This window comes from Candidatus Amarolinea dominans (genome assembly GCA_016719785.1).
In the GTDB taxonomy this organism is placed as follows: domain Bacteria; phylum Chloroflexota; class Anaerolineae; order SSC4; family Amarolineaceae; genus Amarolinea; species Amarolinea dominans.
Window position 1 is genome coordinate 346,030 of the sequence record JADJYJ010000004.1, and the last position, 57,671, is coordinate 403,700.

The following is a 57,671-nucleotide window of genomic DNA, read 5'->3' on the forward strand; positions in this document are numbered from 1 at the left end:
CCATACGCACCAGCACCAGCAGCAGCACGAATCTGCTGAGCACGGGCATGAGCACGATCATCAGCCTGAGGAGCATGACATAGCCAGCAATCTCCGGGCTGAAAACCAATTATCGGCGCTGGCCCTGGCCGCGGCCGGCGCTGCAAGTATGGCCGTCGCCGGCGCACTCGACCTGCCAGAGCCGTGGGCGTCGCTGTTGACCGTGGCCAGTGGGGCAGCCGCGTGGAGCCTCACGCCGCTGCTTGACCGGCCGCGCAGTCACCTGGAGGAGCGCTTCCCGCCCAGCTATGCGCCGAAAGCGATTGCTCTGAGCGTGGCAACCGCGGCGCCGGTAGCTGCCCTGGCTGTCACCGGCCTGCTGGGAAGCAAAGCGACGCCAGGCCTCGACGGCCTGCTGCTGGCGGCGCTGATTGAGGGCGCAGGCGCAGCTGCGCTGGCCGCCACGGTGGCCGATGTGCCGTATGCCCTGCGCGCCGAAGAGTTCCGCAGCCTGAATCTGGACTGGGCGCTGCCGCTGGGCTTGACGGTGGGTCGCCTCATCGGCGGCCGGCCAGGTACAGCCGACCGGCAGGCGACATTGGCCGGTCTGGCTGGCGCCAGCCTTGCGGCTGCGGCTGCGTTTGGCCTGGGCAAAGCCGGTCTCCTGCCTGCAGATCTGGCAGGTCGCTGGGCGGCAGTGCCCATGCTCACCCATACGCATCATTTGTCAGCCCTGCAGGCGCGCCTGGGAGATCTGCAATTGGCCTTGAATCCGCAACCGCTGAGCAAATGGGGCTGGCTGCTGCCCGCGGGCCTGGCATTGGCGCACCTGGGGCGTGGTCAGGCAGACGCCCTGCCGATGCCGCTGCGCACTGGCGCCGCATTGCTGGCAGCCCTGGGCAGCATGGCACTGCTGGCGCCGTTTCGTCAGGGCGGCGTGCCGTTGACGGACACGCTGGCCGCGGCCGTGCAGGGCTTGACCCTGGCCAGGATCAAGCGGACGGGCGGAGACTGAAGTATGACGGCGCCACCGCCCCGCATCTACCTGCCTGCAACGGCCTGGCATTCCGCCTTTGCCCTGGTGCCAGCCGGCCCGTTCATCTACGGCCCGGAGCTTGTCTACGAGCGGCTGGAGGGCACGCGCAGCCTGCGCCCCCGCCAGACGCTCAACCTGGGGACGTTCGCCCTGGCCATCTATCCGGTCACGGTGGCGCAGTGGCAGCGCTTTGCAGGCGAAACCGGCTACCGCTGGCCCGGAACCTGGTATCACCTGGTGGAACCACCGCGCGGTTGGCTGCGACGCTTTGCACCCTGTCGCGATTACCCGCCGGCGATGGCTGACTACCCGATGGCAGATGTGACGCAAACGGACGCCCTGGCCTACGCGGCCTGGTTGAGCGACAAGATCGGCCAGGTTTGCTCGCTGCCCAGCGAAGAGGAATGGGAAAAGGCGGCCCGCGGCCATGACGGTCGCACCTACCCGTGGGGCGAGGAGCATCCGCGACCGGAGCTGGCGCATTTGGGCAACTGGGTAAAGCTGCGTTACTACGCGTACAATCTGTTCATCAAACCAGAGCGAGAGTGGGCACGCTCGGGCTGGTATTTTCGCTGCGGGTCCCCGTTGCCAGTGGGAGCCATCCCACAGAATGTGTCACCGTATGGCTGCTACGATATGGCCGGCAATGTCTGGGAATGGACGCGCAGCCCGTATCACCCCGCCGTACCCGGCTTTCACGTGGTCAAAGGCGGCTCATGGGGCTACAGCCCGCATCATACCCGGTGTTGCGTGCGCAGCGCGGCCAGCATTACCACAACCAGCGATCGCTATCATGCGCATGGCACCGGTTTTCGGCTGAGCATTCGCCTGTCAGCCTGACTCCCCGCCCGGTTCACCCAACGTGGCCGCGTCCACCAACACGGTATGAAAAGGAGACGCTATGACCAAGACAGTTTTCCTGATCAATTTCCGCAATCAGCGTGACATGTATCCGCCGTTTGGCATCATGTACGTGGCCGATGCCTTGATGCAGATTGGCTGCGAGGTGCGCATCTGGCACGAGACGGAAGATGGACTGGAGACCTTTGTCAAGGAGGTGGCGCGCGTGCGGCCGCTGTGGGTCGGATTCAGCACCATCACCGGGCCGCAGCTCAAGCCGACGATCGAGGCAACCAAACGGGTCAAGGCCCTGAACATTCCCACGGTCTGGGGCGGTGTCCATGCCACGATCATGCCCGCAGATGTGCTGCGTGAAGCCTACGTGGATTTTGTGATCGTCAACGAGGGTGAACAGACAGCCCAAGAATTTACGCATGCCCTGCAGAACGGCCAAGCCTGGGAGACGATCAGGGGGCTGGCCTGGAAAAACAGCGACGGCCGCGTGGTCACCAATCCTGAGCGCCCCTTCATTCAGAACCTGGACGACTTCACGCCGCGCTGGGACTTGGTGGCCGACATTCCGGCCTATTTCCTGCAATCAGGGCCGTATGACAAGGCGATTCCGGTCTACATCAGCCGGGGCTGCCCCTTCCGCTGCGGCTTCTGCTACAACGAAGTGGTGATGAAGCGCACCTGGCGTCAACATTCGGATGAGTTCATCGTACGGCAGATCAACTGGCTGCGAGACACTTACGGAGTCAATGCCGTTGATTACGCCGATGACTATCTGTTCGGCCGCATCAAACAGATGCAGCGCCTGATCGAAAAAGTACACATGCCCTGGAGTGGCCAGGTGCGTGTGCAGTTACTGAAGCCCGAATTCGTGCAGTGGATGCAGCAGACTGGCTGTCAGTGGGTCAACATCGGCGCAGAGAGCGGCAGTCAGGCGGTGCTCGACTCGATCAATAAGGACCAGAAGGCCGAATGGATCGTGTGGGGCATGCGCAACCTGGCCGAATATGCACCGCACATCGAGGCGAACCTGAGCTTCATCCTGGGGCTGCCAGCTGAAGAAAAGCTGGAGCGGCGGGAGACATTCCGCGTGATCGCCGAGGTGGCGCGCATCAACCAGAAAGCGCGCTGCTCAGTGGCGATCTACATGCCATACCCCGACACTCCCCTGTGGCCTGATGCCCTGGCGCGGGGATACGTGCCGCCTGCCACGCAGGAGGGCTGGACTGAGTTCGACATTCACAAGGGCAACACGCCCTGGGTTGATACCCGCCAGGGCGAAGTGATGTCCGATGTGTGCAACATCCTGTTTGTGGGACGCAGCCAGGGCCATTGGCTGCTGGCGCCCTACTACGCGCTGCTGCGCTGGCGCTGGCGTCACGATTTCTTTCATTTCTACGCAGAAGGATGGCTCAAGGACCAGATTTTCCGGTCATTGCGTCGTTCAGACACGTTACGCCGCCTGGGCAATCGAGCACTGCGCCGCGTGGTCAATTTCAACGACAACACCCACAAACGCAAACCTGGCGAGGCCATCGCCTGAGTGACTTGGGAAGTCTGCGGACTTCCGTCTGGATGCCCCGATACGGTACCTACTGAGCGCCCGGCAGCATACGACTCAACAGCGCCGGCAATGCCTCGACATCGGGCGCCAGGAGCAGGCGGAAGGCAGGCGCCGCTTCGGCCAGATGACCGAGAATGGAGAGATGCTGAGGAATGAGCGGCTTATCCCAGTTCTCGATGCTCTGTGGGATCATGGCCAGCAGCGCCTGCTGTGCGCTGAGCGGCTCGAGCGCGCTGATCATCAGCCCCGGTGTGATCTGGGGAAAACAGAGCGCGGCCGGCGCGGCGGTCTTGGTCCAAACGCCAGGATAGAGGCGCTCAGCCGCAAAGGTGCGCTTCTGGCGGCTGTGACCCAATGGGCTAAGCGGATCGGCCAGGATGGGCGCCATCTCAGGAAAGCGCGCCAGGCTATCGTCGAAGGCACTCAGGAGGCCCGGATAAGCCACCACTTCCAGATCAGAGCCGTCGGCGGCCAGGAGCGGGCTGTCGTTGGACAGAAGCGACCAGCCGGCGCGCAGCAGGCTGATGCCGGTCGTGGTCTTGCCAGCGCCAATGTCACCAATGATCAGCACGGCGCGGCCTGCACGGGCCGCGGCAAAAGCGTGGACGGTGAACAATCGGCGCCGACGCAAGAGCGGCGCCAGGCCGATGATCACCATGTCCTCAAGCACGCTGTAAGTGGCCAGGCAGGCTTCGCTGAGAAAGGCTTCGAAGCGCAGGGTGTTCAGGTCAATGCGCAGTTGCCCCCACTGCGTGAAGTGCGCGATCAGGCGTTGGTCATGCAGGAAATAGGCCAGGCGCCCTTCCTCGAACGTCACGGGCGTGCCTGTCGGCATGGCCGGAAGCACAGCGGCCCGGTGCAGCGTCACCATGATATCAGGCGCACCGTCGGCGCTGGCAAAGGGGCCAAAAATGACGCCGATGCGCTCAGCAATGCCGGCGTCGGCGGTCTGGATTTGGACGATCACATGTCGTAAACGATAATTTGCATGCATGAGGGCCAGTATAGCAACGAAAAGAGGGCATGCAAAATAAGGTCGTCTCTCACTTCCGGTGCGCCGTGTTCCGTCTTCGCCAACAGCCCTGCTGCATGACCCCGCGGGATTGACGAATGATGGCAAACGTCCTATACTTCCGTTGTCAGCCAGGTATGCACCAGCCACTCGAGGGACATCATGCCAAAAGTAGCGGATATTGGCGGCAAACGCCTGATCAGCCTTGCTCCGGACGCCTGGGCGCAATGGGTCACGCAGCGCAACGATGTGGTGGCACGCGAAGTGGTCACCAGTGAGTTTCAGTGGATCAGTCGCGCCAGCGATGTGCTGATGCGCTGCTTCAGCCCTGAGCAGGGCGAGTTCCTGCAATTGACGGAACTGCAAATACGCTACAAGCCTGGCCTGCCGCGGCGGATGCGAGCCTATGCTGGGTTGGCAGAAGAGACGTTCCATCTACCGGTGTTTCCGGTATTGATCAACATCTTGCCGTCCAAGCAGGGCGTCGAGGCGCCTGAACGTTACGAGTCTGAGTTCATGGGATTGCACGCGCGGCAGGATTACCGGGTCATCAATCTGTGGACGGTGGATGTCAACCTCGTTTTGCAGCGACCTCTGCCAGCACTTCTTCCCTTTACTCCGGTGCTGCGTGATGGCGCCCAACCGCAGGTTGTCATCCGTGCATTGGACATGTTACGTCAAGATGAAAAACTGAGCGATCTGGAGCCGCTCCTGGCCTTTTTCGCCAGTTTTGTGTTAGACATCCCGGTAGTACAACAGATCATGAGGTGGGATATGAACGTCTTGCGCGAATCGCCCTGGTATCAAGAGATCCTGGAGCAGGGTCTGGTCGAAGGCATGGAAAAAGGGATGCTGAAAGGGATGCAGCAAGGGATGCTGAAAGGCATGCAGCAAGGCATGCAGCAAGGTGCTCTCCGTCAACTGCTGCGCCTGGTGCGGGTGCGCTTCCAGATCGCGCCACCGAGTATCCAAATCAGACTGCAGCAGCTCAACGCCGACCAACTTGAACAGCTCGTAGATGTGGCGCTCGCGGCAGAGTCGCTCGACGAGTTCATGTTGCAGGTACCGGCATCGCCCGACAACGGCAAACACTAATCTGGCCCAGCGTTACTCACAGATCAAGTAACCAGGATATCACATGACCAAGATTATGTCTGGCAGTGTTCTGATGCGGGCGACCCATGCCACGCACCAGGTCGTGGCCAGCGAGGCAATTTTGATCCATCTCAACAGCGGGCAATACTACTCCCTCAACCAAACCGGAACCTGGCTCTGGGAGCATCTGGACGGCCAGACCGCCCTGGAACAGTGGGGCACGGCCCTGGCGGCGGCCTGCAACATCCCGGAGCAGGTCGCTGAGGTGACGCAAGACCTGATCGAGCTGGCTCAGGGGCTGGCCAATGAGGGCCTTGTTGTTGCCCGCTGAAAACCGCAGCCGTGTCGGGCGTCGCCTGCGCCGCGCAGCCGACGTGGCGCTGACGCTGCTCATGGCCCTGCCGCGACCGTCCGCATGGCGCCTGGGGTGGGAGATGTGGCGCATGAGTCAGCATCTCGATGCACGGATGACCGGCGCCCCGTTACCCCTGTTCCTGGCTGGCCTGACCCCGACCGCAATTGACCTGACTCTGCCATCGGCGCGCGTGCGGCGCCTGGCTGATGCCATCGCCGTGCTGCACATCGCCTCACCGTTGGGCATCTGCCTGCGGCGCTCGCTGCTGCGCTACCACTTCTTGCGCCGCTGCGGCCTACCGGTCACCATTGTCTTTGGCGCCCGCCGGCGTGGTGAGGCTTTGGGCGGCCACGCCTGGCTGACGCTCGATCAGCATCCCTACTTCGAAGCCGCAGAGGACTATCAACCTTTTGTCGTGATGGTCCGCTTTCCGCCGGAGGACGTGTCTGCACCGGCGTCAGGTCTCAGCTAGATGTGCGGGATCGCCGGGATTGTGCGCCTGCGCCCCGGGCCAGCCGTCGGCCAGGAACAACTGGAGAGGATGCTGGCCACCATGCTGCACCGCGGGCCGGACGATAGCGGGATTTTCCTGACCGATGAGTGCGGCCTCGGCGCCCGGCGCTTGAGCATTATGGACCTGACGGGCGGACATCAGCCGATGGTCACGGACGGCGGTCACCTGGCCGTCGTGCAAAATGGCGAGATCTATAACTACCCTGCCCTGCGCCGTGATTTGACCGCGGCCGGCTGCGATTTTCACACAACGTGCGACACAGAGGTCCTGCTGCATGCCTACCGGGCTTGGGGCCTCGACATGGTTGGTCGCTTGCGCGGCATGATCGCGTTCGCGCTGTGGGATGCCAAGCAGGCGCAGCTCCTGCTGGCCCGCGACCGCTTTGGAATCAAGCCACTCTATTATGTCGAACACCAGGGCGTCCTGCGCTTTGCCTCCACCATCCAGGCCCTGCTGGCCGACCCCACGGCGCCGCGGCGGCTCAACACCGACGCGCTGCATGAGCTCTTGATCTGGGGCTTTGTGCCCGGCCCGCAAACCCTCTTCCACGGTATCTTCAAGGTGCCACCGGCGCACCTGGTGATTGTGCAAGCCAGAACCGGCCAGGTGCAGCAGCGACGCTACTGGGATTTGCCGACCGCCGTGCAAAGTCAAGCGCCGCGCACCACGGCGGAGGCCAGCGCGCGCTTGTTCGAGTTGCTGCGCGACGCGGTGGCGAGTCACCTGCAAAGCGATGTTCCCGTTGGCGCGCTGCTCAGCGGTGGCCTGGACAGCAGCGGGCTGGTGGCCCTGATGCGCAGGCTGCACGGCCAGACCGTACACACCTTCAGCATCGGCTTCGAGGTGCCGGGCGCGCCGCAGTACAACGAACGGCCATTTGCTGAGTTGGCCGCGCGCCACCTCGGCAGCGAACATCACGCCATCACCTTTACCCTGGCCGATTTTGACCTACTGCCGGCTGCCGTCAGTCATCTGGAACAACCCCTGGCCTCGGCCACCTTCTTGCCCCTTTACCGGCTCTACGCGGCCTGCCATGCGGTCGGCATCGAAGTAATCCTGACCGGGGAAGGGGCCGATGAGCTATTTGCTGGCTATGGCTGGTACCGCGGCGAGCGCCTGGCGCATAGCCTGGAGCGCCTGCCGGCTCCGCTGCGCCGTCAGGCCGGCCGCCTGCCCGGTGCATGGCTTTCGCCCGCTGCACGGCGCGTCCTCGCCTTAGGGGCCACGGCTGACCTGCATGCACGTTACCAGGCGTGGCAACAGATCGGCAACCTGAATGTTGCCGACCTTCTCAACCCAGATATGCACACGGCTGGAGAGGCGACGGCGCCTCTGCTGCACCCGCCGGCCAGCTCACGCCTGGGACAGATGCAGGCGTTGGAGGCCCAAACCCGCTTGCCTGATTTCATCAACACCGAAGTGGACAGCATGAGCATGGCACACAGTGTGGAAGCGCGGGTGCCCTACCTGGATCATCACCTGTGGGAGGCCGTCATGGGCTGGCCTGAGATGTGGCGCCAGGCCTGGGGACAGCCGGAGAAATGGCTGCTGCGCAAGACACTGGCCCCACTGCTGCCCGCGGCCATCGTGCAGCGTCGCAAACAAGGCCTGGCATCGCCGCACAGCCTGTGGTGGCAACAGCCACGCTTGCCCGCGTGGGCAACCGACGCCATCAGCAGTCGGTCCCTGCGCCAGCACGGCCTGTTTCAAGCGGCAGCCGTGGCTGACCTTCTGCGCCGGCAGCGCGCCGGTCAGCCTGGCATTGCATCCTACCTGACGGCCGTTCTCAGTACGCAGGTATGGACAAGTACGTTTCGGGTGTCGTGGTGAGCGCGCTGTTCACGAATGAAACAAGCCCTACCAGTTCCAGCGGCTGCTCTTGTCGGCCCATACCGGCGGCCCCTGCAAATTTGGCGCCCCTGCGGCTTTGTGCTACAATTTTGTCTGTCAGTCGAGATGCCCCAGTAGCTCAGTGGATTAGAGCGTCTCCCTGCGGAGGAGAAGGCCAGGCGTTCGAGCCGCCTCTGGGGTACCATGCAGTCTGGGTAGGTGAAGAGAGTCGGTCGTCTTGGGCCGGCTCTCTTTTTTGTGTCTGCGCCTTGGACGAGCGAGCGGACTGTGCTGCCGATTGAGTTGCGCCGCAGGCAATTTGGGATTACAATGAACGCGTGGTTAGGAACGAGAGTTAAACACGATTGATCTCGCATCAGTGCCCAGAAAGGATGAGAGTCATCCCATGACCAAACAGACCATTCTCGCCGTTGATGACGAAGCGCGCGTGCTACAACTACTGCGCACAACTTTGCAGTTAGCAGGCTATCACGTGCTGACAGCCGGTGACGGCCTGGAAGGTTTGCAGATCGCGCAGCAACCCGGCGTGGACCTGGTTCTGTTAGACCTGGGGCTGCCCGGCTTGAATGGTTTTGATGTGTTGGTGCGCTTGCGCCAGGTGAGCGACATCCCGGTCATCATCATCACGGCCTGGGAAGAGGAGGACAACAAGGTGCGCGGCTTGGAACTGGGCGCCGATGACTACCTGACCAAGCCGTTTGGTCGGCGTGAGCTGTTGGCGAGAATTCAGGCGGTCATGCGGCGCTACCATCCAGAACCGCGGCCGGCAGCGGCCGGCGTTTTTGAAAGTGGGCACCTGCGCGTTGACCTGGGCAAGCGCCAGGTCATGGTCGCTGGCAGCGAGGTACATCTGACGCCCACCGAGTATGGCCTGTTAGCCGAATTTATCAGCCACCCCGGCCGCGTCTTGCTGCATAGCTACCTCCTGAGCACGGTCTGGGGGCCGGAGTATCGAGAAGACGTGACCATCCTGCGCGCCAGCATCTACCGCCTGCGCCAAAAGATCGAAACGGACTCGACCCACCCGCAGATCATCCGCAGCGAGCCTGGCGTGGGCTATCTGCTCATTCAACTCTCCAACTCACCGCAGTAGGGAACCCGGCCCACAAGCGGTGACCGCGCCCCACTGGAACCTTTCACCTGCCGTGCCCGTCTCCCAGGCAGCAAACGCTGACCTTCAGCCGCGGACGCACGTGACGCCCGTGTCATTGCCACGAATAGCAAAAGGAGTGCATCATGTTAGCACCAAGCAGACGATTTTTCAGACAACGCACCGCAGCCACCCTCCTGGCCGTTGTGCTTCTCCTCGCGACTGTCATGCCGACCCCGGCCTGGCAGAACAGCGGCCCCGATACCGGGAGCAGGGCCGTTGAGTTGACTGTGTACAACCAGGACCTAGCCCTGGTCAAGGAGACGCGACCGTTGACCTTGACCCTGGGCCTGAACGAAATTCGCTACACCGATGTGGCCGCTTTGATTGACCCAACCAGTGTCCGCTTCTCCTCCCGCACTTCACTGACCGGCACACACGTGTTGGAACAAAACTACGAGTATGATCTGGTGGGCGCGGAAAAGCTTCTGGAAAAGTACATTGACCAGCCTATCGAGGTCATCACCGAAGACGGCAGCGTCTACCAGGGCAAGCTGCTCAATGGCAGCAGCGACGTCATCCTGATGGCGGACGACGGCAAGGTGACGGTTCTACGTCGCGAACAGATCCGCACCTTCACCTTCCCGGCTCTGCCTGAAGGCCTGATTACCCGCCCCACCCTGGTGTGGACGGTGGACACTGACAAGGCCGGCATCCATACAACCGATGTCACCTACTTGACGCACGGCATCAGTTGGCGAGCCAACTATGTGCTGTTGCTGGCCAAGAACGAAAAAACCCTCGACCTCAACGGCTGGGTCACGTTGGACAACCGCAGCGGCATCACCTACCAGGATGCCAAGCTCAAACTGGTGGCCGGCGACATTGCCCGGGCCGCAAACATGGGTGTGCAGAAGGTGATGGATTACGCGGCGGTGGAAGCGCCACGCGCCGCCCCCGGCCCGCAGGTCAGCGAGCGGGGTTTCTTCGAATATCATCTGTACGAGGTCAACCGTCCGGTCACGGTGCGCAACAACCAGACCAAGCAGATCGAATTTGTTACCAGCACCGGCATCACCACGACGACGTTCTTCGTCTACGACGGTTCTGGCATCAGCTTCGGCGGTTACGGCCCGGTGTTCGATCAGGCCTACGGCAGCACGGGGCAGACGAAGGTCAATGCCATGCTGGAGTTTTTCACCGGTAAGAAGAACAACCTGGACGCACCCCTGCCGGCAGGCGTGGTGCGCATCTTCAAGCCGGATGAGGACGGCGCGGCGCTGTTGATTGGCGAAGATTCCATTGACCACACGCCCAAGGGCGAGAAGATCCAACTGTATGTGGGCGATGCGTTCGACATTGTCGGCGAACGCACGCAGACCGACTTCAAGCGCCTGGGCGACAAGGTCGTCGAAGAGACGTTCAAGATCGTCGTGCGCAATCGCAAGGAGAGCGCCGTCGAAGTGCGTGTCGTGGAGCACCTGTACCGCTGGAGCCAGTGGGAAATCGTGCAAGCCAGCGACAAGAGCTACAGCAAGCCAAACGCCCAGACGATCGAATGGCGCGTGCCGGTGAAGGCCGACGACACGACGGAGATCACCTACACCGTGCGTTACAGCTTCTAAAAGAAACTAAGCCAGGCTTCCGGAGTCTTGAAGACTTCGGAAGTCTACGAGTATTGCTGCACAGGCGCCCATCTTCGGTCACCCAAAGAGGGCGCCTGTGTGTTTTCCGAATCCGTCAACCATCTGTCACACACCACGTAAGCTACATCCTCTCTGCTTTTGGAAGACATGCTACAGTGAAATTGTCCACATGTGCTACAATTTTTGCTGATAGCAGCGCAAAATGATCAGAAACCACTGTCTGATCACCATCGTAGACCTGGATACGCAGCGTTGAATTGTGGGCAAGAGATAGAGGTGGCTGCATGGGATTATATGCGGAACAGATCGCCCAAACCCCGTTACTCGATATTCACAGGGAACGCCTGCTGGCGCAGCACATGCTGGCCGGGAAGATGGCCCGCCAGAACCTGCGCAGCCGAGCGGCCATCAGCGAGGCAGAGCGGTGCGAATTAGAGACACAACAGCACCAGGGCGAACGGGCGCGTCAGGATCTAGTCCTGGCCAATCTGCGTCTGGTCTTTAGTGTCGCCCGACGCTACCAGAGCCTGGGCCTGCCAACAGAGGACTTGGTGCAGGAAGGCATGGCCGGCCTGTTGCAGGCCGTGGAAAAGTACGACTGGCGTCGAGGCACCAAGTTCAGCACTTACGCCGTCTGGTGGATTCGCCAGGCCGTGACGCGTGCCTTGTCCAACCAAAGTCGTACCATTCGCCTGCCATCCTACCGCGTCGAACAGTTGAGTAAAATCTACCAAACACGCGACCGCCTGTCACAGCGCCTGGGGCGCGATCCATCCACCGAAGAGATCGCCGAGAGCCTGAGCTGGGCAGCCGAACAGGTCAGCTACGCCCTGCGGTTGGGAGACATGCAGGCGGCATCGCTCAATGCGCCGGTCGCTGGCGATGGCGATGACAAGAGCGAGTGGACGCTGATGAATCGGCTCAGCGACACGCACGCGGCCGAGCCGGTGGATCAAGCCTACCGCTCACTCCTGTACGAGGCGCTCAATCGGGAACTGGCCCACCTCGATCGACGCGAGGCCGAGATTCTGCGCCTGCGCTTTGGCCTGGGCGGCGGCCATGAACACACGTTGTCTGAGATCGGCAAGCACGTGGGGCTGACGCGCGAACGCGTCAGGCAAATCCAGAAAGAGGCCCTGGCCAAATTGATGGCTGCGCCTGGCCTCACGCGCCGTTACGATCCTGAGTAGTCTCCCGCCTGATCGGTAGTTGCGTTCATGAGCGACGTAGCGCAAGTAATCAGCGTGAAAATTCCCTCATAGGTGACAGCAAACAAACGTTGCCCGGAGACTATCTCCGGGCAACGTTTGTTTGCCGGCGGCGCAGGCCCGGCGACTGCAAGTCGCTGCAACGACTGCGAAGCCACCTGCGTGGGCTATGTCCCAGGACTGAAATGCACCCGCGCAAACGATACAGGTTGACTTGCCAAAGGTTCGCTGGTAGAATAGAGTTCACGCCCAATAGAAGTCATCTGAGAGAAGTCATCTGAGAGAAGTCATCTGCTAAAAGTCATCTGCTAGGGGTCATCCAATGGAGGTCATTCAATGCCAGATCGCGTAGCCCTTTACCTGCAAGACAAACATGATATTCGTGAAGGAATGGAGTACGTCAAGTACGCCGAAGAGCGCGGCTTCGAAGCCGTCTGGCAGGCGGAATCCCGCCTGGTACGCGATGCCATCGTGCCGATGGCCGCCTTCGCAGCGGTCAGCAAGCGCATCAAGATCGGCTCCGGCGTTATCAACAACTGGACGCGCAACATTGGCCTGCTGGCCGCCACCTTCCTGACCCTCGATGACCTGGCGCCCGATCGTATCATCTGCGGCATCGGCGCCTGGTGGGATCCCCTGGCCAAGAATGTCGGCATCGAGCGACGCAAACCTCTCCTGGCCATGCGTGAAACGATCGAAGTCATGCGCCGCCTGCTGCGTATGGAAACGGTCACCTTCCACGGTGAGTTTCACCACGTGACGGGCATCGAACTCGATGTCGTACACGGGCGTCACGAACCACGTCATGTGCCGATGTTCATCGGCGCAACCGGCTTGGAGATGATGAAGCTGGCCGGTGAGATAGCTGACGGTGTCGTGCTCAACTACTGCGTGCCGCCAGAGTACAACACACCGGCCCTGACCGCCCTGGCAGAAGGGGCGCAGCGCGTCGGTCGCAGCCTGGCAGACATTGACCGGCCGCAACTGGTGGTTTGCTCCGTGCATACCGATCGCCGGCAGGCCATTGATGGCGCCAAAGAATTACTGACGCAATACCTGGCCCAGCAACCCCACATCGCCAAGGCCAGCGGTGTTGCGCCCGAGGTGGTGACCCAGATCCAGAGCATCCTCGGCTGGCCGGCCACGCATGAGCAGGTGCGCGCAGCGATGAAATTCGTCCCCGATGACCTGGTCCTGCGAATCAGCGCCACCGGAACGCCCGACGAGGCACGACAAAAGGTGCGCGAGTATGTCGCCAACGGCTGCACCTGTCCCATTCTGTACCCGATGGGTGATGTCAAACTGATGATTGACACCTTTGCTGACGGCTACGCTTGAGGCGCGGCGCCCCTCAGAACAAACTTATGACTTCTTCCACCTGGAATCTCTACCTGGCGCCCGCCACCCTGGCTGAGGCGCTTGATCTCCTGGCTGAGTACGGTGACGACGCTCGCATCATCGCCGGCGGCACCGACCTCCTGCTCGAACTGGCGCGCGGTGTGCGCTCACAGCGGGTTCTGATTGACATCGCGCGCATCCCCGACCTCGCGACTGTGCGGCTGGATAACGACGGCTGGCTACACCTCGGCCCGCTCGTCACCCACAACCAGATTGTCACGTCCCCCCTGGCGGTACACCATGCCTTTCCCCTGGCGCGTGCCTGCTGGGAGGTTGGGGCGCCGCAAATCCGCAACCGCGGCACTGTGGCCGGCAATGTCATTACCGCGTCCCCGGCCAACGACACCATCACGCCGCTGTGGGCGTTGGACGCGACCATCACCCTGCTCAGTCACCGCGGGCCGCGCACGCTGACATGCGCGCAGTTCTTCCAGGGCGTGCGACGCACCGCGCTGGCGCCTGATGAATTCCTGCTTGACATCGCCTTCCCCGCCCTCACTGCGCAGGCCAGCGGCGCCTTTCTCAAGCTCGGGCTGCGCCGCGCTCAGGCCATCTCCCTGGTCAATGTGGCGGTCGTGCTGCACTGGGATGGCAACCAGGTGCGTCAGGCCGCCATTGCCCTGGGCGCCGTCGCGCCGACCATCCTGCGCGTTACGGAGGCCGAGCAGGCGCTTGTCGGTTCAACCCTGGACGCAGCGGCCATTCAGCACGCCGCGTCCCTGGCGGCGGCCGCCAGCCGTCCCATTGATGATGTGCGCGCCAGCGCCGACTACCGCCGGGTCATGGTGGAAGTCCTGACGCGGCGCGCGCTCAGCGTGCTGCACACCCGACGAGAACGGGACGGATGGCCGGCCACCCCAGTCACACTCGGTCCGGACGCAGCGCAAAACCATGCCGCGGCGCCAACGGTGTCGGCTGGCTTCACGACTGCCAGCCCGGTACACTTTACACTCAACGGACAACCGGTTAGCGTCCACCATGCGACCGGCAAGACCCTGCTGGATGTGCTGCGCGCGCCGGCCGCAGATGGCGGCGTTCACCTGACCGGCGCCAAAGAAGGCTGTGCAGAGGGCGAATGCGGCGCATGCACAGTCCTACTCAACGGCGCGGCGGTGATGAGTTGCCTGGTGCCGGCGCCGGCCGCGGCCGGCTGCACTGTCACCACCGTGGAAGGCCTGGCCGGGCGCGACGGACAGACCGAGGCGCCCCACACACTGCACGCCGTGCAACAAGCTTTTGTCACGGCCGGCGCCGTGCAATGCGGTTATTGCACCCCCGGCCTGCTGATGTCTGCCACCCGCCTGTTGGCCGAAAACCCGGCCCCCAACCGCAGCGCGATCGAACAGGCTTTGGTCGGCAACCTCTGCCGATGTACTGGCTATGCGAAAATTGTCGAGGCGATTCTCAGTGTCAGCAAACAGTCACAGCCATCCTAAATTCGCCGCAAGCAGGCGCTATCAGTCCAACCCTACCCGACCAACCACGGAGTGCCCATGCGCGCAGTAGGCAGCAGTCATCCACGCGCAGACGCCTGGTCGAAAGTAACGGGCGCGGCGCGCTATCCTGGCGACATTGACCTGCCAGATCAACTGTGGATGAAAATCCTCTTTGCCGGGCGACCCCATGCCCGCATCCGCGCCCTGGACACGACCGCAGCCGCGGCCGCACCCGGCGTGGTCGCGGTTCTGACGGCCCGCGATGTGCCGCACAACGCGTATGGCCTGATCATTGCGGACCAACCCGTGCTTTGCGGACCGCTGGATGACGTAAACACCCAAGCCGGCAGTGACATTGTGCGTTTCGTAGGCGACCAGGTAGCCGTGGTGGTAGCTGAAACGGCCGCACAGGCCGCTGCGGCCCTGCCCTTGATCAAGATTGACTATGAGGACCTGCCGCTTGTGACCGATCCACTGCAAGCCATGCGGCCGGACAGCCCCAACGTTCATCCAGAGCGACCCGGCAATGTCGTGCATAGCTACCGCATCCGCCGCGGCGATGTCGAAGCCGCACTGGCCGCGGCCGCTGTGGTGATCGAACAGACCTACACCACCCATGCGCAAGAACACGCCTATTTGCAGCCGGAGGCCGGCGTCGCCACCGTGGACGAGTCTGGCCTTGTCACGGTGGTCGTGGCCGGCCAATGGGTGCATGAGGACCGCAAGGAGATCGCGCACGCGCTGGGGCTGCCCGTGGAGCAGGTGCGGGTGATCTATCCGGCCATCGGCGGCGCGTTTGGCGGGCGTGAGGACATGTCGGTGCAGATCGTCCTGGCGCTGGCGGCCTGGCGTCTGCATCAGCGCGGCATCCAGCGGCCGGTCAAGATCGTTTGGAGCCGCGAGGAGTCCATCATCGGGCACCACAAGCGCCATCCGATGGTCATCAAGGCGCGCTGGGGCGCAAGTCGCGACGGCCGTTTGCTGGCCGCCAGTGTGGACCTGACCAGTGACTGCGGCGCCTACACCTACACCAGCACCAAAGTGCTGGGCAATGTCACGCTGATGTGCCTGGGGCCATACGACATTCCCAACGTGGCCGTGGATGCGCGCACCGTCTACACCAACAACGTGCCATCCGGCGCGTTTCGGGGCTTTGGCGGCCCGCAGGGACATTTTGCGGCCGAGATGCAGATGAACTACCTGGCCGAGGCGCTGGGCCTTGATCCCGTGGAGTTCCGGGCGCGCAATGTGCTGCACGAAGGTTCGACCCTGGCTACCCGCAGTCGGGTTCCGGCCGGCTGTACGGCGCCGGAGGTGCTGGCACGCTGTGCCACAGAGGCCGGTTGGGTGCGGATGGCGAGCGGCTGGCAGCCTGGCTCTGTCTCCCCGCAGGCCACGGCGCCAGCAGATCGTTTTCAGACTGCGTTAGATGCCGCCGCTGATGACGGTAACAGGCGCCGTGGCATCGGTCTGGCCTTGTCGTATAAAAATGTCGGCTTCAGCCTGGGCTTCGTGGATGAGTGCTTTGCCACCGTGGAACTGCACGGGCAGACAGGGGTGGAGCGGGTCGTCGTTTATCATGCCGGGGCCGATGTGGGGCAGGGCGCGCATCAGTTGATGTGTCAGGTGGCGGCAGAGGTCATCGGGGTGCCGCTGGAAAGGGTCGAGTTGATCGCTTCGGACACCGCGCAAACCGACAACAGCGGCAGCACCTCGGCCAGCCGCATGTCGTTCATGGCCGGCAACGCCATCATCGCGGCCGCCCGACAGGCGTTGGCCTTATGGCAGGCTGAGGAAGATCGGCCGGTGATCGTGCGACAGCGCTACGTGCCGCGTCCCACCACCGCCTACGACAAGGAAACGGGCGCATCTGATCCCAATATCACCTACGGCTACTGCGCGCAGGCGGCCGCGGTAGAGGTGGACATGGAGACCGGCCACATTGCCGTGCGCCGCCTGGTTTCGGTCAACGATGTGGGCAAGGCCATCAACCCGCAGCAGGTGGCCGGCCAGATCGAGGGCGCGGTGGCGCAGGCGCAGGGCTGGACTCTGCTGGAGGAGTTCAAGCAGAAGGATGGCCAGGTGCTGACCAGCCGCCTGAGCACCTACCTGATTCCGACCATCGCGGATGTGGCCGATGTGGTGGAGCCGGTGATCCTGGAAATTCCCGACCCGCAAGGCCCCCTGGGCGCGCGCGGCATGGCAGAAATGCCCTTCATCCCCACGGCGCCGGCCATCGTGGCGGCCGTGCATGCGGCCACCGGCGTCTGGATCAACGACTTGCCGTTGACGCCAGAGCGGGTATGGCGCGCGCTGCGCCGCGTGGAACCCCATGCGTAAGACCCCACTCACCCCAGGGCGGTTTGGGATCGTTTTGATCAAAGGCGCGGGAGATTTGGGATCGGGAGTCGCCTACCGGCTGTGGCGCTGCGGCTTCCAGGTCGTCATGACCGAGTTGGCGCAACCCTTGTGCGTGCGCCGGGCCGTCTGCTTCGCCGAGGCGGTGTATGCAGGCGAAACCACGGTGGAAGGGATCACCGCACGGCGAGTACACACCCTGGCCGCGGCCAGGGCGGCCTTGAGCGACGATGTGCTGCCGCTGCTCGTGACGCCTGACCCTGGGCTGCTGGCAGAACTGACACCGACCGTCGTCGTGGATGCCATCATGGCGAAAGCCAATAGCGGCACGCAGATCACGGACGCTCCGCTCGTGATTGCCCTCGGCCCCGGGTTCACGGCGGCCCATGACTGTCACGCGATTGTGGAGACCCACCGCGGCCACACCCTGGGCCGCGTCCTGTGGAAGGGTCAGGCGCTGCCAGACACTGGCACGCCCGGCCCAATCGAAGGCTACACAGCCACCCGGGTACTGCGTGCGCCCATCGAAGGCTATGTCATTCCCCTGCGCGCGGTTGGCGAACACATCAAAGCCGGCGAAATCCTGGCACGCGTCAGTCCGCAGCCGGCCAGCGAACAGGGAATCCCGGTGCGAGCGCTCTTTCCGGGTGTGTTACGCGGCCTCGTTCACCCATCCCTGCTCGTGCAGATCGGCCGCAAAATTGGCGACCTGGATCCACGGGATGACGTCAGTTACTGTTTCACCATCTCGGAAAAATCACTGGCTGTGGCGGGCGGCGTCCTGGAAGCCATCCTTAGCAGCGGATCACTCACCGGACCACTCTCAATAAACGGCAACACGCACCTGTGAATCTCCATGTGGCCTTGCGAATTGCCCCCCGCGAACTCGTCAGCTTCACCGGCGCTGGCGGTAAGACCACGGCCATGTTTCGCCTGGCGCAAGAGTTGGCCGCTGCGGGCTGGCACGTGGTCACCACGTCCACGACGCGCATCTTTTCCACTCAAACCCGCCTGGCGCCGTGCCACTTGCGCCTCGATCAACTGACCTACCTGCCGTTTGAATTGACCGCTGCCCTGGCTATCCACCGCCATGTGCTGATCACAGGCCCCACCGATGACATCGAGGACAAAGCACCGGGAGTGCCGATTGACACCGTTGAGGCGATCAGCCGCCTGCCGGGCGTGGATGCGGTGTTGGTCGAAGCGGATGGCGCGCGTATGCGCCCGCTGAAGGCGCCGGCCGCGCATGAGCCGGTGGTGCCGGCCAGCACGACGCTGTTGGTGCCGGTGGTTGGCCTGGATGTGCTGGGAGAGCCGCTGACAGAAGCTCATGTGCATCGGCCGGCGCGCGTTGCCGCGTTGACCGGGCTGGCCGCGGGCGAGACGATCAGCGCGGAGGCCATCGCCGCGCTGCTGGGCCACGAGCAGGGCGGATTGAAGGGCTGTCCCCCAGGCGCACGCGTCGTGCCTTTGCTCAACAAGCTCGACCGTCTGTCGCCAGATCAACGTGAGGCGGTCACGGCGCAGATCGCGCAGCGCCTCTTGCGGCAGACGCCTGCGATCAGTGACGTGCTCATGGGCGCGGTTGCCACGCCCGTGCCTGTCGTCGAGGCGGTTGGCCGCGTGGCGGGCGTCATCCTGGCGGCAGGCGCCGCGCAGCGCTTGGGCCGGCTCAAGCAACTGCTGCCCTGGCAGGACACCACCCTGCTCAATCATGTCATCCGCCAGGCGCTGGCCAGCAGCAGCCTCGACCCAATCATCGTCGTGCTCGGCTGCCAGGCGGAGATCATCCGGCCTACGTTGGCGCCATTTGGCACGCGCATCCGGGTCGTCACTAACCCGGCCTGGGCCGAGGGTCAGTCCACCTCGGTTCATGCTGCGATCCACGCCCTGGGCACGCACGAGGCGCCGGTGGCCGCGGCCGTTTTCCTGCTGGCCGATCAGCCGGACGTGACGCCGGCGCTGGTGGATGCCCTGGTGGCCCGGCATCGCACGACCCTGGCGCCGCTGGTGGTTCCCTATTACCAGGAGCAGCGCGGCAACCCTGTACTCTTCGACCGGCGCACCTTCGGCGATTTGTTGGCAGTGACGGGCGATGTCGGCGGACGCCCGCTGTTGCACACCTACGCCAACGAGCTGTCCATCGTCGCCTGCAAGCAGCCGGCGCCGCGCGATATTGACACCGCTGCCGACCTGGAGATGCCCCCGTCGCCAACGCCGCTCGCCGGTGGAACGGATCGGATGATGAGGAGCATTACCTGACTATGCGAATTGCACTTCTACTTGACGCTTACAAACCGATCATCAACGGCATCACCACGTTTGTCAGCCTGCACAAGCGGGCGCTGGAAGAGGCCGGGCACGAACCCTGGATCATCACCCTGGGACATACCGATTACCAGGATGACGAGTTCCGGGTTGTGCGCTCAAAGGCAGTACCCTTGTCGAACACCGGCTATCATATCAACTTCGGCTATAACCGTGAGATACGCGAGCTGCTGCGCACCATGGACATTTTGCATGTCCACCACCCCTTTCTCAGCGGCGCCATGGCGACTACTCTGGGACCGCGCTATGGCGTTCCGGTACTGTTCACCAGCCACACGCGCTACGACCTCTATGCGCAGCAGTATCTCCCTATCTTACCAGCCACCATGTCTGACACCTTCCTGGAGACGTTTTTCCCGGCGTTCGCCCAACGTTGCAGCCTGGTCATTGCCCCGTCGGCCGGCATCCAGGAGGTTCTGCGCCGCTGGGGGGTACAGGGCCGGATCGAAGTAGTGCCGAATGGTATCGAACTGGAGCACTTCCGCGCGCCAGACTGGCACACCACGCGCAGCGCGCTGGGGCTGAGCGAGACAGGATCGGTGGCGGTCTTCGTGGGGCGCATGTCCGGCGAAAAGAACATCCAGACCCTGCTGCGGGCATTTGCCCCGGTGACGAGCGAGTGTCCAGACGCCCATTTGCTCATGATTGGCGGTGGCCCTGAATTGGATGACTTTCGCAAACTCACGCAGGAGATGGGCATCGCGTCCCAGGTTCTGTTCACCGGCTCCATCCCGTATGAGCACATGCCTGGCTACCTGGCGCTGGCCGATTTCTTCGTGACCGCCAGCGTGAGCGAGGTGCATCCGATGACGGTGCTGGAAGCGATGGCCTCGGACTGCCGGTGCTTGGCATTGACTCGCCGGGCATCAGCGACACCGTCGTCAATGGGCAGAACGGATTCGTGGTGCAGCACGACTACGCGGCGTTGGCCCTGAAGATGCTGCGCCTGTTCTCGGAGCCAGAACTGCGCGCCAGCCTGGCAGCCGGCGCCCGCCAGACCAGTACGCTCTATGACATTCACACGACCACGCAACGCTACGTGGAGATCTACGAGGAGCAGGTACGCCAACGCCGTCCGGCCCGCCGGCGCTGGTGGACGCAGGGGCGTCGTTAAGCGCGCGTGACGCGCGCGCGGCTATTTTGACAGCCAAGAACATTTGTGCTATCATTCGATCTACCTTTGTTTTTCTACACATGACACCGGATAAGGAGACCTGACACATGGCAGCGAGTAAAAGCACCACCCCGACCGACAAGAGCACTTCCAGCCGAAACCCTATGGCTGGCAAATCGAAAGCCCTGGAAACCACTATCGCCAGCCTGACCAAGCGCTACGGCGAGGGTACCGTGATGAAGATGGGGGACGCCACGGAACTACACATAGACTCCATCCCAACCGGGGCGCTCTCGCTTGATCTGGCCCTGGGCATTGGCGGCGTGCCACGCGGGCGCGTCATCGAGATTTATGGACCGGAGTCTTCCGGCAAAACTACCCTGTGTCAACACATCATCGCCGAAGCGCAAAAGCGCGGCGGTATTTGCGCCTTCATTGATGTGGAGCACGCGTTGGATCCCAAATACGCCGAACGCTGCGGCGTCAACGTGGATGCGCTCTACGTATCGCAGCCCGACACGGGCGAGCAGGCGCTGGAAATCGCCGAGGCGTTGGTGCGTTCCGGCGCCATTGATGTGCTGGTGGTGGATTCGGTGGCGGCCCTGGTGCCGCGGGCCGAAATCGAAGGGGAGATGGGCGACAGCCACGTGGGTCTGCAGGCTCGCCTGATGAGCCAGGCGCTGCGCAAGCTGTCAGGCGCGATCAAGCATTCCAACACAGTCATGATCTTCACCAACCAGTTGCGCCAGAAGATCGGCGTCATGTTCGGCAACCCGGAGACGACTAGCGGCGGGATGGCGCTCAAGTTCTACGCTTCGGTGCGCATGGACATCCGCAAGATCGAGACACTGAAGAGCGGCAATGACATGGTGGGCAGCCGCACACGCGTCACCATCAAGAAGAACAAGGTGGCGCCGCCCTTCCGTGTGGCCGAATTCGACATCATGTATAATGAAGGCATCTCCAGAGAAGGAGATGCGCTCGATCTCGGCGTCTCCATGGGGTTGGTGGACAAGCGCGGCAGTTACTTTGCCTACAGCGACATGCGGCTGGGCCAGGGGCGTGAAAACGCCAAGCTGTTCCTGCGCGAGCACCCCGAGCTGATGGCACAGATGGAGGGCGAAATCCGTCGGAAGGCAGGCATCGGCGTGCATAACTTCGAGCCAACCGACACGCCTGCCGTCGTGCCTTTCCATACCGGTGGTGCCGCCAGTGACGAGTTGGAAGACGAGGATTACGCGGCTGCAGCCTGAAACTACTGCAAGCGGGCACGAATTGCGCCTGTTTCCTTAGGCGGAAAAGTGAAGCCTATTCCCGCTTGCAGTATAGCACGACACCCGCTTGATCCGCTGCCATGACAGGCAGACCAGAAGAAAGCCCAACGCGACGCTCACCGGTCGCGCTGGGCTTTCTTGTTTGTACGAAAAATCACCAACCCCTCGCGATGCAAGATGCTTTCCGTGTTCGCTTCTTTGATACCGCACGCGTGCAATCGCGAGTGCGCTTAGGATTCGTAAGAGGCGTCCTGCCGCATTGTGCCGAGAGTAGGCTGACAAACACAAGAAGCCGTGTTTTTTGCGAATCCCTAGTTCTGGATCACAATCACGTTCCCAGTTTCCGTTCTCAGGAGGCAAACCATGAAATCACGCTCAAATGCAGTGCTGTTGGCGCTGTTCGCTACCCTGGCGCTCTTGCTTGGCGGTGCCCTGATCGTGGCCGCCGGCAGTGATGCGGCGCCGGCACAGCAGAGCGGCCTGGTGATTACTATCGCCAAAGCCGTGGATCCAACCGAGGTGGGAGTCAACGAAACGATCTCCTACACCGTTTCACTCCACAACGACAGTCCACAGATGGTCAGCGGTGTGGTCGCCACCGACGCGCTGCCCTCGCTGGTCATGTACGAGCCAGGCTCGGCCAGCGCCACATCCGGCGTCGTCACGGTTGATGGCAATTACATCACCTGGGTTGGCGACGTGCCAGGCGGGGCCGAGGTGCAAATCTACTTCCGCGCTAAAATTGGCCCACAGGTAGCCTGCAAGACGATCATCATCAATCACGCCTTCGTCAGGGTGGGTACCCTTGTCGGGCAGTCACCGCCGGCCGCTATCCAGGTCATCTGCCCGGACTTGGGCGATGCGCCGGACAACACCAATCACTTTGGCGTGAGCATGACCGCCTATCCTCCGGGCGGCCCTCTTGGAATCGCCGCACGCTATCCCACGGTCTATGGCGGCCCTCCCGGCTCTGTGCGCGGCCCTTATCATCGCTTTAGCCGTTCTGACTCCTGGCTGGGGCATAACGTGAGTGGCGAGGCCGATGCTGACCTGTTTTGGGACAACGATGGCATGCGCAACATCGAGCCGCCGCCCGACGTGCCTAACCATGACGGGTTCGATGACGGCGTGCTCGGCGGTGCGCTCGTAGACTGCCAATCTTCCATCTTCAACTACACCGTCACGATTGTTGGCCCGGCCGCTACCCGTTATTTCAATGCCTGGTTCGATTACAACCAGGACGGTGACTGGGAAGATGTCATTCCGTGCGCCGACGGCACGGCAGCCACTGAGTGGGCCGTACAGAACCAGACTATTGGCTTCGGCCCCGGATTCTACACGATTACGACACCGGCGTTTACTCCCTCGTTGCCGGCCGCTGTCAACAAAATGTGGATGCGCATGACGCTGACGCGTAATGAGCAGCCGCCGATCAACCCGTTTACTTCCATCCCCGACGGTCGCGGCCCTGACGCCGGCTACGTCTACGGCGAGACGGAGGATTACTTCTTCATCAACGAGCAGCAGGGCGAGCCACACCTGCAGGCGGTCAAGACGGTCAACACCAACCTGACGACGCCCGGCAGCACGCTGACCTACTCCATTGTCATCTCCAACACCGGCAACGCGCCGGCCAACGGGGTGCAGTTCCAGGACCTGATTCCGGCCGGGACAACCTATGTGGGAGGCAGCGCGACCGCGACCAGCGGCAGCGTGAGCTACGGTGGTGGCATGGTCCAATGGAACGGGAACATTCCGCCCGGCGGCAGCGTGACCATCACCTTCCAGGTGACCGTCAACGCCAACTTCCAGTGCCCCGGCACGGTGCAGAACGTGGGTACCGTGCTGTTCAATGGACAAGTCCTCAGCACCAACCCGGTCTATACAGAAATTTGGTGCCCGCCGCCGCAAATCACCATCCAGAAGGTGGTCAACCCAACGCATGCGTCCGTGGGCGACACCTTGATGTACACGATCACGATCAACAATCCAACGACGACCAACATCGTGGGCGCCACGGCTGAGGACCAGATCCCGGCAGGCACCTCATACGTCCCCTCCAGCGCCTGGGCCAGCAGTGGCAGTGCCACCTACGTCCCCAACAAGGTGGTCTGGACGGGCAATGTCCCGGCCGGTGGATCGGTCACCTTTGGCTTCAGCGTCTTGGTTGGCTCCACCGCCACCCCACAAGAGTGCGGCGGTCGCATCGAAAACAAGGCGGAGCTGCACCTCAATGGCGCGATCATCGCCTCCAATCCGGCCCACACCCAGATCATGTGCCCCGACCTGGGTGATGCACCAGACAGCAGCAATCACTTCCCCAATACGATGCAGGCCTACAGCAGCGGCGTGCTCGGTCGTTTCCCCACGGTCTTCGATGCGGCCACCGGCTTGCCCGAAGGCCCGAAACACTGGCTGCCACGCGCCGATGCCTGGCTCGGCCAGTGGGTCAGCGGTGAGCGCGATGCCGATCTGACGCCAGACGAGGATGTGCGCCCCAACCTGGAGCCGCCCTTGAATCGGCCGGATCAGGATCGCTTCGATGACGGCATCGTGATGCCGATCAGCCTGCTCTCCTGCCAGCCCAACACCTTCAACTTCATGGTGTCCGCCCAGCCCGGCGCGGCCCGCAGCCGGATTGCCAATGTCTGGTTCGACTATAACCAAGACGGCGACTGGGAAGACAGCTTCCAGTGCGCGAATGGCATGCTGGCCCAGGAATGGGCCGTGCAGAACCAGGCGGTCCCCATTCCCGCCTCTGGCGCTTTCGCCAGCCTGCCGTTCGCCACCACGCCTTACTTTGCCTGGACACCGATGGCGAATACCAAGCTGTGGATGCGCATCACCCTGTCCGATATGCCGGCGCCGACCATCATCGGCGGCCCGGCCGATGGCCGCGGTCCCGCCGCCGGCTACCACTTTGGCGAGACTGAAGACTATTTCCTGCCGGGCCGTCCGGGCGAGCCGCCGCATCTGAGTTTGCGGAAGTCCGCGGACGTGCAGCATGGCTGGATTGGCGACACGATCACCTACAGTATCACGGTGAAGAACCTGAGCAATGTGCCGGCCAATGGCCTGGTCGTGCAAGATCCGATCCCCGCCGGCACGGTCTACGTCAGCGGCAGCGTCTCCTCCACGGTGCCCACCGCCACCTTCACGGGCACGGCCATCCAATGGACGGGCAACCTGCCGCCGATGGGCCAGGTGACAATCCGATTCAAGGTGACTGTCGTGGGCAACCCTGTCGTTCCGCCCGAGTGTAACCAAAAGATCACCAATCGGGCCACGCTGACCTCGCCGGATGGCGTCACGCTGACGTCGAACCCGGTCCACTTCTTCCTGATCTGCCCAGATCTGGGTGATGCTCCGGACACCACCAACCACTTCGGCGCGGCGATGACCGCCTATCCCGCCGTACCAGCCAACTACCCCACCGTGTTCGACCCCGGGACCGGCGCCGTGCAAGGCCCGCGCCATCGTTTGCCGAAGGCTGATGCCTTCCTGGGGCGTGGCGTGACCGGTGAGCGCGACGCTGACCTGATGCCTGACCAGGATGGCCTGACGAACCTCGACCCGCCGGCCAACGTGGCTAACCGCGACCGGATGGACGATGGCCTGGTGCGCCCTCTCCTCCTACCCAACTGCCAGCCCACACGCATCAGCTACGTGGTGACGGTGGTCGGTCCGGCCCGCGCTCGTTATGTCAATGTGTGGTTCGATTGGAATCGTGATGGCGACTGGGAAGACCTCTTCCAGTGCGCCGGCATGGCGGTCACGGCCGATGAATGGGCGGTCAAGAACCAGGTCATAGCCTCTGGCCCCGGCGTGTATACGATCACATCGCCGCTGTTCCTGCCCTTCAACGCCAATCCCAATCAGTCCCTGTGGCTGCGGGTGACTCTGTCGGAAGTGCCCGCACCCATCAACTCGGTCACGCTGCGGCCTGATGGTCGCGGCCCGGCCGGCGGCTATCGCTTCGGCGAGACGGAAGACTACTTCAACGGCGACGGCAACGGCAACCCAGACGTGTGGGTGATCAAGACCTTGCGCCGCATCGAACCTGTCGAGGCCTCGGTTCCCGGACAGCCGGGCGGCGGCTGGCGCGCGCTGTGGCACATGGACTATGGCAACAGCGGCACCGCCACCGCGAACAATGTCGGCGTCACCGACGTGTTTCCCACCGGCATGAGCTATGCCAGCAGTTCCTCGAACCCGAATCACGAACCGCCGGCAGTGGGTGGCACAAGCGCCACCTGGAGCATCGGCACCCTGGCGCCTGGCGACAACGGCTTCATTGATCTGTGGCTGTACGCGCCAGCGACAAGCATGCCCTCAGGGACCATCATCACGAACACGGCGACGATCAGCACGACGACCCCGGGTGATGATCCAACCAACAATACGTCGAGCGCCAGTGGCATCATCCCGCTGATGCCGCCGCGCATCACCTGGCCGCTGGCTGGCACCACCTGCTCAGGCAACATCACCGTGACCGGCACGAGTGCCCTCGGCACGGTGGTGGATGTCTACGTGGACGGCGGCCTGGTTGGCACCGCCACAACCGATGGGAGTGGCAACTGGAGCTTGCCGGTGACGGGTCTGACCGATGGCGCTCATGCCATCTACGCGGTGGCTCGCTTGGGCGCCAACACCAGTCCGCCATCGCCCACGGTGGTTGTTATCGTGGACAGCACGCTGACCTGGGATCCGCTCTCCCTGACCTTCACGGCCTACTATGGCGGCTCGCCCTATGTGCAACACATCATGAACGGGTCGGGACGGGCCGATCCCACGGGATGGACGGTGCGCCTGCGCCCGCCCTTCACCTACACCGTGGACGTGCATGTCTGCTGCGATGACCCGGCCACCGCGCAGGTCACGCTGACCGTGGGCATCACGCCTTACGTGATGAGCCACATCGGCGGCGGCTGGTTCCAGACAGTGATCCCCGGCGTCACCAATCCCAGTGTACCGATGTCACTGGCTTGTACGTGCGACGGCACCACCACCACAGGCGACGGCACCGGCCTGATTGATCCGGACGGCTACGTCTTCGATGTGGATACCGGGGTGGACAAGACTGACCCCATCATCAATCTGCTGGGCCGCACCGTAACGGCGCTGGAGGAGGACGACAGCAGCAACTGGAACCGCTGGCCGGCCGAGCTGTACGAGGCGCAGATCAACCCGCAGGTGACCGGGGTGGATGGCTACTACAGCTTCTTCACGCCGCCTGGCAACTACCGCATTACCGTCGCCGGCGATGCACTTTACCAGCCGTACCGAAGTTGGACGCTCACCGTGGTGGATACGCCGCAGCATCTGGACGTTCCGCTGACCAAGGTCTCTGCCAGTGCGCAGGCTGCCGTGAGTGTTGACGCCAGCGGCTTCCAGCCGTCTGCGATCCAGGTGTGGCAGGGCGCCACGGTTTCCTGGCAGAACACCGAACTGACGGACGGCGACTTCCACAGCGCGACCAGCGACCTCGACGCCCGCGCGAACACATGGGGCTTCGACTCCGGCCTGCTGGATCGCGACCAGACCTATCAACGCCAGTTCAACAACATCGGCATGTTCACCTACTTCGATGTGGAGAACACAGGCGCCACCGGCTCGGTGCAGGTCTGCAAACGCACCGATGTGAACTGCAGCAACACGGTGGATGTGCTCGACCTGAGCGCCGCGGCGGCAGCCTGGCACAACGCCTACGACAGTCTGTACGATATCAATGACGATGGCTCCATCAGCATCGCAGACATTCAGATGATTGCCGCCGACTTTGGCTGGGCCTTCTAGCCGCTGATTTCACCCCGACCAGGAATCCTCGTCGCAGCGACGATGGGCGCTCCTCCCCCCCACAGGACCGCCAGAAGCCGCTGCGACGAGGTCTTTTTGGGGAAGAAAGACCTGGCTGTCAAAACGCCAGCATCCATCCGCAGACGATACGACTCACCCCGGGGTGCTCCGACAACTGTCTGCGGATTCGCTGCAAGGCTCTCCGTGTCCGTTCAGCCTCTCTAGTGTGGGGGAGCGAGAGTAGGGCAGGACTCATTGTCTGTCTACTGAACGGACACGAGAGAGCCTTTTATTGTCCGCGACCGCCCTCTTCCCCCCTTCTCCTCTCCCCTGCGCGGAGAGGAGAGGGCCAGGGATGGGTGGGATCTCCCCTCTCTCCGCCGCGCGGAGAGGAGAAGGGCCAGGGGATGAGGTGAGGCCACTCTTCCCCCCTTCTCCTCTCCCCTGCGCGGCGAGGAGAGGGGCCAGGGGATGAGGTGAGGATCTTCCCCCCTTCTCCTCGCCGCCGCGCGGAGAGGAGAAGGGGCCGGGGGTTGAGGTGAGGCTGACAAGGACAGGACATCATGATTATTCTCCGTCTCGACAATGTATCCTACACACACCCCGGTGGCCCTGGCGTGCAGAATCTAACCTGGGCCATTGCTGATGATGCGCGGCTGGGCTTCGTCGGCCCTAACGGCGCGGGCAAGAGCACGATTCTCAACCTGCTGGCCGGGCGCCTGTTGCCGGATCGCGGCTTCATGGTGACGGCCAAAGGCGCCAGCGTGGGCTATTTGCCGCAGGAGGTGCGCCTGGACCCGCTGCACACAGTCCTGATCGAAGCGATGACCGCGTCTGCCCGGCTGGCCGCCATCGAAGCGGATCTTGAAAAGGTCACGCGCAGCATGGAAGACCCGGCCGTCTACGACGATGAAAAGGCGCTGGCGCGTGCGCTGGATCAGCAGCAGCGCCTGTTGACCGCGTATGCGGAGGCGGGCGGGCTGCAATACGAGAACTCTGTCAAGGCCACCCTGCGCCAGTTGGGTTTCGACGACAGCGATTTCGATCTGCCGACGGCAGCCTTGAGCGGCGGGCAGAAGAAGCTGCTGGCGCTGACTAAGTTGGCCGTCAACCGGCCGGCCTGCCTGCTGTTGGATGAGCCGGACAATCACCTGGATTTGGCAGGCAAGGCCTTCCTGGAGGGGTTTATCCGCACGTATCCCGGCGCGGTGGTGATCGTGTCGCACGACCGTTATCTGCTGGATGAGGTGGCTGACAACATCGTGGAGTTGGAAGGCGGCAAGCTCGAATTCTATATCGGCAACTACACGGCCTATGTGGTGGAGCGCGAGCTGCGGCGCCTGCGCCAGGCGCAGATGGCTGCCGCGCAACAGAAGGAGATCAGCCGGCTGGAGGCTTCGATTGCCAGAATGGAACTGTGGGCCAGTCTGGTGAGCCCGCGTGCCTCCAACCGGCGCCATGTCATTCAAGCGCGCAACAAGCGTCGCCAGATCGAGCGCATGGACAAGGTGGATGCGGTGGTGGAGCAGCGTACCATGGGCCTGGAGCTTGAAGGCTGGCGCGGCTCCAGCAAAGTCCTGGAGATCATTGACCTGGTGAAGGCGTTCGATGATGACCTGGTGCTGGCCGGGGCCAACCTGCTGCTGTGGCACGGTGAGCGCGTGGGCCTGGTCGGCCCCAACGGCGCGGGCAAGAGCGTGCTGTTTCGCTGCATCATCGGTGCGCTGCAGCCGACGAGCGGCGTGGTCAAAATCGGGCCGAGCGTCAAGATGGGTGTCTACACGCAAGAACACCAGAGCCTGGACTACAGCAAGACCCTGGTGGAAATGGTGCGCGAGGTCAAGCCGATGTACGAGCGCGAGGCGGCCGCGTTCCTGACGCAATTCCTCTTCGAATGGAAGCGGGCACACGAGCAGACGGTCGGCAGCCTGAGCGGCGGCGAGCGCAGCCGCTTGCAGATGGCGCTGCTGATGCTGCAGCAGCCCAATTTCCTGCTCCTGGACGAGCCGACCAACAACCTGGACATCGCTTCGTGCGAGGTACTCGAACGCGCGCTGGATGACTTCGAAGGGACTGTGCTGGTGATTTCACACGACCGCTATTTCCTGGATCAGACGGTGGATCGCATCGTGGAACTCGATCCCGACCAGGGGGCGTTGGTGAACTACACGGGCGGGTATACCGATTACCTGGAGGCCAGGCGGATACGGTCATCCAGTTCATCTTCGGCCACGTCGAGATCGTAATCCATCTGCAGGCCCAGCCAAAAATGCGCCGAAGTGCCGAAATAGCGGGCGAGGCGCAGCGCAGTATCGGCCGTGACCACACGTTTTTCAAGAATGATCTCCTGAACGCGGCGCACGGCGTGATATCGGCGAGATCGCGGGCGATGATGGCGTCGAGCAGGGCGGCGTTCATTTCTCGCGGGGGGGGGGGTGGCGTCGGCGGGGGTCCTGATCGCCCAGGCGGGCGAGGACGGCTGCTTTGACCTGACCGGCCAGGTTGGACGCCGGGCTGGGGCCTGACGGCGCGGACGCCGGCGCGGCGCCTGGCGTCTGCGCCGCGCCGGCGGCGTTGATGCCCATGCCGAGCTTTGTCATGCGATCCTTGGCCAGCGCGGTGATGACGGTGTTGGTGTCCACGTCCAGGCGGGTCACGCCCTGCACATGCAGAGCATCAATGTCACGTTCGGTATAGAATTTCTTGGGCATCGGTTCCTCCTGCGGGGCTAAGCGTGCCTAGCGGCTGACTCGGTCGTGCATGGCAATACCGAGCGGCGTGATGAACAGCGGGTTGCCGGGAAGCAGGGTCTTGATTCCGGTGTACTCTTCGATGACCTGCGCCATGCCGGGAAAGGCGCAGGTGCCGCCCACCAGGTAGAGCGTGTCCACAGGATGGCCGGCGACGTGACGACGCACGATGCTGCCCACCTTCTCCATGACCGGGCGCAAGACCGGGAACAAGCGCGCCTGCTCACGCGGGTCCTTCTTCAGTTCCTCAGCCTGCTCGAATGTCAACCGCAGACCACCAGCCAGGACCAGGGTGAAATGGGTGCCGCCAGTCGGCTCATCGGCCGTGTAGATGACCCGGCCGTCCTTGACCACCGCGATGCCGGTGGTGCCGCCGCCCACATCCACAATGGCGCCATCACGAATCTGCAGGACGTTGTTGGCCGCGGTCGGTTCGTCAATCAGATCGGTACACTCCAGGCCGGCGGCAATCAGCACATTGGCCGTGGCTCGCACTTCACTGCGCGGCACGCCCGGCGGGTAGGCCGAAGCCGCGTGGGTCAACTCGACGCCCAGGCGCTGTTCCACCTGCTGCTTGAGACGCTTGAGCAGGCTGATGGCGCCGTGAAAGTCCACCACCAGGCCGTCGCGCACCACCTGTGCAAACTGGTAGGCGCCGGCCAGGGGTTGTTGTGCGTCGTCTAACACCATCAGCACGGTGTAGGCAGTACCCAGGTCAACGCCGACATGCACCGGCCGGCCGCGCAGCCGCGGGGGCCGGCCGCTCATCACCGCGTCGGTCTGCTTGAGCAACGTCTGCAGATGCGGGTTCATGCGCTATTTGTTCCAATCGGCCGGATAGGTGACATAGACGAAGCGCGTGCGGCTGGGGGTGCCAAAGGTGATGCTGGAGCCTTTGGGGATGAAGATCACATCGCCCGGCCCGCCGCGCACCGCGTCGCGGCCACGTGTGATGACCAGTTCGCCTTCCAGGACAATGTCAATCTCGTCGTAGGTCAGGGTCCAGGGGAACTCGCCGCGCTCCAGGCTCATGTAGCCTACCGCCATCGGCGTGCGGTCGTCGCTGGTGATGACATCCTTCAACTGCACGTCGGTTCCTGGCGTTGCCAGCCCTGCGCCGAACGGCTCCAGGCTGACGCCCGCGCGGCGCACGGCCTTGAGCGGCGGCAGGGGTGATGGCGCGGCCGGCTGTGCAGCCGGCGCCGGCGCCGGGCCAGGTCGTTTGACTTCGATGCCCGCCTCGCGCGCCACATCGAGCGCCTCCGGCGAGATCAAATCAGCCTGGCCCAGCACCAGCACTCGTGTGCCCTGGTCACGCAATCTTCGAATGTCAGCCGCGGTAAAAACCTGGCGCATGGAATTCTCCCACAACAACTGCTCAGCCTACTTCGCCCGCGCGGGCATAGCGCCCTTGCTCTTCTGCGGCAGGATCATTTCCACGTCGCCGTGCGGGCGCGGGATGACGTGGACTGATACCAACTCGCCCACGCGCTGGGCCGCGGCGGCGCCGGCATCGGTGGCGGCCTTGACCGCGCCCACGTCGCCGCGCACCATGACGGTGACGTAGCCGCCGCCGATGAATTCAGAGCCAATCAGGGTCACGTTGGCCGCTTTGACCATCGCGTCAGCGGCCTCGATGGCCGAAACAAGCCCTTTGGTTTCGATCATGCCCAAGGCTGTCATCGCAATTTCTGGCATAGGTGTGTCCCCCTGGAGTTATGTCTATCTTGCTTTAGTATTTCAGGGGGTTGGCTGCGACTTCGAGCACGGCGTCGCGGAAGGCCATGGCCGCGGCCTTGCAGGCGGGCTGGTCGCCGGTGAGCATGGCGCCCATGTAGTTGGTTTCTGAGGGCGGCGCGGTGTAGGCCACGATGCGCACGGCCGCGGCCTTGAGCGCGGCATCGAGCGCAATCATGCCTTCGATGGGCGGCGCGACCAGGTAGGCCAACGGCTCACCTTCCGCGATGTTGCACACCTTCGACAGATACGAGCCGGTGCGCGAAATCACATGCGGGAAGAAGGCGATGGAGGCATCCTCATTGGCCGAATACCAGATGGCGTCATTCTTCATGAACTGCACCGCAGCCTGCAAACCGGCGCGCACTTCCGCCGGATTGGCGCCGGCCAGAATGGCGATGATTTCGCCCGACAGCTTGCCCGACGCGTGTTTGGCCCCGGCGTAGAAGGAATGAGCATACACCACCTCAACCTCGGCCATCTTGGTGGCCTCGTCAATGGCGACGTAAGTCGCATCATCGTTGTCAGCCGTAATCAGGCCCAGCGAACGCTGCTCCGGCCGGAGTCCCAGATGCTCTGCAAGACCGCGGTCCACATTGGGGATCATTCTGACCGCCAGAGGTATTGCGTATAATGGATCGAGTATTCCCATGGTTGCTCCTATTTGATCAACTTCAGCTTGACGCCAGACGCTTGATGTTTGAGCATCCGCTGCGCGATCTGGACAGCAAAGGCGCCGGCTTCCAGCGGGTTGGTGCCGCCATTTTCGAAGATGTTGCAGACCACGTCACGGTCCGCATCGGTATCGCCGGTCTTGGGGCGATAGGCCATGTACGCGCTCATGCTTTCGGCGCGGCCCAGGCCGGGGCGCTCGCCAATGAGCAAGATCACCACGTCGGGCTTGAGCACCTCACCGATGTCATTGATGACGCCGACGCGGCAGTATTGAATGAAGAACGGCGTGCCAAAGGTCAAACCTGCGGCCTGCACGCCCTGCTTGAGCACTGGGAACATCTGGCGCACGTTGGCTTCCACCGCGGCTGCGCTGAGGCCGTCGCCCACGACGACCTGCACGTTGGCGCTCTTGACGCAGCGTTCGGCCACGGTGCGCTTGGCCTCATCGGTCAGCAGGCGCCCCAGGTCAGGGCGCAGGAGATACTCCTCCTTGCCGCCGGTGATCTGCGTCTGCACCGTGAACAGCCCCAGGTCGTCCAGCAGGCGCTGATCCACGTCACGATAGAGGGTATCCTGCGTGACGGCGTGATCGGACTGAAAGAGCAGGAGCGATTGCGTGGTGTAGCGCGGGCCAGCGCGGCCCACGCCGATGCGCGAGGTGGTGGAAGCCATCAACGCCTTGAGGCCGTCCACATCATAAGGCGCCTTGACCTGCGGCCGCGTGCGCATTTCCGGCGTCGTGGGGTCGGGCAGGTCAATGTGCAGCCGCGCCCCTGGGTCGCCGACGGCCGCCGCGCCCACGCCAACACCCGCCACCGGCGCTCTGATGGCGCCAGCCGTAGCCAGTTCCTTCAACACCGACTCGATTATCGCATTGAGTTGTGCTTCATCCATCGTTTCCCCTCCGGTTAAGCCACGCGTCGCTGCAAAAAGAACGACGGGTCGCCGGCTTTGGCGGTCAGGCGGCCGTTGCGCATCAGGCCCAGTTCTTCCATCCAGACCTCGAATTCGGGATTGGGGCGCAGGTTGAAGAGCTGGCGCAGGGTGGGCGCATCATGGTAGCTGGTACACTGATAGGAGAGCATCGAGTCGTCGCCCATCGGTACGCCCATGAAGTAGTTGCAGCCCGCGGCCGTCAGCATCACAGCCAGATTCTCGATCGCGTTCTGATCGGCGCGGGCGTGATTGGTGTAACAGGCATCACAGCCCATGGGGATGCCAGTGAGCTTGCCCATGAAGTGATCTTCCAGCCCGGCGCGCTGAATCTGGCGCGCATCGTACAGATACTCTGGCCCGATGAAGCCCACCACGGTGTTGACCTGGTAAGGCTGATAGCGCTTGGCCAGGCCATAGCAGCGGGCCTCCATCACCAGTTGATCCCAGCCGTGATGCGCGTCGGCCGACAGCTCAGATCCCTGGCCGGTCTCGAAGTACATGTAGCTCGGCCCGGCCGTGAAGCAGTGCTTGCGCGCCAGGGCATAGGCCTCATCCAACATGGCGACGGAGATGCCAAACGACTCGTTGCCGCGCTGCGAGCCAGCCAGCGACTGAAAAATCAGGCCCACCGGTGAGCCGCTCTCCAGGCACTTCATCTGCGTGGTGACGTGAGCCAGCACGCAGTTTTGCGTCGGAATCTGCCAGGTCTGGATGATGTCGTAGGTCATGTCGAGCAGACGGGCCACGCTGGCGTAGGAGTCGTCCACCGGGTTGATGCCGATGACGGAATCGCCGGAGCCGTAGGCCAGGCCCTCGTAGATTTCGGCGCGGATGCCTTCGGGTGAATCGGTGGGGTGATTGGGTTGATTGCGGCTGGCGAGGGTGCCGGGCACGCCGATCGTGTTGTTGCAGTGAGCCGAAACGCGAATCTTGCTGGCGGCGTAGATCAGATCGAGATTGGACATCAGCTTGGTGACGCCTGCAATCATCTCGGCGGTCAGACCCTGCGAAACACGGCGGATCATCGCGCCGTCGGTGGTATCGGCCAGCAGCCATTCGCGGAACTGTCCCACACTCCAATCCTTGATCTCGCCGTAGATGGTCTGGTTGACGCCATCGTGAATGACACGGGTGACCTCGTCCTCGGCGTAAGGCGCGGCCGGCGTGTCGTGCAGCACCCACAGCGGCACCTCGGCCAGGACATAGCGCGCGGCCATGCGTTCGGCGGCGGTCTCTGCGCCAACACCCGCCAGGCGATCGCCCGACTTTTCTTCATTCGCCTTGCCCATGAGGAGGCGCATGTCGGGGAATTCATAGGTCTTGCCAAATAATTTGGTACGCAGGAGCATTCTCACTCCTTCTCTGGTCTGACGGGACGCAGCTCTCGTTCGTCCCGCAACACAGTCATCATCAATGATAAAAAACCAACGTCTTGACGCTGAGCGGCACCACTCGGCCCTCCATCAAGGGAGCGCCAATGTCAATATAATCGCCTTCACTCAAGCCAACCTGGTCAATCACGAGCAGCGGGCGGGTAGGCGCCATAGCCTTGATCGTCTGCCCCAGGGCTTGGGCATAGTCACGTCCGATGATGATGACCAGCGGGCGATCATCAGGCAAACTGCGGGAGAATTCGGCCAGGCCGGTGGCCAGCTTCAGAAGCAAAGTATAATCCAAAGCGCGCTTCAGATCAAATGCCACGGCGAACTCGTCAACGGCCAGGTTGATGTCCCAGCGGCGCAGCGCGTCGAGGACCGCCTGCGCGATGACCTCAGGCGCCAGGCCCAGTGTCACATCGAGATCGGGTCGGATGACAGGCACATTGCGCAGCGGCAGAATCTCGCGCTCCGCCCAGATCGTGGAGCCGGAGAGGGTGACGGTCTGCGAACTGGCGCCCAGCACGGTGGCACGCAGGGTTTCCGCCGGCTGCACCCTGTCATAGGCCTGGATGCCAGGGTGGCGGCACAGTGAATCAGCCAGCAGCGGGCCTACATCATCATGAATGGTGACATCGCTGACGGCGTGAATCGGAACGGGGTTGTAGACGTAATGGCCGATACCGCCCGACAGCATGAGGACGGCGCCCTTGCCGGAGGTCGCGGCCGGCGGCGTCAGATAAAGCTGCTGCGCCAGCGACGAGGCGCCGCCTTCGATCAGCTCGATGGTCAGATCGGCCATGCAGTCGGTGAAACGGCGCAACTGATCGAGCGTCGGAACATCGCCCACGTGCAGGTTCAGGCCCAGGTGAGCGAGAATAGCCAGCGCGGGCTGCGCCAGGTGACGAATCTGCCCGCTGCGCCGCTCGATTTCCATGATGCGACCGCCGTAGTTCATGGCGGCCGCGGCCACGGCCGCGCCGGCGTGGAACATAGCCGAATTGGCGCTGCCGCCGCCGATGTCCACGTTGGTCACTTTGCAGAAATACTTCTGCGAATAGGCGGCCGCGCCGGCGCCGCGCCCGGCAATCAACGATTCCAGGTGCGGCCCGGCCACGGTCACGACGAATTCACCGGCCAGCCCGCCCAGGGCGTGCAGAATCTGCTCGGCGTTCTTCTTCTTGGCCGTTTCGCCAGTGATGATGACCGCGCCGGTTTCCACCTGGCGCGGATCAACGCCGGCGCGGGCATATTCGGCTTTGACCAGGGCGGTCAGCCGCGCCACATCAATCGTGTCGGCATCGGCCAGCGGCGTGAGGGTCATCGGGCTTTGGTAAAGCACCTCTTTGGCGGTGATTCCCACGCGCGGCACCTGCGCGGCGCCGGCCGCATTGGCCAGGGTCAGGCGCGAGAAGACGATCTGGGTGGTGGTCGTTCCCACGTCCAACCCAACACTGAGCATTGTGCGGGAGGTTTCGGTCATGAAGCGTCACTTTCAGCGGGCAGGCCCCGCCCCATTGCCATGTTCGGCGACTCACTCAAGTCGCTGCAACGACTGGCGAAGCCCACCTTCGTGAGCTTCGCCCCAAGATCGAAATGCACCCCAGCGACAACCTTGTCACACCACGCCATTGATGGGGAAGGCCGGGCCACATTTCAGGTTCTGTTGGCCCGTGACAGCCGGAGAGCGCCGCCTACGCTCGCCGGCTGCCGCGGGATCAACGCGCGGCGCGGGCTAGGAGTGCCCGTGCGCGGCCGCGGCCATGTCAGTCTCGATCTTACGCAAGGCTGCTTGATCGGAGGCCGTGGGGCCTTTGAAGCGGCGCTTGGCGTACACTTGCCAGTAGATCAGCATGAAGAGCGCCGTCAGGATGATGGACCAGCCGGCCAGCACATTCGGCGGGATGGAGAACAACACCGTAATGAAGGCAATCCAAGCCAGGGCCAGCACGTTGATGAGGACGCCCCAGTTCTTGAGGCTCCAGGGAGCCGTCTTGGGCGTGGTGAACTCACCCTGTTTACGTAGTTTGTTGCGCAGGTTCAGATAGATCGGCAGGCCGTAAGCGACGTAGAGTGCGGTGGTGCTGACGGCCACGACGACGGTGTAGAGCGCCGACCAGACCGTGAGCAGCACAGCCAGGGTGCAGGTGATGACGATGGACCAGACCGGCGTGCGCAGCGTGGGGTGAATCTGCTTGATGAGGCGATAGCCGGGCATGCCGTCATCGCGAGCAAAGGCGAACCACATACGGCTCATGCTGGTGATGGAGGAAAGCCCGCACAACCACATGGCGACGCCGATGATAATGGCGATGATGTGGCCGAAGAAGATCCTGTCGAAGTTCTCGTAGACGATGTAGAGGACAGCCGGGCCGTTGGCCGGGTCCACGGTCTTGGCGATGTCGCCGCTGGGGATATGCAGGGTCAGGATGAGGAGCATGACGTAGCCGACGACGAACGAAACGGCGACGGAGAGGAAGACGCCCCAGGCGCTGTTCAAGCGGGCCATGACCGTCTCCTCAGCCACGTGCGCCGAGGCGTCGTAACCGGTGTAGGTCCACTGCGCCTGCAAGAGTCCGAGCACGAAGGCGAGGACGATGCCGCCACCGGCATACAGCCCCATCATGCCCGGTATTTTCATCATCAGGGAGTTGAAGGGGGGCAAGGTGCCGGCGACGAACGTATTGGCTATGCTGGCCGGTTCCACGGTGGTGACGCCCTGGAAGAGAAAGCTGAAGGGCTGCGTGTGCTTGCCAAAGAAGGTCAACAGCAGGGCCATGATCAAGACGCCGCCGATGTGCCAGTAGACGCTGAAATCACTCAGGCGCGCCGTCAGCTTGATACCAAAGACGTTGATCAGCACCTGCGGGACCATGATGACCATCATCACGACGATCATGGTCATCGTATTGGTCGTGTCAATGGCGGTGCCGAAGAGGCGATTGAATGCGCCGGCAATGTAAATGGCGGCGGCGAAGTCAATGCCCGCGGTGATCATGATCTGCCCAAGCATGTTGAACCAGGCGGTGACCCAGGCCCACTTGATGCCGCCCAGGCGGTGCGCCCAGAAGTAGAGGCCGCCGGCCGTCGGGTAGGCTGAGGCGAGTTCGGCCATCGAGGCCGCAATACAGAGGGTGAAGAAACTGACGAGAGGCCACCCGAAGGTGTTGATGATGGGGCCGGCAAACTGCAGACCGTATCCAAAGAGAAGGATCGCGCCGGTCAAAATGGAAATGATGGAAAACGAGATGGCGAAATTGGAGAAGCCTCCCATTTCACGGAACAACTGCTGTGCGTAGCCCATCTTGTGCAGGTCGCGCATGTCCTCGCGGATCATCTCTTCGCGCGACTTACCCTTGTAAGCCATGAGTTCTGCTCCTTTCCTCGAACGAAACACGAATATGAAGTTGATCGAAACAGGCGGGTTGGCGTGGAGAGACGCTATTGTAATGGCTTTTGAGAAAAATGCAAAACCGTACCCCCCTACCACCAGCAGTTCCAAATGTAGCACACATTCAACCACAAAGAGCACAGAGAACACAAAGAAACGGCAGATCAGACGCAAATCGGCAACTTCTCTGCGTTCTTTGTGATCTCTGTGGTTAAAAACCAGGCTACATTTGAAACTGCTGCCCTGCCACTGGTGCGGTAAAGGGCGGAGATTCGGGCTTTTCCTAACGGCGGCCGATGATGATGCCTTCGGTCAGGGTCATGGAGACGCTCTTCTCGCTGCGCACGGGCTGCAAGAAGGCGTAGACGCTGCGCTCGGGGTCGAGCAGCCAGGCCTCCAGGTAGGCGCTCATGGGCGCGGAGACCGCCATGCGGCGCAGCCAGCCGTGGAAGTCCATCGTTTTACGCAGGGTTTCGGTGTGGGTGACCCGCAGACCGACCGCCTGAAACAGATCGGCCAGTTCTTGCAACGTCAAGGCGCGTCCGTGGCTGGGATCGCGCATCTTCTCGAAGCTGTTGATGGCTTTGGCGACGGCAGGATCAGCCGGGACGATGTTGTCAATGATGGCAACGAGGCCCTCGCGACGACAGACGCGCACCATCTCGGCCAGGGCGCGCTCCGGCTGCGGGAAATGGTGCAGGGCGATGCGACAGATCACCAGATCGAAGCTGCCAGGGCGGAAGGGCAGCTTCTCCACGTCTCCCAGCTCGAAGGTCGCATTGCCGATGCCTCGTTCGTCCGCCAGGGCGCGCGCCTGGCTGATCATCTGCGGCGTCAGGTCGCTGCCTACCACGTGCTGCACATGCGGCGCCAACGCCAGTGCGGTGTGGCCGGCGCCGGTTGCCACGTCCAGCACTTCCCAGTGCGGCTGCGGCTGCACCAACTCGATCAAACGGCCTAAACTCGCGCCCTGCGCATGCACCTTGCTGGTGGCATAGCCCGCGGCCGACGCCCCAAACTGCTGCCGCACCAGGTTCTTGGTTTCTTCACTCATGGTTTTCTCCTCGGTCGGCGAATCGCGCCATCCACGCCGCCGCCGCCCAACAACGATTCATTGGCTGCATTCACGATCGCATCCACCTCCAGCCGCGTCAGGTCCCCTTCATCGCCTTCGTGCTCCTCACTTCGCGCCTTCGTGCCTTCGCGCCTTCGTGTCACTTCGCGCCTTCGTGCTCCTCTTTCTTCATCGTCAAACTCACGCGCCCACGCTCGCGTTCGATCTTGAGCACGCGTACGTCCACCACATCGCCTACTTTGACCACCTCGTGCGGGTTGCGCACATAACGCGACCCCATTTCGCTGACATGCACCAGGCCATCGTGCTTGACGCCAATGTCCACGAACGCGCCAAAATCCACCACGTTGCGCACGGTGCCCTGCAGCGCCATGCCCTCGCGCAGGTCGTCCAGGCTGAGGATGTCCCTGCGCAGTACTGGCGCGGGCAGGTCTTCACGCGGGTCACGTCCTGGCCGGCGCAGCGCCTCCAGGATGTCGGTCAAGGTGGGCACGCCCACTTCGAGCAACTCGGCCACCTCCTCGATGCGGTGCTGCTGCATGTAGCGCGTCACCAGGCCGGACAGGTCCTTAGCCTTGAGGCCAATGCCCAGCAGGTCGAGCAGGCGCTTGACCACCGCGTACGATTCGGGGTGAATGGCGGTGTTGTCGAGCGGATTGGCGCCGTCGGGCACGCGCAGGAAGCCGGCCGCCTGCTCGAAGGCTTTCGGCCCCAGCCCTTTGACCTTCTTCACATCGCTGCGGCTGCGGAATGACCCCTCCTGATTGCGGTGCTCGACAACGTTCTGGGCAACCTTCTTGCCGATGCCGGCCACATATTGCAGCAGCGCCGCGGACGCGGTGTTCACGTCCACGCCGACCAGGTTGACCGCATCTTCCACGACGCCATCCAGGGCTTGCTGCAATTTTTTCTGATCCACGTCATGTTGGTAAAGACCGACACCGATGCTCTTGGCATCAATTTTGACCAACTCGGCCAGCGGGTCCTGCAGTCGCCGTGCAATGCTGATTGCGCCGCGCACGGTCACATCCAGATCGGGGAATTCCTCGCGCGCCAGCGGTGAAGCCGAGTAGACGGAGGCGCCGGCCTCGCTGACCAGGGCGTAGGCCACGTCACGGCCGGACTTGCCGCCTGCGGCGCCCAACTCGCCAATCACTTCCGCGACCAACTGCTCCGTTTCGCGACTGGCGGTGCCGTTACCAATCGCGATCACCGCCACCTGGCCGTTCTCGATCACGGCGCGTAGTTGACGCTTGGCCTCGCTCCACTGTTTTTGCGGTTCGTGGGGAAAGATGGCAAACGAGCCGAGGTACTTACCGGTCTCATCTACCAGTGCCACCTTGCAGCCGCTGCGAAAGCCGGGGTCAATGCCCAACACCCGCCTGCGCTTGAGCGGCGCTTGCAGGAGCAGGCTCTTGACATTGGTGGCAAAGGTCAGGATGGCCTGATCGTCCGATTTTTCGGTCAGGCCGCCGCGCACGTCACGTTCGACGGCCGGCTGGATCAGGCGTTCGTAGCCATCGGCGATCGCCATCTGCACCTGCAGCGCCACGGCCGAGCGGCGGTCCTTGACAAACTGGCGGCCGATGTTATCCAGGATTTCCTCGTCCGGGCCATGCAGCGTCGCCTTGAGCACGCCCTCTTTTTCGCCCCGGTTGATCGCCAGAAGCTGGTGCGCGGGCACATCCTTGAGCGGCATGGCAAAATCATGGTACATCTCGTACTTCTGGCCCGGGTCAGCGCCGACCGCGGCCAGCCTGACCACCAGAAGCCCCTGACCCAGCGTCTTGCTGCGCGCAAACGCCCGCACCTGGGCATCTTCGCTGACCACTTCGGCCACGATGTCACGCGCGCCGGCCAGCGCCGCCTCCGCATCGGCCACCTCCGCGGCGATGAAGGTGGTGGCCAGGGCGGTCAGTTGGCCGCTGAGCTTTTCAGGGTGCAGCAGCACCTCGGCCAATGGCTCCAACCCGCGCTCACGGGCCTGCATCGCGCGCGTGCGGCGCTTGGGGCGATAGGGCAGGTAGAGGTCTTCGACGCGCTGCAGGGTGGTCGCGGCCCGAATCTCCTGCTCCAGCGCCGGCGTCAGTTTGGCCTGCTCAGCAATGCTCTTCAGCGCCGTCTCCTGGCGAGCGTGCAGGTTGCGCAAATAGTCCAGGCGACTCTCGATTTGCCGTAGTTGTACTTCGTCCAGGCCGCCGGTCACTTCCTTGCGGTAGCGGGCAATAAAAGGGATGGTGTTGCCATCGTCCAGCAAGGCAATGGTGGCGCTGACCTGCTGCGGGCTGATACCCAATGCGCGGGCGATCGTTGTCGGAATAGCTGGGGTGACAGGCGCCAGGACTGGCGCGTGGGTTGTCTGCGTGGTCATCGGTCTCGATTGCTTTCAGGAATCCGCACCGGACTGACCGGCGCACGCGCGATGATAGCACATTTTTTCGCCTCTGGCAACACATGGCGCCATTCGTGCGATTCGTGGCGGGGGCTAATTTTTTCTGCCACGAATTTCACCGATTTTCACGAATTATTGTCTCCGCATGAAGCTGATGTTATAATCTGACGCAACATGTTTTTTTCAACCGCGTTGAACCTGGGGGACACCTATGACAGCTAACCCAACTCCTTCCGATCTGCTGGCCTCCCTGCGCCGCGCGATCGAGGCGCAGGATGATGACCTGGCGGAGCATTTCGTGCGCCGGCTGACAACCGCTGATGGCGCGCTGGTGGCCGAGCTGGTCACCTGGCTCGATGATCCTGATACCGACCGGCGCTGGTGGGGGGTGCGTACCCTTGTTGCAGTGGCCGGCCTGGCTGGCGATGGCGCAACCGCGCTGGACCCGCTGCGCAAGCGTTTGCGCGACGATGACGCCAGCATCCGCTGCGCCGCGGCCCTGGCGTTGGCCGAACTTGGGCTGGTCGAAGCCACTGACGACCTGGTCGAGACCCTGAGCGATGTCAACGGCTGGGTGCGGGCATCGGCCGCGGATGCCCTGGCGCTGATGGGAGAGAAGGCCGTGCCGGCCCTCGCGACCGTGCTTGCCACCGGGCCGCAGGGCGCACGGTCACGCGCCGCCCACGCCTTGAGCAAGATCCGTACCCTGGAGACTGCCGAGGTGTTTTACCGTTACCTGCAAGATGAAAATCAACTGGTGCAGGCCTATGCGTATGATACCCTGGACCAAATGGGGTTTTTGCGCACTATCCTGGTGGTTTGACCGTGGTGCATTTCAACGGCGTTTGCTGTGAAGTAAGGAGACCGCATGATTCAGACACGCGCTGAGTATGAACAACAGGAACGCGAACACCTGGCGCCGTATGCCATGCAGAGCGGCGCCAGCCGCGGCCGCCGCGTGGCCGAGGAAGAACCGGCCTACCGCTCGGTCTTCCAGCGCGACCGTGATCGCATCATCCACACGACCGCGTTCCGGCGCCTGGAGTACAAGACGCAGGTCTTCGTCAACACCGAGGGCGATCATTACCGCACCCGCTTGACTCATTCGATCGAGGTGGCGCAGGTGGGGCGCAGTCTGGCGCGGGCCTTGCGCGCCAACGAAGACCTGACCGAGGCCATCTGCCTGGCGCACGACCTGGGCCACCCGCCCTTTGGTCACACCGGCGAGCAGGTGCTGAACGGCCTGATGCAGGGCTTTGGCGGTTTCGATCATCAGCGCCAGACGATGCGCATCCTGGACAAGCTGGAAAAGCGCTATACGGCCTTCGACGGCCTCAATCTGACCTATGAAGGGCGAGGGTGTGGTCAAGCATGACACCGACTACGACGTGACCGATGCTGCGGGCTACGACCCGGAACTGGCCGGTACGCTGGAGTGTCAATTGGCCAACCTGGCGGATGAAATTGCCTACAACACCAGTGACCTGGACGACGGTCTGCGCGCCGGGCTGCTGCGCATCGAAGATGTGCGGCAGCAGCCGTTGTGGCAGCAGGCCCTGGCCAGCCTGGGCGAATCGCCAGAGCAGCCGCTGGATGATCTCTTGCGCCACCGCGTGATCCGCCGCCTGGTGGGCATCTTCATCCGCAACGCCATCGAAGCGACAGCCGCCGCCCTGGTTGAGAATCACGTTCATTCGGTCGCGGCGCTGCGCGGCCAGGGGCGCAATCTGGCCGGCTACACCCCTGCGTTTGCCGCGGACAGTCGGGAGATGAAGCGTTTTCTGCTGGCAAATTTCTACCGCCACTACCGCGTGATCCGCATGGCCAGCAAGGCCCAGCGCGTGCTGACCAACCTGTTCAACGCCTACTTGCAGGAACCCCTGCAGATGCCGGCCAGCACCCAGGTCAAAATTGACAGCGAGCCGGAAGGCCTGCACCGCGTGATCTGCGACTACATCGCCGGCATGACCGACCGCTACGCGCTGGAAGATCATGCCAAGCTGTTCGACCCGGCCGTCAGAGTCTGATCGAGGAGGTGTCCCATGTCTGATTTCGCATCCGCTGTGGCTGAAAGGACGCTGCGCGACGCGCTGCAAATGCTGATTGCCCGCTGGCCCACCCTGGACGCGGTCAGCGCGGCGGACATCCGCGCGGCGCTGACTGCGCCTTACGAGCAACTGCGCCAGGCCACGGGCCAGTTCCAGCCGGTGAACGCCGCGGCCGCGGCCCTGGGCGCACTCGACAAGCTGCCGAGCGCACGCCGACTCCTGGCATCCATCCTCGATCCGGCCCGTGAAACGAACGCCATGCGCGGCATCGCGTTCAGCAATCCGGATTTGGCGCGGGAAATCCTGGCGATGCTGGAGCAGATCCTGCAGATTACTCATGACTCCAAACCCAACCCGGTCAGCCAACCCTCTTACTGGCCGGACAAGGCGAAGAACATCCTGCGTCCGGTGATCGAAGCGCTTCTCGCCGGCCGGGACCGCCTGGACGCTGCGGTTCAGGCCGATCTAGGCCGCCTGTTCCTGGAGACGGCCCGCCGCCTGGAAGAGGCGGCTACTTTCGAAGAACGCGGCGCGGCGGCGGTCTGGTTCCTGGAGCAGATTGATGTGATTGCACCGGATGTGCCGGAAGTGCCGCCGCTGCTGCAGAAAGCGGCCAGACAGGCGGACGAGTCTGAGGAACCTACCTGGCGCAAGGGGGTGTTGCCCGACAGAAATACATCGGAGCTTGTTGATCTCCTGCGCCGGGCCGGCGCCGCGGACCGGGAGATGGCGACTGCCATGCCGCCTGATGATGAGCCATCGGATGCTGATGAGGTGGCCGTCGTGCAGCGCTACGGCGCGGTGGAGTTCCCCGGACGGGTGCTGCACCGGCTGGCCACCCGCCTGACCGTGCGCCTGACCGAACAGCAGGCTAGGGGCGCGATCAGCACCCCGACCGCCATGTCGGTGCAGGTGGGCGCGAAGCACCCGGTGACGGCCGTCGTCCTGGCGCCCGATTTCGTCATCTTCGACGCCAACTGGAACCTTGCGCACACCGGCGAGCTGGTGGTCAAGGCCAGCGGCGATTCCGCCCCGCTGATCTTCGATCTGCTGCCCAAGTCGCCCGGCGCCAAATCGGTGGCGGTGGACTTCCGCCAGAACGACCGCCTGCTGGGCACGGTTGGCCTGCAGGTGGAGGTGGTCAGCACTGTCGCGGAACTGGGCGCGGGGCCGGCGCTGTCTACCCAGGCGGTGATGACCATGCCGGATCGCGACCTGCCGCCGCCGCAGTTGGAGCTGCGCATCAAGGCTGCCGATTCGGCCCACACCACCTTCGAGTTCATTCTGCATTCCAGGCTGGCCGGCTTCAACTGGAAATCCATGGGCACGCACACGTTCGCGGGCCAGCCGGCCGAGGAGATGAAGAGCTACTTCAAGGATCTCAACGAGTTGGCGCGGCAGACGGGCGGCTCACTGCCCGACGAGGACAGACAGACCGAGTTGAAGACCCTGGGCGAGAACCTCTTTTTCGATGCCTTCCCCGAAGCCTTGCAGCGCGCCCTGTGGGCCATACCGGCCAGGATCACCAGCCTGATCATCACCTCCGACGAGCCGTGGATTCCCTGGGAACTGGCGCGCATCTTCGACCCAGAGACGCGGGCGGAAGGCGATTTCCTGTGCAGCCGCTTCACCGTGGCGCGCTGGCTGGCCGGCGACGGCATGACCGCGACGCTGCCCAACCGGGGAATGACGGCCATCATTCCCAGCACGAACCTGATCTACACCGCGGCCGAATACGAGGCCCTGCAGGAACTGTGGCCGGATGATACACTGATCGCGCTGACCGACGCCGCCGCCACGACTCGTGACGTGATCATCCGGCTGAAGGACAGCCGACTTGCAGGCATCGTGCATGTCGCCAGTCACGGCGCGGCCGGCGATGACCCGGCCCAGTCCACCATTACGCTCAGTGATGGCAAGCTGCGACCGACGGACATCTCACGGAGCACGCGCTACACGCGCCGCCCGCTGATCTTCTTCAACGCCTGCGAGAGCGGCAGGACCGGTTTTGCCCTGGCTGGGCTGGGCGGCTGGGCCGAGCGCTTCGTGCAGGCTGGCGCCGGCGCGTTTGTCGGCGCCCTGTGGGAAGTCAACGACCGCCTGGCCGCGCAATTCGCCGCCGTGTTCTACGAAAAACTGTTTGGCGGCGCTGCCCTGGGCGACGCATTTACCGCCGCGCGCACAGCCATCCGCGACGCCGCGCCCAACAACCCCACCTGGCTGGCCTACGTCCTCTACGGCGAGCCGCTCAGCCTGCTCCAGGCTGCCCCCGAATGAATTCGGGGTTACGGGGCGTGCGGTGATCCGACGGCCGCGCCCGAATGATGAAATTTGGTAATGCAATCGGGCGCGGCCTCGTTGTCATTCCACCGAATGAATTCGGCGTCTGGTATGAAAAACCTGCTGAAGCAGGTTCGGGTGTTAGAATGCCGGTTCGTTAAGAACGTCATAGGCTGGCGGTGATTCGCGCACGGCCGCGCCCGAATGATGAAATTTGGTAATGCAATCGGGCGCGGCCTCGTTGTCATTCCACCGAATGAATTCGGCGTCTGGTATGAAAAACCTGCTGAAGCAGGTTCGGGTGTTAGAATGCCGGTTCGTTAAGAACGTCATAGACTGGCGGTGATTCGCGCACGGCCGCACCCGAATGAATTCGGGGTTACAACAAGTCTCTGGTCTCTGAAGACCGGAGACCGGAGACCATTCGCCTTCCACGTACCCGATCTCTGATCTCGAATCTCCGATCTCTGCCCTCTGCCAGAATCCTCCCCTTCGCTGTTCTTTGTTGCCACGATGCGTGCTCACGCCCAGGGCGCCCAGACGTACACCACTTGAAACAAGGAACAGCATCATGACCAGGTTGCGCATCTCTCTCTGGGCTTGCGGTTTGTTTGCCCTCTCCCTCACTTTTCTCCCCACCCTGGCTGCCGGGCGACCCGCGCCGGCCCTGGCCCCACCCGCGCCGCCGATCCTCAGCGAAACGGTTTCGATCAACGGCCTGCACGGCTGGACCGCTGCGCAGGGCAATCATCTGAAGCTCTTCGATGTCGCGCTGGACGAAAACCTGAATCGCATCTACGTACAGGGCATTCTGACCGCGGGCATCGCGGTGATTGACGGCGCTACCGACACCCTGATCGGCAGCCTGAGCAGCGGCGGCAGCGACAACGACTTCAATCGCCCCTACCTGGCGGTTCATCCCACCAACGGCATGCTTTACATGGCCGGTTATGGCAACCACATCCTGCGCCGTATTGACCCGGCCACCAACACCGTCACGGCCGAGGCCAGTCTGGCCGCTGATCCGGTAGGCGTGATCGTGGATGCGGCCACCAGCCGCGTCTTCGTCAGCCTGCAAACCACCGGCAAGGTGGCCGTCTACGATGCCACCACCCTGGCCCTGCTCGCCACGGTTGACCTGGGCGCCGATCGCATCGGCGGCCTGGCCCTGGACAGTGCGGCCCAACGCCTGTACGTGGTACACAGCAGCGCGCCCACGGCCGCCACTCCGCTCTATGTCATCAACACCGCCACCCTGGCGCAGCTACCGTCGCTCACCGTCAACAACGCCGGCGGCGCGCCCTTCAACTTCGTGGATGTTGACCCGGCCAGCGGCCGCCTCTTCCTCACCACCTCCAACCGCCTGTTCATCTTGAACAGCAGCGGCGCCCAGCTTGCCAGCACGCTCCTGCCCGCGGACGCCAAGCAGCCCCGCTTCTGGACCGCCACCGGCAAGGTCTACGTCGTTTCCCGCGACGGCATCTCCCCCATTCGCAGCAGCCTGTCCGTGCTCGATGCCAGCACCGGCGCGCTCGAACAGCAGCTCGACCTGCAGACTGGCGGCGCGCAGCGCATGGTGCTGAACCGCACCACCGGCAAAATCTACACCGCCGGCATGGAGTACACCCAGGTTGCGGTGGTCAACGCGCTGACCGTCAGCCTGAACGGCCTGCTCGACATCGGCAACGCGGTCGAAGATGTCGCGGTCGCGCCCACCGACGGCACGGTTTATCTGACCAATCGCCTGGGCGGTAGCACGCTGATGATCTACCGGCCCGGCAGCGGCGCCTGGAACGAACTGACCACCGGCGGCTGGCCCACCGCGGTGGATGTGGACACCGCGCTGAACCGACTCTTCGTTCTTAGCCACTACGACGGCGCCGTCACCGCCTATGCCCTGGCGCCCGACCCGCTCAACCCGACGCTCCTGGGCAGCGTCAACCTGGGCTTGACCGACACCGAGGACGCGCTGAGCAATCAGACTGTGGATAGCACGCACCACCGTGTCATCACCACGCATCCGGAGCGCGACCGGGTAGTCATCGTGGATGGCAGCAGTCTGAGCGTGGCCGCGACCATCAGCGATGTGCCGAGCTTCACCTACAGCCCGCAGGGTACCGCCGGCCCCGGGCACCTGCAGCCGGCTGTGGACGAAAGCCTCAACAAGCTCTACGTGCTGGTGTCACGCCAGCACAAGGTGGATGTTTTCGACGGCAACGCCAACTACGCCTACCTGCGCACCCTCGATCTGAGCAGCCAGCAATGGGGCTGGAGCAATGCGTTCGCCGATCATGTCATCTTCGCGGACAGCAGCCGTCACCGCCTGCACATCGGCCCCATCCTGATTGACACCACCACCGACACTGTGACCGGCCTGCTGCCGGCCGGCCGCGGCAGCATTGTGGTTGACCTGGATGCAGCCAACAACCGGCTGTTGACCCTGGACGTCGCAACAACCAGCGCCCAGGCAGCCGTCCGCGGCCCGCGGTTGACCGGCCGCCCGCGCCAGCCAGCCGGCGCGGCCGCCTCGGTCTGGCGCCTCTACACGATTGACGCCAGCAGTTTCAGCCTGATCTCGCAGACCGATCTGCGCAGCCTGACCTATGTGCCGCCCTACACCGGTCTCGACGCCAGCCACCAGCGCTTCATTGCCGGCTACATGCAGCGGGCCGAGGTAGACATCTACGGCCTGGACGGCGCCGCGGCCACATCCACGCCCACGGCAACCGTTGGAGCGCCAACTGCCACGCCCACGCGCACCCCAACTGCCGCCGGAGCGACCGCGACGCCCACGCGTACTCCCACCGCCACGGCCGCCGGCCCGACCGCCACGCCAACCGCCACGCCAGACGAAACCACCTGCGTGGTAGATGTCAACGGCAACGGCATCGGTGACATCGTGGACATCATGGGCACGACGGTCAATCCAGCCTGTCACAGCTACCTGCCGATCGTCGCCAGCCGCTGGAACCTGTCCTGGCCCGGCGCCACCCCCACGACGACGCCATCATCTACGCCGACCCGCACGCCCACCAATGCGCCTGGCTCTACCGCGACGCCCACGCCGACGGGCAGTCACGGCGTGGACCCGCACTGGGGGCCGGAACATCAGGCCACCTTCAGCACGCACATCGCGAGCGGCGTCGTCGGGCGCAACCTGGCCGTAGATGCCGCTAATCGTCTGCACATCATGTGGGGCGAGATCAACGGCACTGTCTACGACGCGCTCTACAGCCGCTCCACCGATGGCGGCGTCACCTGGTCATCGCCGCTGGATGTGGCGAACAGCACATTCCCGGCCACCGGTCCCAACCTGGTCATCGGGCCAGATGGCACACTGCACAGCATGTGGCACGACCGGCGCAGCGGCGGCGCAGATCGTCTGTACTACAGCCGTTCAACCGACGCCGGCTTGAGTTGGGGGGCGCCGCGCGACCTCACCGGCGCGTCCACCCGCAAGGTTGGCAGCTTCAGCTTCTCGCTCGATCTGCAGAACCGCCTGCACCTGGCCTGGCACTACGGCGATCCAAGCAGCGACACGACGCCCACCGAGGTTTACTACATGCGCTCCACCGACGGCGGCAGCACCTTCGGCGCCCGTCAAAAGCTCAACCAGGGCAGTGGCCATGCCGCGTTCCCGCGCTTTTCTGTGGAAGGCGTCAACGGCAACCTGCTGGCGATTGCCTGGCGCGACAACCGCGCCAACCCGGACTGGGATACCTACGTGGCGGTTTCGACGGACGGCGGGCAGACCTTCGCCGAGCGCGTCGGTGCGGCCACGGCCGAGCGTGACTGGGACCCGGAGGCGATCGTGGACACGAGCGGAGTGATTCACCTGGGGATCATGACCACGCATCCCCCCCACGCCAGCGTGGACTACCGCCGTTCAACGGACCAGGGGCAGAGCTGGAGCGTCAGCGTCACCCTGTCCGAGGCCAGCAGCCGTTTCCCCTTCTGGGCGCCGGACAATCCGCACGGCGTGATCTGGCTTTTCTGGAAGGATGAGCGCGATTTTCTGACCCCGGCCTGCCCGGAGCCTGAGCGCTGCGCGGACATTGCCGGCAAATACTCCAGCGACGGCGGGCTGACCTGGAGCGCGCAGGAGTTCGTGACTGATCTGGAGAGTGTGGAGGTCAAGTTCCCCTCGTTGATCGTGGGGCCGGACGGGCGTCCGCATGCCTTGTGGAGCGATCGGCGCAGCGGGTCCGAGGTTGAGAATGTCTACGTGCGCAGTCGCCTCAGCGCACCTTGAGCAGAGAGCGCCGTCACGCCGGAGGGCCGCTTGACCTCTCGTTTCATACGGGCACTCCTTCGCGCCGGATGTTGATCAAGAATGGGCTCTGCTCGTTTCGTGGGGGGGGGGGGGGGGCCGAGCGATCAGAGTATACCATATTGACCGTCTCGCGGCGAACGGCGCAGGAGTAGCGCTCTCCGCGTCCGTGCGCTTGCGCAGGAATTCCAAATGTACCCGGAATGGCTGCCCGTAAATGGGCCTGCGCTCCTCGTTCGGGCGGTTTTGGCCCAAAATCCCTGAGATAGGTGGGCAGCAAGAGGGATTGTGGGCGTTGGAAAGCTGCATTTGGAAATGCGGCGCCCCGTAAGGGCGCCTTGACTTGAGCGAGCGATGCCCCCCACACCCGTCGTCCCGTGGGCGATTGAATGAGGCCGCCCTGAGCGCAATCCGTCGCCATACCACGACCCGGGGGATGGATTCAACCGTCCCTACGGGACGGATACGGCTCGTGCGATGATGGCTAAGGTCAGGTGTCCCTACGGGACGCGTCGCGCCCACCAGGACGGCCTGGCGCTGGCCAGTCACATGGATGGCTACATTTGGAACTGCTGGGAGTAGCGATCTCCGCGTCCGTGCGCTTGCGCCGCGCCACGTCGGCGACGGACGAGAGCATTGCCAAAATCGTCTCTACCAGATATAATGCCCACCAATAAGGCGAACAGGGTGTCAATGCGAGGTCTATCATGAGCACAGCTTCCATCCGTGAACAACTGAGCCGAAAACTCAACGAGCTGCCCGACGACATCGTCGCTGAGATCGCTGACTTCACAGCCTTCATTCTGGCCAGGCATCGGCTTCCCATGCCATACCTCGAGTGGACCGAGGGGCAATGGCGGGCGATGGCGCTTAGCCAATTTCTACGAGATGCAGACGGCGACGTTGAGTACACGATCAACGACGCCGAAGAGGTGTACGTCCAATGAGACCGGGAGACCTCGTGCTCGTTCGTTTTCCCCAAACCGACCTGCGGACCGGAAAGCTCCGTCCCGCCCTGGTTGTTGCGTTGGCACCTGGCCCGTACTCTGACGTTTTGTTGGCTTTAGTGACCTCGCGTGAGCACCAGGTCATTCCAGGCTTCGATGAGGTCATTCAACCCACGGATCCCGATTTTCCCCTCAGCCGTCTCAAAATACGTTCTGTGATTCGCCTTGCCCGTCTTGCCACTGTAGATCCTGCCATCATCGAAGCCCGGTTGGGTAGTATCTCGCCTGACCGACTTGCGCGCATCCGCAACCGTTTGACTTCCTGGCTGAAGCCGTAATCCTACCTTCTCACTTTGCTCCCTCCAGCACTTCGCCTGTCACCGGCCAGGTTCGTTTGACTTTTGCCCCTCTCTGCCTATAATCGGGCGATATCCTCTGCTTGTCCAGATGATCGAGCTTTTTCTGGGCAGACAATCGCCGGCCCCGTGGGCGGTTCAGGAATTCATACCACAGGAAGATTCGTTCATGCCAATCCGCAAAATTTATCTTGTGCAGCCCGGTCGCGATGGGCGCTTCTTGGGCCGCGGCACCATGGCGCCCTACACCTTGATGCGCCTGGCTTCACTCGTCCCGGACGCGGTGGAGGTGCAGATCATTGATGAGGACCTGCAGCCGCTGCCGTTCGACGAACTGGGGCCGCAAGACCTGGTGGGCATCACCGCCAAAACCCTGCAGATTGACCGGGCGCGCTGGATCGCCACGCGCGCGCAAGCGCGCGGCGCCAAAGTCATCATCGGCGGCGCGCACGCCACGCTGGCGCCAGACGAAGTGGCAGCCTGGGCCGATTGCGTTGCCGTGGGTGAAGCCTATCGCACCTGGCCCCAGATGATTGCCGATTTCGACCGGGGCCAACTGCAGTCGTCCTACGTGGACACAGAATGGGCCAACCTCGATTTCCTGCCGCCCCTGGCCGACCGAGTGCTGCGCCAGGTGGACGAAAAACGTCGCTACTGGACGCCGTACCTGGAGATTACGCGCGGCTGTCCGCGCAGTTGCACCTTCTGCACCGCCATCCGGGTTTCGGGCGCGGTCATGCGCCTGCGCCCGGTGGAGCAAGTCGTCGAAGAGATCGAGCGCCGCGGCATCAAGCGCTTTTTCCTGACCGATGACAACTTCGGCCTGAACTTCCGCTTGCATCCTGAGTACATGGAACAGCTTTTCAAGGCGCTGGCCCGGCTGCCGCTGCACGGCTGGACCTGCCAGGCCGAGCTGCTGGTGGGCGATTATCCCGACCTGCTCAAACTGGCGCGACAGGCGCACCTGGACAAGTTCTTCATTGGCTTCGAGAGCGCCAATCCAAACAATCGGCGTGAACTGGGCGGCAAGGCCAAGGGCAACGTCGAACGTTACCGCGAGGTCATTCAGCGCGTCCACGACGCGGGCATCGGCGTGGTGGGCCTCTTTGTTTTCGGCTTCGATGGTGACACGCCGCAGATCTTCCAAAGCACCTATGACTTCATGCGCAGCAGCGATCTTGACAGCTTCAGCATCACCGTCCTGACGCCCTACGTGGGCACGCCGCAGCGCGCCAAGTGGATCGAGGAAAATCGGCTGCTTCCCGGCGTGCCCTGGTCACTGTACGATACCAACCATGTCACCTATTACCCGGCCCAGATGACCCATCAGCAATTGGCCCAGGGCTACGACTGGCTGTCGCGCAAACTGTACGGCTGGAACGGCATCGCCAGCCGCGGCCTGCGCCAGCTCATGCGCCATCCGCTGCGCGACTGGCCGCGCAAAGCCTTCGCCAGCTTCAGCACCGACTTCGGCTATCGTCTCGAATGTAATCACCGCGAGTGGGTGCCGGCCAGCGACGGCATCGGCCACCGGGTGCGCAACAGCATCCAGCGGGGATTCCCCTCGCAGGGCGGCGGCGAGATGACGACCTCAGAGGCACGCGACGCTGCCACGGGTTGACGTCGTGAAGTCCATTGGCCCCTGCGAGGGTTGTTGGCCGGACAATCGCCCAACCTTGCGCAGGCCCGCCGGGTAAGGAGCGGGTGCCGGGGAGGGCGCTGTCGGCTTGCCCGGCGATTCGAGCGGCAGCCAGCCTGCGCAAGGGGAGGACGGACCGTACGCAAACGAAAGAGGGTGCGCAATATGCGCACCCTCTCGCTTACGATACATCATACGGGGAGCTTCTTGATCCATCAGGGGTCTCCAATTAGGGAATCTACAGTTCGAATGGTACCAGCGCAAGATGACGATTGAGATAACAAACGCGCGGATGAGGCTGACAGATTTGTCAGGAAAGCGCCGAGCGGTCATCAAGCGGGCCGCAGCGCCCTGTCCATCTGCACCGTAGGAAAAACACGCCTTGTGGCGAATCCAACGGCGCGTCACGCGAACAGGGAGCGTCTCGCGACGCTCCCTGTTCTTGTCTGCACCTGCGATTCGGCTGCTATCTCGTTTACACGAGGCGGTGCAGGTTACTTCTTGCCTGCGCTCGCCACTGCCTCGTCTTTGAGCACGTGCGTGAAGAACCAATAGACCAAGTACGCAATCAGGATGAAATCAATGGTAACGCCGATGAAATGACCCATCTTCAACGCAATGGGGCCGAGGTTCCACACGGCATCGCGCCAAGCGCCGCCGGGAATGAAAAACGTCAGAATCGGCATGATGATGTCCTCAACCAGCGCCGACACCCAGGCGTTGAGCTTGCCGCCGATGATGACGGCGATGGCAAGGCCGATCACGCCCCACTTGTTCATGAACGCAATGAAACCCTTCACTTGTACCCTCCAAAACATGTAGATTCTCTTTGTGTCTCGGAAACACGATTCAAGCATAACGCCCATCCGTAACAGTCCACATGACGATTTTGAGTCAGGCTGGCAGCGCGCCCGATTTTGGTACCGTTTTCCTGCGGCTGGTATAATTCCAGAAACCCCGGCTTCCCCAGGGAAATGAGACGTGATGGGGGTGAGAGAGATGAGGAGGAAGCCATGAAGTTTCCGTATGGTATCAGTGATTTCGTGAAGGTGATGAGCGAAGGCTATTTCTATGTGGATCGCACCGACTGCATCCCGCTGCTGGAAGACCTGGGCGACCAGCTTCTCTTCCTGCGCCCGCGGCGCTTCGGCAAGTCGCTGCTGCTTTCCATGCTGGCGAACTATTACGACGTGGCCAACGCCGATCAGTTCGAGTCGTTGTTCGGTCGCCTGGCGATCGGCCGCGCGCCCACCCCGCTACACAATCAGTATTTTGTCATGCGCTGGGATTTTTCGCTGGTAGCCGCGTACGGCGGCGCTGGCGAGATCGCCCGGTCGCTGCACGATCATGTAAACGAACGCATTCGTGATTTTGCTGTTTACTACCAATCCTGGCTAACCCAAGCCATCGAAATCTATCCAGACAATGCGGTGGCGTCTTTCCAGTCGGCGCTGACAGCCATGCGCCACACTCCTTACAAGCTCTACCTGTTGATTGACGAGTACGACAACTTCGCCAACGAACTGGCGATGGGCGGGCAGCCGGCCGGCCGGGCACGCTACGACGCGCTGCTGCGCGGGGAAGGCGCGCTCAAAACCCTCTTCAAGGCGGTCAAGGGCGGGGCCAGCGGCTTTGGCGTGGACCGCGTCTTCATCACCGGCGTCTCGCCCGTGGTTCTGAGCGATCTCACCAGCGGTTACAACGTCTCGGAGACGATTACCCTGCAGCCGGAGTTCAATGACCTGTGCGGCTTTCGTGAGGATGAAATCGCCGCCACCTTGCGTCAGATCACAGCGACCTGCGGGTGGGCCGCGGCGCAGGCGGATGAGGCCCTGGAGATGGTGCGCACCTTCTACAACGGCTATCGTTTCACCACGAACATGGCGGCCGAGCGCATCTACAATCCCACCCTGGCGCTCTACTTCTTCAAACATTTCCAGCGCGCCTGCGGTTATCCCGAAAACATGCTCGACAGCAACCTGGCCATGGACCGCGGCAAGATCGCGTACATCGCCAGCCTGCCAGGCGGCGGCCAGATCATTCTCGACGCGGTCAACGGCGCGCCGGTGTTGGCGGTTTCGGCCCTGGCTGACCGCTTTGGGGTGGAGGACATGCTGATGGCGGTCAAGGACGCGCCGTTCATGGCCTCGTTCCTCACCTACTTCGGCGTCCTCACCCTCGGCGGACGCACGGCCTCCGGACAGCTGATGCTGACGATTCCAAACCTGGTGGCGCGCAGGTTGTACGTGGAGCGCATCCAGGACCTGCTGCTGCCCGATCGCGGCGCCCTGGATGAAGGACGGCAGGCAGCGGAGTTGTTCTGCCAAACCGGCAATCTGCAGCCGCTGTGCGACTTCATCGAGCGGCGTTATTACCCCGTGTTCGACAACCGGGACTACCGCTGGGCGAACGAGTTGACGGTCAAGACCACGTTCCTGACCCTGCTCTTCAATGACATCGCCTACATCATGGATTCGGAGACCGCGCTGGCGCGCACCTACGCGGACCTGACCATGATCGTGCGGCCGGAGATGCGCCAGTATGAGCTGCTCGACATCCTGCTGGAGTTCAAGTACGTGCCCCTGAAAGAGGCGGAGCTGACCGGCGCGGCCGCGCGCGCGCTCAGCGCAGATGCCGTGGCTGAACTGCCGCTGGTCAAGGCCCGGCTGGCGGAAGCGCTGGCGATTCTGCCGCGGACCCGCGCCGGTCTGCTGGCGCGTCACGGCGAGCGCCTGCGCCTGCGAACCTACGCGGTCGTGTCGTTGGGGTTCGACCGGCTGGTGTGGGTGGAAGTGTAAACCCTTTTCAATCGCAAGCAAGGAGAATCAGATGGATGCATTGAAACAAGAGGTGCGGCAGGCATGGGAAGAACGCGTCATCGAAGCGCAGACGAAGATCTGGGAGACCATCGAACCTGAGTTGGCGCGGTGGCAGTATGAAATGATGATTGCCCAACGCCTGTTGAGCAAAGCGCAGGACCAGGCCGGCCGTGAAACCTGGCAAGCCCAGGTGGATGTCTACCAGATGTTGGTCATCGAGGCCGAGAATGACCTGGAAAAGGAGCAGGAAGAACTGGCGCTCTGCGAAGCCATGATCGCAGAGATTGACGCCGATCTGGCTGCCAGTGATTGACGCGGTGGGCAACGTGATGTGCCAGGCACTTGCGAAGCGCCTGGCGCGTGACCCGTGGGAGGCGATCATGAACGAGACGCGTTGTTATGTGTGCGGGTACAGCGATTTCGACGAACGCCGTGTGGAGTACGTGTATCGGCGACACGGCAAATACCTCATCGTGCGGGATGTGCCGTGCGAGGTCTGTTTGCATTGCGGTGAGCGCTACTATGCCGGTGCGACCTTGCTGAAGATCGAACGCCGTTTCAAAGCCCTCGCTGAGCAGCCAGTGCGTTCGCAGCTTACGCTGCAGGTTCCGGTGGAGGCGTTTGCATAGCGGTCTCCGATCCCCGGTCTCCGATCTCCGGTCTCCAATCTCCGATCTCCGGTCTCCATTCAACATTCCGTGTTCTACGTTCCGCGCGCCACCACCACCTGCACGGCGATCCAGTCATCGTCGTCGCGGCGGCGGCTTGGTTCGGTAACGGTGCGGGTCTGGCCGGGAGGCGGAGTAGAGGGCGGGGGCGGCGGTGCGGGAACACCCTGCGCTTGCAGGGACGCTCGGCCCAGCGCAGAGAGTGCAGCGGGCGCCTCACGTCGCGTGCGGCTGTGCGTGAGCAGTTCGAAGGGGATCGGCTGGGTGGCTGCAAACAGCTTGATGACCACGGACGCCTGGGCCGGCGGCAGTTCGAGCGTCAGCGGGCGGCCCGGCGTCAACGGCAGCGATGCGCCTGACCCAGGCGGCCAGAACTGCACCGGCTCTGCGCCTTCCTGGCAGGTGA

General features: G+C 63.1%; 44 protein-coding genes, 1 tRNA gene and 2 pseudogenes (2 of these 47 only partly in view). 31 read left to right on the plus strand and 16 right to left on the minus strand.

The window, feature by feature from the left end:
* The 3 genes from IPM84_08020 to IPM84_08030 all read left to right on the plus strand — a co-directional run.
* Positions 1–994 carry the end of a hypothetical protein gene (locus tag IPM84_08020; GenBank protein ID MBK9092712.1) on the plus strand. The gene continues 1,136 nt to the left of window position 1, outside the view, so 994 of the gene's 2,130 nt are visible here — the last part of the coding sequence; its start codon lies off the left edge, out of view; it ends in the stop codon at positions 992–994.
* A 3-nt stretch (positions 995–997) separates the two neighbouring features.
* The gene (locus tag IPM84_08025) at positions 998–1,855 is read left to right on the plus strand and encodes an SUMF1/EgtB/PvdO family nonheme iron enzyme (GenBank protein MBK9092713.1); all 858 of its coding nucleotides are present in this window, start codon (positions 998–1,000) and stop codon (positions 1,853–1,855) included.
* A 61-nt stretch (positions 1,856–1,916) separates the two neighbouring features.
* Positions 1,917–3,410, plus strand: coding sequence for a B12-binding domain-containing radical SAM protein (locus IPM84_08030; protein ID MBK9092714.1), 1,494 nt, complete (start codon positions 1,917–1,919; stop codon positions 3,408–3,410).
* A 49-nt stretch (positions 3,411–3,459) separates the two neighbouring features.
* Here IPM84_08030 and IPM84_08035 read toward each other — a convergent pair whose 3' ends face one another.
* A complete protein-coding gene (locus IPM84_08035; protein ID MBK9092715.1) occupies positions 3,460–4,425 on the minus strand; it encodes a hypothetical protein in 966 nt (321 codons plus the stop codon).
* A gap of 180 nt (positions 4,426–4,605) precedes the next feature.
* Here IPM84_08035 and IPM84_08040 point away from each other — a divergent pair, with 180 nt between their 5' ends.
* The 18 genes from IPM84_08040 to IPM84_08125 all read left to right on the plus strand — a co-directional run bounded on the left by IPM84_08040 (position 4,606) and on the right by IPM84_08125 (position 30,152).
* Positions 4,606–5,538, plus strand: coding sequence for an Rpn family recombination-promoting nuclease/putative transposase (locus tag IPM84_08040; protein ID MBK9092716.1), 933 nt, complete (start codon positions 4,606–4,608; stop codon positions 5,536–5,538).
* A gap of 43 nt (positions 5,539–5,581) precedes the next feature.
* Positions 5,582–5,869: a PqqD family protein gene (locus IPM84_08045; protein ID MBK9092717.1), complete on the plus strand. Its 288-nt coding sequence runs from the start codon at positions 5,582–5,584 to the stop codon at positions 5,867–5,869.
* Positions 5,859–6,365, plus strand: coding sequence for a lasso peptide biosynthesis B2 protein (locus IPM84_08050; GenBank protein ID MBK9092718.1), 507 nt, complete (start codon positions 5,859–5,861; stop codon positions 6,363–6,365). Before IPM84_08045 ends, IPM84_08050 begins: the two co-directional genes overlap by 11 nt.
* A complete protein-coding gene (gene asnB / locus IPM84_08055) occupies positions 6,366–8,237 on the plus strand; it encodes an asparagine synthase (glutamine-hydrolyzing) (protein MBK9092719.1) in 1,872 nt (623 codons plus the stop codon). It abuts the gene before it with no gap.
* 128 nt (positions 8,238–8,365) lie between these two features.
* Positions 8,366–8,442 (plus strand) — tRNA-Arg (locus IPM84_08060).
* 201 nt (positions 8,443–8,643) lie between these two features.
* Positions 8,644–9,351, plus strand: a complete 708-nt coding sequence (locus IPM84_08065) for a response regulator transcription factor (GenBank protein MBK9092720.1) — start codon at positions 8,644–8,646, stop codon at positions 9,349–9,351.
* 143 nt (positions 9,352–9,494) lie between these two features.
* Entirely contained in the window at positions 9,495–10,973 is a 1,479-nt protein-coding gene (locus IPM84_08070) for a DUF4139 domain-containing protein (protein MBK9092721.1), read from the plus strand.
* 305 nt (positions 10,974–11,278) lie between these two features.
* Positions 11,279–12,184, plus strand: coding sequence for a sigma-70 family RNA polymerase sigma factor (locus tag IPM84_08075; protein ID MBK9092722.1), 906 nt, complete (start codon positions 11,279–11,281; stop codon positions 12,182–12,184).
* Positions 12,185–12,538: 354 nt separating this feature from the next.
* Positions 12,539–13,540 (plus strand): LLM class flavin-dependent oxidoreductase, encoded by a 1,002-nt coding sequence (locus IPM84_08080; GenBank protein ID MBK9092723.1) that lies wholly within the window; start codon positions 12,539–12,541, stop codon positions 13,538–13,540.
* A gap of 26 nt (positions 13,541–13,566) precedes the next feature.
* Positions 13,567–15,036, plus strand: a complete 1,470-nt coding sequence (locus IPM84_08085) for an FAD binding domain-containing protein (GenBank protein ID MBK9092724.1) — start codon at positions 13,567–13,569, stop codon at positions 15,034–15,036.
* 57 nt (positions 15,037–15,093) lie between these two features.
* A complete protein-coding gene (locus tag IPM84_08090) occupies positions 15,094–17,376 on the plus strand; it encodes a xanthine dehydrogenase family protein (protein MBK9092725.1) in 2,283 nt (760 codons plus the stop codon).
* Complete coding sequence (locus tag IPM84_08095; GenBank protein ID MBK9092726.1) at positions 17,369–18,244, plus strand: EF2563 family selenium-dependent molybdenum hydroxylase system protein; 876 nt, start codon at positions 17,369–17,371, stop codon at positions 18,242–18,244. The genes IPM84_08090 and IPM84_08095 overlap by 8 nt, the downstream gene beginning before the upstream one ends.
* Positions 18,245–18,252: 8 nt before the next feature.
* Positions 18,253–19,656 carry a putative selenium-dependent hydroxylase accessory protein YqeC gene (gene yqeC, locus IPM84_08100; protein ID MBK9092727.1) on the plus strand — a complete coding sequence of 468 codons (1,404 nt, stop codon included), beginning with the start codon at positions 18,253–18,255 and terminating at the stop codon, positions 19,654–19,656.
* A gap of 2 nt (positions 19,657–19,658) precedes the next feature.
* Positions 19,659–20,657, plus strand: a complete 999-nt coding sequence (locus IPM84_08105) for a glycosyltransferase (protein ID MBK9092728.1) — start codon at positions 19,659–19,661, stop codon at positions 20,655–20,657.
* Positions 20,627–20,836, plus strand: a complete 210-nt coding sequence (locus IPM84_08110) for a hypothetical protein (GenBank protein ID MBK9092729.1) — start codon at positions 20,627–20,629, stop codon at positions 20,834–20,836. Before IPM84_08105 ends, IPM84_08110 begins: the two co-directional genes overlap by 31 nt.
* Positions 20,837–21,000: 164 nt before the next feature.
* A complete protein-coding gene (gene recA / locus IPM84_08115) occupies positions 21,001–22,089 on the plus strand; it encodes a recombinase RecA (protein MBK9092730.1) in 1,089 nt (362 codons plus the stop codon).
* A 384-nt stretch (positions 22,090–22,473) separates the two neighbouring features.
* On the plus strand, positions 22,474–27,906 hold the full coding sequence (locus IPM84_08120) for a DUF11 domain-containing protein (protein MBK9092731.1): 5,433 nt from the start codon (positions 22,474–22,476) through the stop codon (positions 27,904–27,906).
* 563 nt (positions 27,907–28,469) lie between these two features.
* Complete coding sequence (locus IPM84_08125; protein MBK9092732.1) at positions 28,470–30,152, plus strand: ABC-F family ATP-binding cassette domain-containing protein; 1,683 nt, start codon at positions 28,470–28,472, stop codon at positions 30,150–30,152.
* Here IPM84_08125 and IPM84_08130 read toward each other — a convergent pair.
* The 13 genes and pseudogenes from IPM84_08130 to IPM84_08190 all read right to left on the minus strand — a co-directional run bounded on the left by IPM84_08130 (position 30,092) and on the right by IPM84_08190 (position 42,217).
* Complete coding sequence (locus tag IPM84_08130; protein ID MBK9092733.1) at positions 30,092–30,364, minus strand: HigA family addiction module antidote protein; 273 nt, start codon at positions 30,362–30,364, stop codon at positions 30,092–30,094. The two genes, IPM84_08125 and IPM84_08130, sit on opposite strands and share 61 nt — an antisense overlap.
* On the minus strand, positions 30,321–30,617 hold the full coding sequence (locus IPM84_08135) for a hypothetical protein (GenBank protein ID MBK9092734.1): 297 nt from the start codon (positions 30,615–30,617) through the stop codon (positions 30,321–30,323). The genes IPM84_08130 and IPM84_08135 overlap by 44 nt, the downstream gene beginning before the upstream one ends.
* A gap of 27 nt (positions 30,618–30,644) precedes the next feature.
* Complete coding sequence (eutJ, locus tag IPM84_08140) at positions 30,645–31,469, minus strand: ethanolamine utilization protein EutJ (protein MBK9092735.1); 825 nt, start codon at positions 31,467–31,469, stop codon at positions 30,645–30,647.
* A gap of 3 nt (positions 31,470–31,472) precedes the next feature.
* Entirely contained in the window at positions 31,473–32,012 is a 540-nt protein-coding gene (locus tag IPM84_08145) for a DUF861 domain-containing protein (protein MBK9092736.1), read from the minus strand.
* Positions 32,013–32,039: 27 nt separating this feature from the next.
* On the minus strand, positions 32,040–32,345 hold the full coding sequence (gene eutM, locus IPM84_08150; protein ID MBK9092737.1) for an ethanolamine utilization microcompartment protein EutM: 306 nt from the start codon (positions 32,343–32,345) through the stop codon (positions 32,040–32,042).
* A 43-nt stretch (positions 32,346–32,388) separates the two neighbouring features.
* On the minus strand, positions 32,389–33,045 hold the full coding sequence (eutL, locus tag IPM84_08155; GenBank protein ID MBK9092738.1) for an ethanolamine utilization microcompartment protein EutL: 657 nt from the start codon (positions 33,043–33,045) through the stop codon (positions 32,389–32,391).
* 8 nt (positions 33,046–33,053) lie between these two features.
* Complete coding sequence (gene eutC / locus IPM84_08160; GenBank protein MBK9092739.1) at positions 33,054–33,962, minus strand: ethanolamine ammonia-lyase subunit EutC; 909 nt, start codon at positions 33,960–33,962, stop codon at positions 33,054–33,056.
* 14 nt (positions 33,963–33,976) lie between these two features.
* A complete protein-coding gene (locus IPM84_08165) occupies positions 33,977–35,353 on the minus strand; it encodes an ethanolamine ammonia-lyase subunit EutB (GenBank protein ID MBK9092740.1) in 1,377 nt (458 codons plus the stop codon).
* A 61-nt stretch (positions 35,354–35,414) separates the two neighbouring features.
* Positions 35,415–36,863, minus strand: a complete 1,449-nt coding sequence (locus IPM84_08170) for an ethanolamine ammonia-lyase reactivating factor EutA (GenBank protein MBK9092741.1) — start codon at positions 36,861–36,863, stop codon at positions 35,415–35,417.
* Positions 36,864–37,115: 252 nt separating this feature from the next.
* Positions 37,116–38,747 (minus strand): amino acid permease, encoded by a 1,632-nt coding sequence (locus IPM84_08175; GenBank protein MBK9092742.1) that lies wholly within the window; start codon positions 38,745–38,747, stop codon positions 37,116–37,118.
* A 307-nt stretch (positions 38,748–39,054) separates the two neighbouring features.
* Entirely contained in the window at positions 39,055–39,825 is a 771-nt protein-coding gene (locus tag IPM84_08180; protein MBK9092743.1) for a methyltransferase domain-containing protein, read from the minus strand.
* A 14-nt stretch (positions 39,826–39,839) separates the two neighbouring features.
* A pseudogene (locus tag IPM84_08185) lies at positions 39,840–39,989 on the minus strand (macro domain-containing protein).
* Entirely contained in the window at positions 39,986–42,217 is a 2,232-nt protein-coding gene (locus IPM84_08190; protein ID MBK9092744.1) for an RNA-binding transcriptional accessory protein, read from the minus strand. The pseudogene IPM84_08185 and the gene IPM84_08190 overlap by 4 nt, the downstream one beginning before the upstream one ends.
* A 232-nt stretch (positions 42,218–42,449) precedes the next feature.
* Between IPM84_08190 and IPM84_08195 the strand changes: the two genes are divergently transcribed.
* The 7 genes and pseudogenes from IPM84_08195 to IPM84_08225 all read left to right on the plus strand — a co-directional run bounded on the left by IPM84_08195 (position 42,450) and on the right by IPM84_08225 (position 53,760).
* Positions 42,450–43,061, plus strand: a complete 612-nt coding sequence (locus IPM84_08195; GenBank protein ID MBK9092745.1) for a HEAT repeat domain-containing protein — start codon at positions 42,450–42,452, stop codon at positions 43,059–43,061.
* 45 nt (positions 43,062–43,106) lie between these two features.
* Positions 43,107–44,265 (plus strand): annotated as a pseudogene (locus IPM84_08200) (deoxyguanosinetriphosphate triphosphohydrolase).
* A gap of 15 nt (positions 44,266–44,280) precedes the next feature.
* The gene (locus IPM84_08205; GenBank protein MBK9092746.1) at positions 44,281–46,563 is read left to right on the plus strand and encodes a CHAT domain-containing protein; all 2,283 of its coding nucleotides are present in this window, start codon (positions 44,281–44,283) and stop codon (positions 46,561–46,563) included.
* Positions 46,564–47,137: 574 nt separating this feature from the next.
* The gene (locus tag IPM84_08210) at positions 47,138–50,818 is read left to right on the plus strand and encodes an exo-alpha-sialidase (GenBank protein ID MBK9092747.1); all 3,681 of its coding nucleotides are present in this window, start codon (positions 47,138–47,140) and stop codon (positions 50,816–50,818) included.
* A 725-nt stretch (positions 50,819–51,543) separates the two neighbouring features.
* Positions 51,544–51,783: a hypothetical protein gene (locus IPM84_08215; GenBank protein ID MBK9092748.1), complete on the plus strand. Its 240-nt coding sequence runs from the start codon at positions 51,544–51,546 to the stop codon at positions 51,781–51,783.
* The gene (locus IPM84_08220; GenBank protein MBK9092749.1) at positions 51,780–52,121 is read left to right on the plus strand and encodes a type II toxin-antitoxin system PemK/MazF family toxin; all 342 of its coding nucleotides are present in this window, start codon (positions 51,780–51,782) and stop codon (positions 52,119–52,121) included. Before IPM84_08215 ends, IPM84_08220 begins: the two co-directional genes overlap by 4 nt.
* Positions 52,122–52,308: 187 nt before the next feature.
* Positions 52,309–53,760, plus strand: a complete 1,452-nt coding sequence (locus IPM84_08225) for a B12-binding domain-containing radical SAM protein (protein ID MBK9092750.1) — start codon at positions 52,309–52,311, stop codon at positions 53,758–53,760.
* Positions 53,761–54,272: 512 nt separating this feature from the next.
* Here the strand turns inward: IPM84_08225 and IPM84_08230 are convergent.
* Entirely contained in the window at positions 54,273–54,578 is a 306-nt protein-coding gene (locus IPM84_08230) for an MscL family protein (protein MBK9092751.1), read from the minus strand.
* A gap of 213 nt (positions 54,579–54,791) precedes the next feature.
* Here IPM84_08230 and IPM84_08235 point away from each other — a divergent pair, with 213 nt between their 5' ends.
* From IPM84_08235 to IPM84_08245, 3 genes are read left to right on the plus strand one after another with little or no spacing between them, the layout of a single operon-like run.
* Complete coding sequence (locus IPM84_08235; GenBank protein ID MBK9092752.1) at positions 54,792–56,576, plus strand: AAA family ATPase; 1,785 nt, start codon at positions 54,792–54,794, stop codon at positions 56,574–56,576.
* 31 nt (positions 56,577–56,607) lie between these two features.
* Positions 56,608–56,910: a hypothetical protein gene (locus tag IPM84_08240; GenBank protein MBK9092753.1), complete on the plus strand. Its 303-nt coding sequence runs from the start codon at positions 56,608–56,610 to the stop codon at positions 56,908–56,910.
* The gene (locus tag IPM84_08245; GenBank protein ID MBK9092754.1) at positions 56,882–57,226 is read left to right on the plus strand and encodes a type II toxin-antitoxin system MqsA family antitoxin; all 345 of its coding nucleotides are present in this window, start codon (positions 56,882–56,884) and stop codon (positions 57,224–57,226) included. The genes IPM84_08240 and IPM84_08245 overlap by 29 nt, the downstream gene beginning before the upstream one ends.
* A gap of 74 nt (positions 57,227–57,300) precedes the next feature.
* On the opposite strand, the gene IPM84_08250 is transcribed toward IPM84_08245, so the two are convergent.
* A protein-coding gene (locus IPM84_08250; GenBank protein ID MBK9092755.1) for a caspase family protein crosses the window boundary here: on the minus strand, positions 57,301–57,671 show its end. The gene runs 1,534 nt beyond the window's last position; only the last 371 of its 1,905 coding nucleotides appear in the window; the start codon falls outside the window, past its right edge; it ends in the stop codon at positions 57,301–57,303.

Coding starts and splice junctions, on each gene's coding strand:
- IPM84_08085 (MBK9092724.1), top strand. CDS start 13,567: ATGACTTCTTCCACCTGGAATCTCTACCTGGCGCCCGCCACCCTGGCT.
- IPM84_08220 (MBK9092749.1), top strand. CDS start 51,780: ATGAGACCGGGAGACCTCGTGCTCGTTCGTTTTCCCCAAACCGACCTG.
- IPM84_08170 (MBK9092741.1), bottom strand. CDS start 36,863: ATGACCGAAACCTCCCGCACAATGCTCAGTGTTGGGTTGGACGTGGGA.
- IPM84_08175 (MBK9092742.1), bottom strand. CDS start 38,747: ATGGCTTACAAGGGTAAGTCGCGCGAAGAGATGATCCGCGAGGACATG.
- IPM84_08025 (MBK9092713.1), top strand. CDS start 998: ATGACGGCGCCACCGCCCCGCATCTACCTGCCTGCAACGGCCTGGCAT.
- IPM84_08065 (MBK9092720.1), top strand. CDS start 8,644: ATGACCAAACAGACCATTCTCGCCGTTGATGACGAAGCGCGCGTGCTA.
- IPM84_08125 (MBK9092732.1), top strand. CDS start 28,470: ATGATTATTCTCCGTCTCGACAATGTATCCTACACACACCCCGGTGGC.
- IPM84_08075 (MBK9092722.1), top strand. CDS start 11,279: ATGGGATTATATGCGGAACAGATCGCCCAAACCCCGTTACTCGATATT.
- IPM84_08145 (MBK9092736.1), bottom strand. CDS start 32,012: ATGCGCCAGGTTTTTACCGCGGCTGACATTCGAAGATTGCGTGACCAG.
- IPM84_08080 (MBK9092723.1), top strand. CDS start 12,539: ATGCCAGATCGCGTAGCCCTTTACCTGCAAGACAAACATGATATTCGT.
- IPM84_08235 (MBK9092752.1), top strand. CDS start 54,792: ATGAAGTTTCCGTATGGTATCAGTGATTTCGTGAAGGTGATGAGCGAA.
- IPM84_08195 (MBK9092745.1), top strand. CDS start 42,450: ATGACAGCTAACCCAACTCCTTCCGATCTGCTGGCCTCCCTGCGCCGC.
- IPM84_08135 (MBK9092734.1), bottom strand. CDS start 30,617: ATGCCCAAGAAATTCTATACCGAACGTGACATTGATGCTCTGCATGTG.
- IPM84_08205 (MBK9092746.1), top strand. CDS start 44,281: ATGTCTGATTTCGCATCCGCTGTGGCTGAAAGGACGCTGCGCGACGCG.
- IPM84_08190 (MBK9092744.1), bottom strand. CDS start 42,217: ATGACCACGCAGACAACCCACGCGCCAGTCCTGGCGCCTGTCACCCCA.
- IPM84_08090 (MBK9092725.1), top strand. CDS start 15,094: ATGCGCGCAGTAGGCAGCAGTCATCCACGCGCAGACGCCTGGTCGAAA.
- eutL (MBK9092738.1), bottom strand. CDS start 33,045: ATGGGAATACTCGATCCATTATACGCAATACCTCTGGCGGTCAGAATG.
- IPM84_08165 (MBK9092740.1), bottom strand. CDS start 35,353: ATGCTCCTGCGTACCAAATTATTTGGCAAGACCTATGAATTCCCCGAC.
- eutC (MBK9092739.1), bottom strand. CDS start 33,962: ATGGATGAAGCACAACTCAATGCGATAATCGAGTCGGTGTTGAAGGAA.
- IPM84_08225 (MBK9092750.1), top strand. CDS start 52,309: ATGCCAATCCGCAAAATTTATCTTGTGCAGCCCGGTCGCGATGGGCGC.
- IPM84_08040 (MBK9092716.1), top strand. CDS start 4,606: ATGCCAAAAGTAGCGGATATTGGCGGCAAACGCCTGATCAGCCTTGCT.
- IPM84_08070 (MBK9092721.1), top strand. CDS start 9,495: ATGTTAGCACCAAGCAGACGATTTTTCAGACAACGCACCGCAGCCACC.
- IPM84_08105 (MBK9092728.1), top strand. CDS start 19,659: ATGCGAATTGCACTTCTACTTGACGCTTACAAACCGATCATCAACGGC.
- IPM84_08210 (MBK9092747.1), top strand. CDS start 47,138: ATGACCAGGTTGCGCATCTCTCTCTGGGCTTGCGGTTTGTTTGCCCTC.
- IPM84_08215 (MBK9092748.1), top strand. CDS start 51,544: ATGAGCACAGCTTCCATCCGTGAACAACTGAGCCGAAAACTCAACGAG.
- IPM84_08035 (MBK9092715.1), bottom strand. CDS start 4,425: ATGCATGCAAATTATCGTTTACGACATGTGATCGTCCAAATCCAGACC.
- recA (MBK9092730.1), top strand. CDS start 21,001: ATGGCTGGCAAATCGAAAGCCCTGGAAACCACTATCGCCAGCCTGACC.
- asnB (MBK9092719.1), top strand. CDS start 6,366: ATGTGCGGGATCGCCGGGATTGTGCGCCTGCGCCCCGGGCCAGCCGTC.
- IPM84_08120 (MBK9092731.1), top strand. CDS start 22,474: ATGAAATCACGCTCAAATGCAGTGCTGTTGGCGCTGTTCGCTACCCTG.
- IPM84_08240 (MBK9092753.1), top strand. CDS start 56,608: ATGGATGCATTGAAACAAGAGGTGCGGCAGGCATGGGAAGAACGCGTC.
- IPM84_08030 (MBK9092714.1), top strand. CDS start 1,917: ATGACCAAGACAGTTTTCCTGATCAATTTCCGCAATCAGCGTGACATG.
- eutJ (MBK9092735.1), bottom strand. CDS start 31,469: ATGAACCCGCATCTGCAGACGTTGCTCAAGCAGACCGACGCGGTGATG.
- IPM84_08045 (MBK9092717.1), top strand. CDS start 5,582: ATGACCAAGATTATGTCTGGCAGTGTTCTGATGCGGGCGACCCATGCC.
- IPM84_08095 (MBK9092726.1), top strand. CDS start 17,369: ATGCGTAAGACCCCACTCACCCCAGGGCGGTTTGGGATCGTTTTGATC.
- IPM84_08180 (MBK9092743.1), bottom strand. CDS start 39,825: ATGAGTGAAGAAACCAAGAACCTGGTGCGGCAGCAGTTTGGGGCGTCG.